This is a genomic window from Arcobacter sp. CECT 8983 (assembly GCF_004118855.1).
Lineage (GTDB): Bacteria > Campylobacterota > Campylobacteria > Campylobacterales > Arcobacteraceae > Halarcobacter.
The window spans coordinates 796,977-854,647 of the sequence record NZ_PDKF01000004.1; the positions used below are offsets into that span (position 1 = coordinate 796,977).

The 57,671-nt window shown below is 27.4% G+C and carries 60 protein-coding genes and 1 pseudogene (2 of these 61 cut by a window edge); 28 read left to right on the forward strand and 33 right to left on the reverse strand.

Features of this window, described 5'->3' with window-relative positions; genetic code table 11:
• Positions 1 to 659: the 5' portion of an AraC family transcriptional regulator gene (locus CRV01_RS06940; protein ID WP_129007448.1), read on the reverse strand. The gene continues 235 nt to the left of window position 1, outside the view; the window shows 659 of its 894 coding nt (coding positions 1-659); the start codon lies at positions 657 to 659; the stop codon falls past the left edge of the window.
• A gap of 125 nt (positions 660 to 784) precedes the next feature.
• Between CRV01_RS06940 and CRV01_RS06945 the strand changes: the two genes are divergently transcribed.
• Positions 785 to 1,417 carry a hypothetical protein gene (locus tag CRV01_RS06945; RefSeq protein ID WP_129007449.1) on the forward strand — a complete coding sequence of 211 codons (633 nt, stop codon included), beginning with the start codon at positions 785 to 787 and terminating at the stop codon, positions 1,415 to 1,417.
• A gap of 43 nt (positions 1,418 to 1,460) precedes the next feature.
• On the opposite strand, the gene CRV01_RS06950 is transcribed toward CRV01_RS06945, so the two are convergent.
• The 3 genes from CRV01_RS06950 to CRV01_RS06960 all read right to left on the reverse strand — a co-directional run bounded on the left by CRV01_RS06950 (position 1,461) and on the right by CRV01_RS06960 (position 3,560).
• Positions 1,461 to 2,189, reverse strand: coding sequence for a DsbC family protein (locus CRV01_RS06950; RefSeq protein WP_129007450.1), 729 nt, complete (start codon positions 2,187 to 2,189; stop codon positions 1,461 to 1,463).
• Between the two features lie 93 nt (positions 2,190 to 2,282).
• Positions 2,283 to 3,182 (reverse strand): AEC family transporter, encoded by a 900-nt coding sequence (locus tag CRV01_RS06955; RefSeq protein WP_129007451.1) that lies wholly within the window; start codon positions 3,180 to 3,182, stop codon positions 2,283 to 2,285.
• Positions 3,183 to 3,560 (reverse strand): helix-turn-helix domain-containing protein, encoded by a 378-nt coding sequence (locus CRV01_RS06960; RefSeq protein ID WP_129007452.1) that lies wholly within the window; start codon positions 3,558 to 3,560, stop codon positions 3,183 to 3,185.
• 128 nt (positions 3,561 to 3,688) lie between these two features.
• Here CRV01_RS06960 and CRV01_RS06965 point away from each other — a divergent pair, with 128 nt between their 5' ends.
• From CRV01_RS06965 to CRV01_RS07000, 8 genes are read left to right on the forward strand one after another with little or no spacing between them, the layout of a single operon-like run.
• Positions 3,689 to 4,267 carry an NAD(P)H-dependent oxidoreductase gene (locus CRV01_RS06965; protein WP_129007453.1) on the forward strand — a complete coding sequence of 193 codons (579 nt, stop codon included), beginning with the start codon at positions 3,689 to 3,691 and terminating at the stop codon, positions 4,265 to 4,267.
• A gap of 15 nt (positions 4,268 to 4,282) precedes the next feature.
• The gene (locus tag CRV01_RS06970) at positions 4,283 to 5,032 is read left to right on the forward strand and encodes a nitroreductase family protein (protein WP_129007454.1); all 750 of its coding nucleotides are present in this window, start codon (positions 4,283 to 4,285) and stop codon (positions 5,030 to 5,032) included.
• A 10-nt stretch (positions 5,033 to 5,042) separates the two neighbouring features.
• Positions 5,043 to 6,056, forward strand: coding sequence for a zinc-binding dehydrogenase (locus CRV01_RS06975; protein ID WP_129007455.1), 1,014 nt, complete (start codon positions 5,043 to 5,045; stop codon positions 6,054 to 6,056).
• Positions 6,057 to 6,084: 28 nt separating this feature from the next.
• Positions 6,085 to 6,381: a putative quinol monooxygenase gene (locus tag CRV01_RS06980; RefSeq protein ID WP_129007456.1), complete on the forward strand. Its 297-nt coding sequence runs from the start codon at positions 6,085 to 6,087 to the stop codon at positions 6,379 to 6,381.
• Between the two features lies 1 nt (position 6,382).
• A complete protein-coding gene (locus CRV01_RS06985; RefSeq protein WP_129007457.1) occupies positions 6,383 to 6,685 on the forward strand; it encodes a putative quinol monooxygenase in 303 nt (100 codons plus the stop codon).
• A gap of 14 nt (positions 6,686 to 6,699) precedes the next feature.
• On the forward strand, positions 6,700 to 7,623 hold the full coding sequence (locus tag CRV01_RS06990) for a DMT family transporter (RefSeq protein ID WP_129007458.1): 924 nt from the start codon (positions 6,700 to 6,702) through the stop codon (positions 7,621 to 7,623).
• Between the two features lie 37 nt (positions 7,624 to 7,660).
• Positions 7,661 to 8,290 (forward strand): NAD(P)H-dependent oxidoreductase, encoded by a 630-nt coding sequence (locus tag CRV01_RS06995; protein WP_129007459.1) that lies wholly within the window; start codon positions 7,661 to 7,663, stop codon positions 8,288 to 8,290.
• Positions 8,291 to 8,308: 18 nt separating this feature from the next.
• The gene (locus CRV01_RS07000; protein ID WP_129007460.1) at positions 8,309 to 9,340 is read left to right on the forward strand and encodes an NADH:flavin oxidoreductase/NADH oxidase; all 1,032 of its coding nucleotides are present in this window, start codon (positions 8,309 to 8,311) and stop codon (positions 9,338 to 9,340) included.
• A gap of 11 nt (positions 9,341 to 9,351) precedes the next feature.
• Here the strand turns inward: CRV01_RS07000 and CRV01_RS07005 are convergent, their stop codons facing one another.
• Positions 9,352 to 10,515, reverse strand: coding sequence for an MFS transporter (locus tag CRV01_RS07005; protein WP_375234261.1), 1,164 nt, complete (start codon positions 10,513 to 10,515; stop codon positions 9,352 to 9,354).
• A gap of 229 nt (positions 10,516 to 10,744) precedes the next feature.
• Here CRV01_RS07005 and dctP point away from each other — a divergent pair, with 229 nt between their 5' ends.
• From dctP to thiI, 5 genes are all read left to right on the forward strand, one after another.
• On the forward strand, positions 10,745 to 11,758 hold the full coding sequence (gene dctP / locus CRV01_RS07010) for a TRAP transporter substrate-binding protein DctP (protein WP_129007462.1): 1,014 nt from the start codon (positions 10,745 to 10,747) through the stop codon (positions 11,756 to 11,758).
• 47 nt (positions 11,759 to 11,805) lie between these two features.
• Positions 11,806 to 12,399, forward strand: a complete 594-nt coding sequence (locus CRV01_RS07015; RefSeq protein ID WP_129007463.1) for a TRAP transporter small permease — start codon at positions 11,806 to 11,808, stop codon at positions 12,397 to 12,399.
• Positions 12,400 to 12,408: 9 nt separating this feature from the next.
• Positions 12,409 to 14,118 (forward strand): TRAP transporter large permease, encoded by a 1,710-nt coding sequence (locus CRV01_RS07020; protein ID WP_258238343.1) that lies wholly within the window; start codon positions 12,409 to 12,411, stop codon positions 14,116 to 14,118.
• 29 nt (positions 14,119 to 14,147) lie between these two features.
• A complete protein-coding gene (locus CRV01_RS07025) occupies positions 14,148 to 14,588 on the forward strand; it encodes a universal stress protein (protein ID WP_129007464.1) in 441 nt (146 codons plus the stop codon).
• Between the two features lie 63 nt (positions 14,589 to 14,651).
• Positions 14,652 to 16,118, forward strand: a complete 1,467-nt coding sequence (gene thiI / locus CRV01_RS07030) for a tRNA uracil 4-sulfurtransferase ThiI (protein ID WP_129007465.1) — start codon at positions 14,652 to 14,654, stop codon at positions 16,116 to 16,118.
• Between the two features lie 16 nt (positions 16,119 to 16,134).
• Here thiI and CRV01_RS07035 read toward each other — a convergent pair whose 3' ends face one another.
• The 23 genes from CRV01_RS07035 to CRV01_RS07145 all read right to left on the reverse strand — a co-directional run bounded on the left by CRV01_RS07035 (position 16,135) and on the right by CRV01_RS07145 (position 35,931).
• Positions 16,135 to 16,647, reverse strand: a complete 513-nt coding sequence (locus tag CRV01_RS07035) for a lipocalin family protein (protein WP_129007466.1) — start codon at positions 16,645 to 16,647, stop codon at positions 16,135 to 16,137.
• Positions 16,648 to 16,716: 69 nt separating this feature from the next.
• A complete protein-coding gene (locus CRV01_RS07040; protein ID WP_129007467.1) occupies positions 16,717 to 17,445 on the reverse strand; it encodes a TIGR03915 family putative DNA repair protein in 729 nt (242 codons plus the stop codon).
• Positions 17,442 to 18,683 (reverse strand): putative DNA modification/repair radical SAM protein, encoded by a 1,242-nt coding sequence (locus tag CRV01_RS07045; RefSeq protein ID WP_129007468.1) that lies wholly within the window; start codon positions 18,681 to 18,683, stop codon positions 17,442 to 17,444. Before CRV01_RS07045 ends, CRV01_RS07040 begins: the two co-directional genes overlap by 4 nt.
• Positions 18,684 to 18,980: 297 nt before the next feature.
• Complete coding sequence (locus tag CRV01_RS07050) at positions 18,981 to 20,375, reverse strand: ATP-binding protein (protein WP_129007469.1); 1,395 nt, start codon at positions 20,373 to 20,375, stop codon at positions 18,981 to 18,983.
• The gene (locus CRV01_RS07055; protein ID WP_129007470.1) at positions 20,362 to 21,042 is read right to left on the reverse strand and encodes a response regulator transcription factor; all 681 of its coding nucleotides are present in this window, start codon (positions 21,040 to 21,042) and stop codon (positions 20,362 to 20,364) included. The genes CRV01_RS07050 and CRV01_RS07055 overlap by 14 nt, the downstream gene beginning before the upstream one ends.
• Positions 21,043 to 21,054: 12 nt before the next feature.
• Positions 21,055 to 22,410, reverse strand: a complete 1,356-nt coding sequence (gene nhaA, locus CRV01_RS07060) for a Na+/H+ antiporter NhaA (protein ID WP_129007471.1) — start codon at positions 22,408 to 22,410, stop codon at positions 21,055 to 21,057.
• A gap of 135 nt (positions 22,411 to 22,545) precedes the next feature.
• Positions 22,546 to 23,406, reverse strand: coding sequence for a UV DNA damage repair endonuclease UvsE (gene uvsE, locus CRV01_RS07065; protein ID WP_164970027.1), 861 nt, complete (start codon positions 23,404 to 23,406; stop codon positions 22,546 to 22,548).
• Positions 23,406 to 23,651 carry a TIGR03643 family protein gene (locus tag CRV01_RS07070; RefSeq protein ID WP_129007473.1) on the reverse strand — a complete coding sequence of 82 codons (246 nt, stop codon included), beginning with the start codon at positions 23,649 to 23,651 and terminating at the stop codon, positions 23,406 to 23,408. The genes uvsE and CRV01_RS07070 overlap by 1 nt, the downstream gene beginning before the upstream one ends.
• Positions 23,648 to 25,201, reverse strand: coding sequence for an AarF/ABC1/UbiB kinase family protein (locus tag CRV01_RS07075; protein WP_258238344.1), 1,554 nt, complete (start codon positions 25,199 to 25,201; stop codon positions 23,648 to 23,650). The genes CRV01_RS07070 and CRV01_RS07075 overlap by 4 nt, the downstream gene beginning before the upstream one ends.
• A 3-nt stretch (positions 25,202 to 25,204) precedes the next feature.
• Positions 25,205 to 26,269, reverse strand: a complete 1,065-nt coding sequence (locus tag CRV01_RS07080; RefSeq protein ID WP_129007474.1) for an EAL domain-containing protein — start codon at positions 26,267 to 26,269, stop codon at positions 25,205 to 25,207.
• A gap of 10 nt (positions 26,270 to 26,279) precedes the next feature.
• Positions 26,280 to 26,921, reverse strand: a complete 642-nt coding sequence (gene pdxH / locus CRV01_RS07085; RefSeq protein ID WP_129007475.1) for a pyridoxamine 5'-phosphate oxidase — start codon at positions 26,919 to 26,921, stop codon at positions 26,280 to 26,282.
• Between the two features lie 9 nt (positions 26,922 to 26,930).
• Positions 26,931 to 27,197 (reverse strand): hypothetical protein, encoded by a 267-nt coding sequence (locus CRV01_RS07090; protein ID WP_129007476.1) that lies wholly within the window; start codon positions 27,195 to 27,197, stop codon positions 26,931 to 26,933.
• Positions 27,198 to 27,287: 90 nt separating this feature from the next.
• A complete protein-coding gene (locus CRV01_RS07095) occupies positions 27,288 to 27,656 on the reverse strand; it encodes a sirohydrochlorin chelatase (RefSeq protein WP_129007477.1) in 369 nt (122 codons plus the stop codon).
• Complete coding sequence (gene thiE / locus CRV01_RS07100) at positions 27,656 to 28,282, reverse strand: thiamine phosphate synthase (RefSeq protein WP_129007478.1); 627 nt, start codon at positions 28,280 to 28,282, stop codon at positions 27,656 to 27,658. The genes CRV01_RS07095 and thiE overlap by 1 nt, the downstream gene beginning before the upstream one ends.
• Entirely contained in the window at positions 28,273 to 29,052 is a 780-nt protein-coding gene (gene thiD / locus CRV01_RS07105) for a bifunctional hydroxymethylpyrimidine kinase/phosphomethylpyrimidine kinase (protein ID WP_129007479.1), read from the reverse strand. The genes thiE and thiD overlap by 10 nt, the downstream gene beginning before the upstream one ends.
• A 72-nt stretch (positions 29,053 to 29,124) precedes the next feature.
• The gene (locus CRV01_RS07110) at positions 29,125 to 29,682 is read right to left on the reverse strand and encodes a DUF3833 domain-containing protein (RefSeq protein ID WP_129007480.1); all 558 of its coding nucleotides are present in this window, start codon (positions 29,680 to 29,682) and stop codon (positions 29,125 to 29,127) included.
• Positions 29,679 to 30,905, reverse strand: a complete 1,227-nt coding sequence (locus CRV01_RS07115; RefSeq protein WP_129007481.1) for a cyclopropane-fatty-acyl-phospholipid synthase family protein — start codon at positions 30,903 to 30,905, stop codon at positions 29,679 to 29,681. The genes CRV01_RS07110 and CRV01_RS07115 overlap by 4 nt, the downstream gene beginning before the upstream one ends.
• Positions 30,905 to 31,645, reverse strand: a complete 741-nt coding sequence (locus tag CRV01_RS07120) for a DUF1365 domain-containing protein (protein WP_129007482.1) — start codon at positions 31,643 to 31,645, stop codon at positions 30,905 to 30,907. The genes CRV01_RS07115 and CRV01_RS07120 overlap by 1 nt, the downstream gene beginning before the upstream one ends.
• Positions 31,642 to 32,892: an NAD(P)/FAD-dependent oxidoreductase gene (locus CRV01_RS07125; RefSeq protein WP_129007483.1), complete on the reverse strand. Its 1,251-nt coding sequence runs from the start codon at positions 32,890 to 32,892 to the stop codon at positions 31,642 to 31,644. Before CRV01_RS07125 ends, CRV01_RS07120 begins: the two co-directional genes overlap by 4 nt.
• On the reverse strand, positions 32,889 to 33,428 hold the full coding sequence (locus CRV01_RS07130) for a lipocalin family protein (RefSeq protein WP_129007484.1): 540 nt from the start codon (positions 33,426 to 33,428) through the stop codon (positions 32,889 to 32,891). Before CRV01_RS07130 ends, CRV01_RS07125 begins: the two co-directional genes overlap by 4 nt.
• Positions 33,429 to 33,504: 76 nt before the next feature.
• Complete coding sequence (locus CRV01_RS07135; RefSeq protein ID WP_129007485.1) at positions 33,505 to 34,758, reverse strand: MFS transporter; 1,254 nt, start codon at positions 34,756 to 34,758, stop codon at positions 33,505 to 33,507.
• Positions 34,751 to 35,170: a nuclear transport factor 2 family protein gene (locus CRV01_RS07140; RefSeq protein ID WP_129007486.1), complete on the reverse strand. Its 420-nt coding sequence runs from the start codon at positions 35,168 to 35,170 to the stop codon at positions 34,751 to 34,753. Before CRV01_RS07140 ends, CRV01_RS07135 begins: the two co-directional genes overlap by 8 nt.
• Positions 35,167 to 35,931: an SDR family oxidoreductase gene (locus CRV01_RS07145; RefSeq protein ID WP_129007487.1), complete on the reverse strand. Its 765-nt coding sequence runs from the start codon at positions 35,929 to 35,931 to the stop codon at positions 35,167 to 35,169. The genes CRV01_RS07140 and CRV01_RS07145 overlap by 4 nt, the downstream gene beginning before the upstream one ends.
• Before the next feature lie 157 nt (positions 35,932 to 36,088).
• On the opposite strand from CRV01_RS07145, the gene CRV01_RS07150 reads away from it, so the two are divergent.
• From CRV01_RS07150 to CRV01_RS07160, 3 genes are all read left to right on the forward strand, one after another.
• Entirely contained in the window at positions 36,089 to 38,155 is a 2,067-nt protein-coding gene (locus tag CRV01_RS07150) for an EAL domain-containing protein (RefSeq protein ID WP_129007488.1), read from the forward strand.
• 83 nt (positions 38,156 to 38,238) lie between these two features.
• A complete protein-coding gene (locus CRV01_RS07155; protein ID WP_129007489.1) occupies positions 38,239 to 40,488 on the forward strand; it encodes a methyl-accepting chemotaxis protein in 2,250 nt (749 codons plus the stop codon).
• Between the two features lie 110 nt (positions 40,489 to 40,598).
• Positions 40,599 to 42,191 carry an ABC-F family ATP-binding cassette domain-containing protein gene (locus tag CRV01_RS07160; RefSeq protein ID WP_129007490.1) on the forward strand — a complete coding sequence of 531 codons (1,593 nt, stop codon included), beginning with the start codon at positions 40,599 to 40,601 and terminating at the stop codon, positions 42,189 to 42,191.
• 21 nt (positions 42,192 to 42,212) lie between these two features.
• On the opposite strand, the gene CRV01_RS07165 is transcribed toward CRV01_RS07160, so the two are convergent.
• Complete coding sequence (locus CRV01_RS07165) at positions 42,213 to 42,686, reverse strand: acyl-CoA thioesterase (protein WP_129007491.1); 474 nt, start codon at positions 42,684 to 42,686, stop codon at positions 42,213 to 42,215.
• A 211-nt stretch (positions 42,687 to 42,897) separates the two neighbouring features.
• Here CRV01_RS07165 and CRV01_RS07170 point away from each other — a divergent pair, with 211 nt between their 5' ends.
• The 3 genes from CRV01_RS07170 to CRV01_RS07180 are packed head-to-tail and all read left to right on the forward strand — an operon-like array spanning position 42,898 to position 45,750.
• Positions 42,898 to 43,683, forward strand: coding sequence for a phosphate/phosphite/phosphonate ABC transporter substrate-binding protein (locus CRV01_RS07170; protein WP_129007492.1), 786 nt, complete (start codon positions 42,898 to 42,900; stop codon positions 43,681 to 43,683).
• Between the two features lie 16 nt (positions 43,684 to 43,699).
• Positions 43,700 to 45,181 (forward strand): HAMP domain-containing sensor histidine kinase, encoded by a 1,482-nt coding sequence (locus CRV01_RS07175; RefSeq protein ID WP_129007493.1) that lies wholly within the window; start codon positions 43,700 to 43,702, stop codon positions 45,179 to 45,181.
• Entirely contained in the window at positions 45,178 to 45,750 is a 573-nt protein-coding gene (locus tag CRV01_RS07180) for a PleD family two-component system response regulator (RefSeq protein ID WP_129007494.1), read from the forward strand. Before CRV01_RS07175 ends, CRV01_RS07180 begins: the two co-directional genes overlap by 4 nt.
• Positions 45,751 to 45,757: 7 nt before the next feature.
• Here CRV01_RS07180 and ligA read toward each other — a convergent pair whose 3' ends face one another.
• Both ligA and CRV01_RS07190 read right to left on the reverse strand, forming a co-directional pair.
• Positions 45,758 to 47,704, reverse strand: coding sequence for an NAD-dependent DNA ligase LigA (ligA, locus tag CRV01_RS07185; protein WP_129007546.1), 1,947 nt, complete (start codon positions 47,702 to 47,704; stop codon positions 45,758 to 45,760).
• A 17-nt stretch (positions 47,705 to 47,721) separates the two neighbouring features.
• A complete protein-coding gene (locus CRV01_RS07190) occupies positions 47,722 to 48,420 on the reverse strand; it encodes a class I SAM-dependent methyltransferase (RefSeq protein ID WP_309109207.1) in 699 nt (232 codons plus the stop codon).
• Between the two features lie 106 nt (positions 48,421 to 48,526).
• Between CRV01_RS07190 and CRV01_RS07195 the strand changes: the two genes are divergently transcribed.
• The 8 genes and pseudogenes from CRV01_RS07195 (at position 48,527) to CRV01_RS07230 (ending at position 56,964) form a co-directional block, all read left to right on the forward strand.
• On the forward strand, positions 48,527 to 48,874 hold the full coding sequence (locus CRV01_RS07195) for a hypothetical protein (RefSeq protein WP_129007496.1): 348 nt from the start codon (positions 48,527 to 48,529) through the stop codon (positions 48,872 to 48,874).
• Entirely contained in the window at positions 48,874 to 49,629 is a 756-nt protein-coding gene (locus CRV01_RS07200; RefSeq protein ID WP_129007497.1) for a fructosamine kinase family protein, read from the forward strand. Before CRV01_RS07195 ends, CRV01_RS07200 begins: the two co-directional genes overlap by 1 nt.
• The gene (locus tag CRV01_RS07205) at positions 49,629 to 50,435 is read left to right on the forward strand and encodes a DUF1853 family protein (RefSeq protein WP_129007498.1); all 807 of its coding nucleotides are present in this window, start codon (positions 49,629 to 49,631) and stop codon (positions 50,433 to 50,435) included. The genes CRV01_RS07200 and CRV01_RS07205 overlap by 1 nt, the downstream gene beginning before the upstream one ends.
• Before the next feature lie 76 nt (positions 50,436 to 50,511).
• A pseudogene (locus tag CRV01_RS07210) lies at positions 50,512 to 52,905 on the forward strand (methyl-accepting chemotaxis protein); the annotation flags it as partial.
• Between the two features lie 693 nt (positions 52,906 to 53,598).
• Complete coding sequence (locus tag CRV01_RS07215) at positions 53,599 to 53,808, forward strand: DUF4492 domain-containing protein (protein WP_129007500.1); 210 nt, start codon at positions 53,599 to 53,601, stop codon at positions 53,806 to 53,808.
• Between the two features lie 2 nt (positions 53,809 to 53,810).
• A complete protein-coding gene (locus CRV01_RS07220) occupies positions 53,811 to 55,337 on the forward strand; it encodes a cytochrome ubiquinol oxidase subunit I (protein ID WP_129007501.1) in 1,527 nt (508 codons plus the stop codon).
• A 1-nt stretch (position 55,338) separates the two neighbouring features.
• Entirely contained in the window at positions 55,339 to 56,472 is a 1,134-nt protein-coding gene (cydB, locus tag CRV01_RS07225; RefSeq protein WP_129007502.1) for a cytochrome d ubiquinol oxidase subunit II, read from the forward strand.
• A 126-nt stretch (positions 56,473 to 56,598) separates the two neighbouring features.
• The gene (locus tag CRV01_RS07230) at positions 56,599 to 56,964 is read left to right on the forward strand and encodes a NifB/NifX family molybdenum-iron cluster-binding protein (protein WP_129007503.1); all 366 of its coding nucleotides are present in this window, start codon (positions 56,599 to 56,601) and stop codon (positions 56,962 to 56,964) included.
• 41 nt (positions 56,965 to 57,005) lie between these two features.
• Here the strand turns inward: CRV01_RS07230 and CRV01_RS07235 are convergent, their stop codons facing one another.
• Positions 57,006 to 57,185, reverse strand: a complete 180-nt coding sequence (locus CRV01_RS07235; RefSeq protein ID WP_129007504.1) for a DUF1653 domain-containing protein — start codon at positions 57,183 to 57,185, stop codon at positions 57,006 to 57,008.
• A 16-nt stretch (positions 57,186 to 57,201) separates the two neighbouring features.
• A protein-coding gene (locus CRV01_RS07240) for a YSC84-related protein (RefSeq protein ID WP_129007505.1) crosses the window boundary here: on the reverse strand, positions 57,202 to 57,671 show its 3' portion. It continues 82 nt past the right edge of the window; 470 of the gene's 552 nt are visible here — the last part of the coding sequence; its start codon lies off the right edge, out of view; its stop codon occupies positions 57,202 to 57,204.

Here is a 57,671-nt window from a genome sequence, read left to right on the forward strand (position 1 = left end):
TGAGCAAAATCGTTGGCACTTCGTAGTTCAAATCTTTGATAAGGTGATTCTATAGGAAACTGTCTTTCAAGTAGTTCAGTAAAAAGAGTTGCAATTTTTGTAGCACGATCTTCGTTTTTAAGATTGCTTGTAAGAGCTGGTTGCATCTTCATAGCATAATGAATCAGTTCAAAACAAAGGTTTCTTAAAACATCGTATTTATAAGCATACTCTGAATTTATCTCTTCAAACATTTTTTCAAATATCTCTTCCACATCTTTTAAAGAATTTTCATTTAGAATAAAGAGCTTATTTTGATTTGCTTGGAAAACAGGGTACTGTCTTAGGGAACCATACTTATGAAAAAAAGTCTCTGTAAAGATACAAAAACAACCACTTTGGTTCTCATCCAAAGGTTCCCAACTGTATGGAACTAAAGGATCAGAGAACATCAAAGCATATTTTTCACTTATAAAACTTTTATCGGCATAATCAACTTTGATTTTCCCTTTTAAAAGGGTGATTTTAAAAAAATCTCGTCTGTTAAAAGAGATAGGCTTTGTTTTTGAATTGCCTCTTTTGAAAATATTAAAATGACCAATATCATTTTTTAACTCTTTTGGAATATATTCTAATTTGTTTCTTTGATAAAATTCTTCTATGTTTTCTGTATTTTTCATAGACTAATCATACAAAAATCAAATATTTTTTGTCAATAGTTTAAAATTTATTTTTAGATTTAGGATATTTTATTATAATCACTTTTACTTAGATATTTATGTAGATATTAATTATGGAAAATAAAATGAATATAGAAAAATTAAAAGATTTAGAAGCAGAGTTTTTTGATGAATATCCAAAGGCTTTTGAAGATGAAAGGCTTTTAAAAATAATGAAAAAGTTTAACCCTTCAAAATTAGAAGAACTTTCAAAAGATTATTTTCATAAAGATAATTTTTCTCAACCTGATGTAGTCTGCGGAAATTTTATTAAGATAGTTTCAAAATCAGTAGTTGTCTCTTTTTATGACAAAATGAAATTAAAAGATGCAATAAAAGATATGGGATTATATGAAAAAGATATGTTTAGTATTGCTTTATATGATTTATTGCATGGAAATAAAAAAGAAGGATATGCTTCACTTGTAGAAATCCTTAGTCAATATAGCCTTGCAAAGTGGACTTTAATCTCTTTAGTTCCATATTATATGAATAGAAAAGAAGAGTACTTTATAAAACCTACAACAGCTAAAAATATAATAAGTTATTTAGAGCTAAAAGATTTAAAGTATAAACCAAAACCTAGTTTTGAGTTTTATAAAGGCTTTAAAAAAGCATTGGATGAGATTAAAGAAAATGTACCTAAAAATTTATCAGAAGAGAATATTTGTTTAACTGCTTTTTTGAGGCTTGCAATTGATATTTGTGAAGTTGAGTAAAAAATATTAAACTACAGAAGAAAATCTTCTATAGTTTAATTTCTTATTCTACAGTAACTCCATAATTTTGTAGCATTTGTGCCCAGATTATTTTATTACCATTTTTATCAAATAAAGATGGTGTTCCGCTGATTCCAAGTTTTCTTGCAATACTCATTTGTTCATCTAATTTTTCTTCAAGTTTAGCTAACTCTTTAGAGTCGATTTTTCTATTTTTAAATGCTTCTGTATCTTTTGTAGTATTAATCATTGCATCTTTTTTATCTTTATAAGAGTCTTGACTCATAATATAAAGTGAAATATCCCTTGCATTTTTATGGAAAGATAAAGGGAAAAAGAATACTCTAATTTTAACTTTATCTTCTATTTGAGAGAAATATGATTCAAATTTTTTGCAATAAGGACATTCAGGGTCTGTAAAAAGTACATATTCATCATTTCCTGTTCCATAAGTAAAGGCTTCTTTTCCAAGTGTTGGTGAGATATCAACTGGTAATTGTAATTGTTGCCCATTTTGAGTGTTGATAGCATCTCCTGGAAGTAAATATTTTTTGTCTTTAGTTAAGAAGATTGTGTCCATTCTTCCTTTTACTTTTACATTTAAACCATAAAGGCTTCCAAAATCAGTACCATCTTTCACTTCAACTTGTGCCATATTAATTAATGGTAAAGCTTGAATCTCTTGTAACTCTTTTTGTGATAGTTTATCTGCTGCACTTAAGCCTGTAGTTAGAGAAAGTGCTAATAAGATATTTCTAGCTGTTTTTATCATTTAATTTCCTATATAAAAAATTTTAATGATAATACAATATTAATGTTTAGTTTACATGTAGTTTTGACTTTTATAAATAAATTTTACTTATAGTTACAAAATAATTAAAGATAAGAAATAAGTTGTTATAAATGAAAAAATAATTCCATATCCTACAATAGCAGTGCTAAGTCTTGGAGCTAAATTTGCCATACAAGCCACGGCTCCTGCTGTAATCATTGGTGCCATACCAGCTTCAAAAATAGAAGTTTTTCCTGCAAGATTATACCAATCAAAAACTATACATATTCCAAAAGCAATTAATGGTGCAATAACTAATTTAATGATAAGACCAATACTAAGTGGAAGTAAATCATCTTTTGGAAGTTTAAATTGTAGTTGTAACCCAACTGCTACAAGAGCAACTGGAACTAAAGTATTTGCAAACTTTGTTAAAACATCAGTAATAATTGGAGGAAAAGTTTGTCCTAAAAGAAGTAAGGCTATAACTAAAGCTATAAAAGAAGGAAAAGTTAATATTTTTTGTATGATAACTCTAGGTTTTATATTGCCTGTTGTACTGTAATAAGCAGTAATAAAAGTACCATAAGCAGCAAGGGCTAAAAAAGTACCTAGTTGGTCATAGATTAAAACATAAGGAAGGGCTTGTTCTCCTAAATATAATTCAATGATAGGAATACCCATAATAGAACTATTTGTTAAAATAGATACAAGAAGTAAACTTCCAGTTATCTCTTTTGACCATGAGAATATTTTAGAAAAAATTAAAACAATAATAGCAGAAATTGCCATTACAAGCCAAGCAATGATTGTTGGAATAAGAACGTCAAATGAGAATGTTAGCTTTGGAACTTGCAATAAAATAATAGCAGGCAATGAAATATAGATTATATATTTATTTAAAATTATTGAAGTTTCTTCAGGAAAGATTTTAAATTTTTGAAGACCATAACCTACTATAATTGCAATAGCAATTAGTGCAAAATTTTCCATCTATTTTTTTCTATTTGATTCTGTATGACACATATTATCTTTTGTGATTTTTCCGTATTCATTTACGTACTCTACACCCCAATCAAACATTTCATGTAATACTGGTTTTAATCTTTTACCTGCATCAGTTAAAGAGTAAACAACCTTAGGTGGAACTTCTGGAAACACTTCTCTATTTATAATGTTTTTTTCTTCTAGCTCTTTTAATTTAACAGTTAAAGTTTTTTGTGTTATTTCTGAAATTTCTTCATGCAAGTCTTTAAATCTTTTGTCATTTTCTAATAAATGCCAAATTATAGATAATTTCCATCTGTCATTAAAAATATCGAGTGTTACGTTAATTGAGCATCTAAACTCTTTATTATTAATATAATACATTTAAATCCTTTCAATATTGAGATTATTATAACATAAGGATTATTAAACTCCATTACTTACCTAAAGTAAAGTAAGGTAAGATTAAGTTAACAAGCTATATAATTTTCAAAAATAAACAAGGATTTTTTATGAAAAATGTTTTGATATTAAATGGGCACCAATATTATGATGTTGTTGCAAAGGGTGAATTAACGAATAATTATATAAATACAGCTACTTCATTTTTAGAAGATAAAGGTTTTAATGTAAAAACTACTCATATTGAAAAAGGATATGACATTAAAGAAGAATCAGAAAAATTAGTTTGGGCTGATTATGTGATTTTTCAATACCCAGTTTATTGGATGAGTATGCCTTGGATTGCAAAAAAATATTTTGATGAAGTTTTAACTCAAGGAGTTCATTACTCAGGAGATGGAAGAAGTAGAGAAGATTCATCTAAAACTTATGGAAGTGGTGGATTATTAAAAGGTAAGTATATGTTGTCTTTAACATATAATTGTCCAGAATCTGAGTTTGATAATGAAAAAGGTTTCTTTGATGGACTATCATTAGATGATTCACATGTTGCTGTACATAAAATTTTCCAATTTTGTGGAATGACACCAATGCAAAGTTATGCTGTACATGATATTTTTAAAGGTGATTTAGATTTAGAGAAAGAACTAGCAAGATTTGAAAAAGTTTTAATTAACAATTTTTTATAGAAGATTGGAGTAATTATGAATGAGATTATAAAACAACTTAGTTCAAGAAAATCTATAAGACAATTTACAGGTGAAAGTGTAAAAGATGAAGATTTAGAACTTATTATAAAAACAGCACAAAGATGTCCAACTTCTATAAATGGACAACAAATATCTTTAGTATATACAAGAGATAAAGAAAAAATAAAACAAATAGCAGAGTTTTGTTCTGGACAACAACAAGTTGCAATTGCTGATGTATTTATTTTTATATGTGTTGACTTTAATAGAACTATTTTTGCAGTAGAACAAACAGGAGCAGAACATCAAATTGATAAATCAGCTGAGGGTGTACTTGTAGGTGCTGTTGATGCTGGAATTATGCTAAATGCTATACAAATAAGTGCAGAATCTCTTGGTTATGGAACAACTGCAATTGGTGCTGTAAGAAACCAGCCAGCTGCAATAATTGAGTTATTAAGACTTCCACCAAAAACATTTCCAATCGTAGGAACTACTATTGGAGTACCTACAAAAGAAGCTAAAGATGCTCCTTTAAAACCTAGAATTCCAATTGAGAGCTTTGCTTTTGAAGAAAAGTACGATGATAAAAAAGTAAAAGATGGTGTTTTATTATATGAAAAACAGATGAAAAAATTTAGAGAAGATAATAATATGAACTATTTACAATCATATTGTGAACAAACTGCAAGTTATTATAAAAATATCTATTTTCGAAAAATTGAAGAAAACTATACAAAACAAGGCTTTGTATTTAAAGACTAAAAGGAATTTTATGGAATATTTTAATGCAGTTAAAATTAATAGTTTTGGTACTAGCGAAGTTTTGGAACAGACAACTCTTAAGTTAAATGAGCCTAACTCTGATGAAGTAATTATTAAAATTAGTCATTGTGGAATAGCTTTTTTAGATATTCTTATGAGAAAAGGCTCTTATCCAAATCTTCCTTCTTTACCTTTTATTCTTGGTAAAGATGTAGTTGGACACATTCATAAAGTCGGAAAAGACGTAAAAGATTTGAAAGTAGGACAAAGAGTATTGTCACATCTAAACTTAGGTGGTTATGCACAATTCGCTATTACAGATGCTAAAAACATAATAAAAGTTTCAGAAAATTTAGATGCAAATAAATTAGTTGCCTTACCTTTAAATTATGTGACAGCATATCAGTTACTTCATCGTATAGCTAAAGTAAAAAAGGGTTCTACTATTTTAGTTCATGGTGGAGCTGGTGGAGTAGGTACTGCTTTACTTGAACTTGCGAGATTAAGTGATATAAAAGCTTATGCTACAGTTTCTTCAAAAGAAAAAATTGAAAGTGTTAAAAAAAGAGGAGCTATTCCAATAAATTATAAAAGTACAGATTTTGTCTCTTTTTTAAAAGAAGAAGCTCCAAAAGGTATAGATGCTGTATTTGACCCTATAGCTGAAGAATATTGGAAAAAGTCTTCAAAGGTACTAAAAAAAGGTGGTATTTTAGTAGCTTACGGTTTTTCAAGTTTAGTTTCAAATGATAATGTTATCTCACCTGAAGAATTGTCAAATGTAATTGGAAAATTAGTTGAGCTAGAAAAGTCAGAAATTAAACCTACTTGGTATAGCATAACAAAATTAAAAATGGAAGAACCTGAAATATATTTTGAAGATTTACTTAAAGTTGTTAAATTATTTGAAGAAGGAATAATTGATCCTGAAGTAGATTCCATATTTTCTTTAAAAGATGTAAAAAAAGCCCATGATCTTATAGAAAAAGGCTCTGTTATTGGGAAAGTAGTATTAAAAATATAAAAAACTTAGAGTTAAAAAAGGAAATATAATGAAAGAAGTTGTAATTGTAGCAACAATTAAAGTAAAAGATGGATTTAAAGATGAAGTTTATAGTGAACTTTTAAAATTACACGAAGCAACTCATAAACATGATGAGGGTTGTCTTCAATATGATTTACATAAAAATTTAGATGATGAAAATAGTTTTACTTTTATTGAAACTTGGGAAAATACAAAACTTTTAGATAAACATATGGAGAAAGAACATTTTTTACAATTTGTTAAATTTGTAGATGGTAAATTAGAAAATATGGATATAAAAAGATTAGAAAAAGAAGAATATTAATATGATTATTGCAATTGTAAAAGCAAAAATAAAAAATAATAAACATGCAGAATTAAGAGAAATAGCAAATATTTTACAGTATGAATATGCCACAAAAGAAGAGGGTTGTGAACAGTATGAATCATTTATTGATGGTGATACTTTTATTACTATTGAAAGATGGAGTTCTCAGGAATTACTTGATTTACACCTTGAATCTGAACATGTAAAAAAGTATGTACCAAAATTAAGAGAATGTGTAGTTGATGAAACATTTGATGTTCAATTTATAAAAAGTGATGATATCTCTTTTTTAAAAATATAAAAGTATAAATATTCATGAAAAAAGAAGAAAATAAAACCAAATATTTTGTTGGTATGTTAATAGCCATGTTACTTTGGGGAGTTGCATGGACTTCTGGAAAAGCAGCAGTTGAACACTCAAATATACAAGTGGCTTCATTTTGGAGATATACTATTTCTTTTATAGGAATGATACCAGTTATAATTTATATGAAAAAAACTTTAAAAACTGACTTTTTAGGATATTTTTATATGATTTTAGCTGGATTATTAAGTGCAGCTTTTAGTTACTTGTTTTTTGCAGGACTTGCCCATGGAGAAGCTGGATATGGTGGAACTATGGTTACCTCATTAGTCCCTTTACTTACATATTTTTTATCTATTTTACTTTTTGGTACAAAAGTATCAGCAAAACAAGTACTTGCTTTAGGTATTGGTGTATTTGGAGCTATTATTTTACTTCGTATACCAATGGAGGGATTAGACTTTCTAAATCTTGATAGTATATATTTCTTAATTTGTGCTATTGTTTGGTCTTTTGTTACAGTTCTAACGCAAAAGGCTTCAAAAAGAGTTGACCCTATGTTTTATACTTTAGTGATTTTTGGTGTAACTTCTTTTACAAATATGATTATTGCCTTACCATATCATCCTTTTGAAATAGGATTATATGACTCAGTATTTTGGTTAAATATTTTATTTGTAGGGTTATTCTCTGGAACTTTTGCTATGGCAATATTTTTTGCAAGTGCAAGTAGAATTGGTGCACACAATACAGGTGTGTTTATGTTTATAGTTCCAGTTGGTGCAATAATCTCAAGTTATTTTGCATATAATGAGAAAATAGTATCTTCTACTGTAATAGGTTGTTTATTAGCACTAATAGCTGTTATACTATTTAACAAAAAAAGTAAACTAGAAAAACTAAAATTAAAAGAAGCAAAGCTTGGAATTGACTAAGCTTTTTGATATATAAAATTAAATTAAAAGGATAATTATGGAAAAAACATTTATGGAAGCTATGGATTTTAGACATGCTTGTAAAATTTTTGATGATACAAAAAAGATTACTGATGAGGATTTAACATATATTTTAGAAGCTGGTAGAAAATCTTGTTCTTCTTTTGGGATGGAACCTTGGAAATTTTTAGTTATTACAAATGATGATTTAAGAGAAAAGTTAAAAGAAGTATGTTGGAATCAGCCTCAAATAACTACTTGTTCTCATCTTGTAATTATTCTTGCAGCAATTGAAAATGTAAAACCAGAATCTGGTGTGCCTAAAAGAAAATTTGGAAGAAGAGAGATGCCTCAAGAAAAATTAGATTTTTATTTAAATCTTTATGCTACTCATTTAAAAGAAACACTTTCTACTGACGAAAATATCTATGCTTGGACTTCAAAACAAACATATATAGCAGCTTCAAATATGATGACAGCAGCAGCTGTAAGAGGAATTGATTCTTGTCCTATTGAAGGTTTTGAAAAAGAGAATGTTGAAAAGATTTTAGAATTAGATATAACAAAATATCAATTATCATTAGTTTTACCATTTGGATATAGAATTAATGAACAATCATCTCAACAAAGAGAAAAATTAGAAGATATCGTAGAATATATCAAATAGCCATCAGAAGGTACAATAATGAGTTTACTTTTAAGTCCTAGTAGTATTGGAAATTGTCAATTAAAAAATAAAGTAGTTATGCCTCCAATGTGCATGTATAAAAGTGATAATAGTGGAAAAATTATGCCTTTTCACTCTTTTCATTATGCTTCACGGGCAATGGGAAATGTTGGTTTAATTATTGTTGAAGCAACAGCAGTTGAAGCAAGGGGAAGAATTTCTAATAATGACTTAGGACTTTGGGAAGATTCTCAAATTGCTGGACATAAACAACTTGTAGATCAAGCCCATGAGTTTGGTTCAAAAATAGCTATTCAACTTGCCCATGCAGGAAGAAAGAGTTTAGTTAAAGAGACAACTCCTATAGCTCCTTCTTCAATAGCTTTTGATACAAGTGGTGGATTTAAAACTCCCCAGTCTTTAGATTTAGAACATATAGCTTTAGTTAAACAGTTATTTTTAGACTCTGCAAAAAGAGCAAAAGAAGCTGGTTATGATATTTTAGAACTTCATGCAGCCCATGGATATTTACTTTGTGAATTTTTATCTCCTTTAACAAACAAAAGAGAAGATATCTATGGTGGAAGTTTAGAAAATAGATGTAGGTTAACTTTAGAGATTGCAAAACTTTTAAAAGAGCAAATAGATTTACCTTTAATAGTTAGAATTTCAGCGAGTGAATGGAAAACAGATGGCTGGAATATTGAAGATTCTCTTTATTTATCAAAAGAGCTTAAAAAAATAGGAGTTGATTCTATTCATGTTTCAGCAGGAGGAAATCAAAAAGATCCAGATTTGATGCCAGAACTTTCTGCTTTATATCAATGTGATTATGCAAAAAAGATAAAAGAAAGTATATCTATTCCTGTGATTGCAGTTGGATTAATAACAACTTCAAAACAAGGAGAAGCTATTTTACAAGATAAAGTTTGTGATTTCGTAGCTTATGGAAGAGAACTTTTAAGAAATGCAAATCTAGTATTTCAATTTGCAAAAGAGCTTAATCAAAAAGAGTTAATAGATAACTCTTATCTTAGAGCATATTTATAAAAAGCTAGGTTTTAAACTAGCTTTTTATATAAAATCCCAAGTAATATTACTACAAATAAACCAAGCCCTACTGCTAAAAAGAAGTTATGAATTCCTAAATTTCTTACTACTGGATAAAACACTATTGGTGAAGCAAATTGTCCTAAAAAAACTGAACTTGTTAGATATCCAGAGGCTTTAACTCTTTTTTCAAATGTTGTTTTACTTAACATCCAAGCAGAGATATTTGTCATCATAAGACCTCCACCAAAACCAAGTAAAATACCAGTTAGAAAGAAGAAATATACATTATTGACAAATGAAATAGCAGTTAATCCTATTGCGCATATAGTTAGTGCAATTAAATAAATAGTAGAAAAACTATATTTCTTTTTAAATTTTGAAAAATACATTGCTCCAATTCCATTAGAAAGAAATGCAAGACCTATAATAGAACCAGTTAATTTTCCACTTGCATGGAATTCATTTATTATTAAAAATGGAAGTTGAGTAGGTAAAATAAAGAAAATTGTCATATATAAAAAACCTAAAAAATATATTCCAATAAGATTTGTTGGAACCACAGTTATTTCTTCTTGTTTTAAATCTTCTTGATGTTTTTCAACTAAAAAGTATATAACCATTGGAAGAAGTAAAAATCCAATCAAATATATTCCAAAAGGGAATCTCCAGTTTATATCAGATAAAAATCCTCCACCAACAACAAATACAACACCTCCTATAGACATAAAAGCACTTTGATAGCCCATAAATTTGTGTCTTGCTTCTCCTTGAAAATAGTCGCCAACTAAAGAAGTAGATACAATCATAAGTATTGCAATTGCTATTCCAAAAAGTGACCTTGAGAATAAGAACATTTCTACATTTTCTAAGTATAATCCAGCACTTCCAGTTAATGCAAAAATAATTAAAGCTGAAATAGCTGATTTCTTTTTTCCAATCTTAAAAATCAGATGACCTAAAAACGGTGAGAATAGGGCAATAATAACTGAAGGTAATGTAAGCATTAACCTTGAATAAAACTCAATGTTTTTTATATCACTAAAATAGTCTTGAAATCTAGGAAGTGCTGTTACAATAGCAACATTTGACATCATAGTTGTCATAGATAAAAATAATAATGTAAGAATAGCTGTTTTTTTAATTATATAACCTTTTATGAATTTTAAGAGAATGTAATTTTAGCATAAAATTTTTTATATGTAATATTTATTTAAAAGATTCCTTAAATAAGGGTTCTTTAAGTATCTTAAAATCATAAAATGTGAAATAAATGTATTAAAAGTTTCCTTAAATTTAAAAACTATAAATATGAAATATTACAAAAAATAACCAGTTTAATTGTGTAACATAAGTTAAAATTTGTCATACTAGGAGTGTAATTTTAACGCAAAAGGGGATAAAATGAAATTAACAAAATTTAAAGGACTGGTTTTAGCAGGTATGCTTGCCGCTACAAGTTTAAGTGCAGCTACGTGGAAATATGCTTTTGGTGAAGGTACAAGTGATCCTCAAGGAATATATGCAACTGCGTTTAAAGATTTTATTGAAGATAACTCAAGACATAAGATTGAACTTTATGAAGTTGGTTCTTTAGGTGAAGAATCAGATATGATGGAGCAAGCAAAAGCTGGTTTATTACAGTTTATTGGTCAATCAACAGGATATATGGGTGGAACAATTCCACAAATGGATGTTTTCACAGTACCATATGTTCTTCCAACAGATACAAAAGAGCTTGATTATTTTTTCAAAAACTCTAAAGTAGTTAATGAAATGCTACCAAAAATCTTTAATAAACATGGATTAGAACTTTTAGCGATTTTCCCAGAAGGTGAAATGGCAGTTACAACTATGGAAGAGTTCAGAAGCCCTGATGATTTAAAGGGTAAAAAAATGAGAGTAATGCCAGGTTCTCCTATTTTAGTAGAAACTTATGAAGCATTTGGTGCTTCTCCTCAACCAATGACATGGGGTGATTTAGTTGGTGCTCTTAAAACTGGAATGGTTGATGGACAAGAAAATCCAACAGTTTGGATTGAAGCATATGGATTAGATGAATTAACTAAAGTACTTACTTATACAGGACATGGACACTTTAATGCATCAGTTAGTGCAAATAAGAACTTCTTTGATGGATTAGGTAAAAGAGATAAAAGGTTAGTTGAAGAAGCAGCTAAGTATGCTCAAAAAGTAATTCTTGAAGAGGCTCAAAAACTTGATGCAATAGGTATTGGAAGAATAGTAAAAACAAATCCTGATTATAAAATCAATATGTTAACAAAAGAAGAGAGAGCTGCATTTAAAAAAGCAGCACAAAAAGTACAAGACTCGTTTGCTTCAAAGAGTGCTTCTAATAAAAAAATCATGGATCAAATCAAAAGAGATTTAGCTGAAGCTGAAAAAAATACAAAGTAATATACAAAACATCTAGCAAAAGCTAGATGTTTTACAAAGGGGAAAATATGTTCGAAAAGAAAAGAGAAGACTCAGCTGAAAACTCGAAAAATAAAAACATATTTCTTAGGGCTGTAGATTTTTTAGATTTAATGCTTAGCCGCTTTGAAGAATTTATGTTAGCTATTGGTGTTGTCGCAATGGCAGCGGTAACAATTCTGTCAGTTATTACTAGATTCATCTTTAATGATGCTTTGACTGTTACTGATGAGTTAAATATGATATTTATAGTTATAGTTACTTTTGCAGGACTTAGTTATGCAGCAAGAAATGCAAGACATATTAGAATGTCAGCTATTTATGATGCAATGTCTAAACCAGTTAGAAAAGTGCTTATAATATTTATTTCATCAGTTACAGCTTTTTTTATGTTTGTATTAACATACTATTCATATAGTTATATTGTAGAAGTATATGAAAGTGGAAGAATTCTTCCAGCATTAGGAATTCCTGTATTTTATATTTATTTGTGGGTTCCAATTGGTTTTGCCATAACAGGTTTACAATATAGTTTTACAGTAATCAAGAATCTTCGAAAAAGTGATGTTTTCCTTTCTACAAAGGTAAAAGATGGCTATAAAGAAACAAATATTGAAGTATAGGGCTTAATCATGAAAACAAATATATTAAAAAAACTATTATTACTATCTTTTCTTTTAGTTAGTATCATTTCAAATACATTTGCAGAAGATAATGTTTCTATGTCAATAGATGAGATTCAAACAGTAAAAAAAGAGGGCAACTTTTTTACTACTGTATATGGGTATTCTCAGGCAGAAGATTTTAATAGTCATAAGTGGCGAGTTGTTGAAGTAGTTTTTAGAGACCAAGATTCTAATAGTATATTGTTAGAAACTGAAACAGATAAAAGAGGTATGTGGGAAATTGTTGATGCAGATATCTCTTCTTTATCTGATGGTGAAATTGCTATTGAAGCAACAATGATTAATGATTATGGTGATATTTTAAGTTCAGTTACTTCAAGTGAAATAAAAGATACAAGTTTTAGTTTATATGAATTTCTTAAAAATAATATTGCAACTTCAATTTTTATATTAATGGTTGTTTTACTTCTTTTAGGTTTTCCTATGAAAATCCCATTAATTGCAGGAACAACTTTCGGTATATATTTACTTTTTGATTCTGATTTTTCAAAAATGCAATTTATGGTACAACAAATGATGGCAGGAATTAGGCCAGCTGCTTTAATTGCTGTACCTATGTTTATACTTTCTGCTGATATTATGACAAGAGGACATTCTGCTGAAAAGTTAATCGACCTTGTAATGGCTTTTGTAAGACATATAAAAGGTGGACTTGCCATAAGTACTGCAGGAGCTTGTACAATGTTTGGTGCTGTTTCAGGTTCAACTCAAGCAACAGTAGTTGCAATTGGTTCTCCTCTTAGACCAAGACTTAAAAAAGGTGGATATAAGGATTCATTTATATTAGCACTTATTGTAAATTCTAGTGATATCGCATTTTTAATTCCACCAAGTATTGGGATGATTATTTATGGAATTGTTGCAAAAACTTCTATTCCTGAACTATTTATTGCAGGAATTGGTCCAGGGCTTTTAATCTTAGCACTGTTTTCTATTTATAGTATTATTTATGCATATAGACACAATATTCCAACAGAGCCAAAAGCTTCATGGAAAGAACGATTTACAGCTTTATATAAAGCCCTTTGGCCTTTAGGTTTTCCTGCAATTATCGTAGGTGGTATTTTTGGTGGAATTTTTAGTCCAACAGAAGCTGCTGCTGTAAGTGTTGCTTATGCAATATTCTTAGAAGGTTTTATTTTTAAAACTATGAAACTAAAAGATTTTTATGCAACGGCAAAATCTACAGGGTTAGTAACAGCAGTTGTATTTATCTTAGTGGGGGCTGGAGCTGGTTTTGCTTGGGTTTTATCTTTTGCACAAGTTCCTCAAGAGATATTAGGTTCAATTGGAATTAATGAGATGGGACCATATGGAGTTCTTGCAGTTATCTCAATAGCCTTCTTTGTTGGTTGTATGTTTGTTGATCCAATCGTTGTTATTTTAGTTTTAGTACCAATCTTTGCACCTGTAGTAACTGCAGTTGGTCTGGACCCAGTACTTGTAGGAACTATTATTACTCTTCAAGTTGCAATTGGTTCAGCAACTCCACCATTTGGTTGTGATATATTTACGGCAATAGCAGTATTTAAAAGACCTTATATTGAAGTTATAAAAGGTACACCACCATTTATTTTTATTCTTTTAAGTGTATCTGTGGCATTGATTTTCTTCCCACAAATTGCACTATTTTTAAGGGATGTTGCTTTTAGATAATATGTAGAGTTAATAAGTAAGGAATATAAATGTTTACAAAAATACTAGTTCCATTGGATGGTTCTGATAAATCTTTTGAAGCTTTAGACATGGCATGTAATGTTGCTAAAAAATATGATGCGGAAGTATTTTTACTTTCTGTATTTAGAAAATATAGTTTTATGGAAGGTTCTTTTGTTTCATTTAATAGTAGTGTTGATAAAGATAATTTTGAAGATGCTTTAAGAGATGCTTCTAAAGAGATTGTATCTGAAGGAAAAGAGATATTAAAAAACAATGATGTAACAAAAGTAAGAGCTTTTGTTAGAATGGGTGCTGCTGCAAAAGAGATTCTAAAGTTTGCTAAAGAAAATAATATTGATTTGATTATTATTGGTTCAAAGGGGCAAGGAGAGCTTTCTGGATACTTATTAGGTGGAGTTTCTCATAAGGTTACAGGATTAGCTAAGTGTCCAGTGATGGTTGTATAATTTAGAAATATTGATATTTTATGGTATAATCGCGCCTTTATAAAATAATAAGGTATTTAAATAATGAGCGAATCAAAAGCAAAGACGCAAAAGTTTATTGTTAAGTTTTTTCCAGAAGTAATGGTAAAAGGAAGTAAAGCAAAAAGGCAAATGATTGACCAGCTTTATAGTAACATAAGAACAATACTAGAGCGAATTAGCAAGAATATTGAATATAAAAAGTTTTTTGATAAAATTGAAATTGTATGTCCTATTGATGTAGTTGTAGAAGTTAGAGAAAGCTTATTGAATACTTCAGGAATAGAGCTTGTTTTAGAAGCCTTACAGTTTGATAATGTTTCAACAATTGATGAAATGAAAGAGATAGTAAATAAGTGTACTGCAAAGGAAATACAAGGTAAAAGTTTTGTTGTAAGAGCAAAAAGAACAGGACAACAAGAGTTTAAATCAACTGATATGGAAAGAAATATTGGTGGCTATATGCTAGCACAAAATCCAAACTCAAAAGGTGTTGATTTAAGAAATGCAGAAGTTACTATTAATATAGAACTTATTCATAAACAGTTAAATATTATTACGCAAAAATACCAAGGTTTATCAGGTTTTCCTATTGGAACACAAGGTGATATTTTATCCCTTATGTCAGGTGGTTTTGATTCAACTATAGCTTCATATTTGACTATGAAAAGAGGAATTAAAACACATTTTGTTTTCTTTAATCTTGGTGGAATTGCTCATGAAATAGGTGTTAAACAAGTTGCTTATTATCTTTGGAATAAATATGGAAGTTCTCATAGAATAACTTTTACATCTGTTCCTTTTGAAGATGTTGTAACAGAAATTTTCAATTCAACAAGCCAATCATATATGGGTGTAACACTAAAAAGACTTATGCTGATGGCTTCTGAAAAAATTGCTGATAAAATGGGAATTGAAGCACTTCTTACAGGAGAAAGTGTTGCTCAAGTATCAAGTCAAACTTTAAGAAACCTTGCCTTAATTGACCAAGTTACTAATAAACTTGTATTAAGACCATTGGCAACAATGAATAAACCTGAAATTATGGAAATGGCAAATAAAATTGGAACTAGAAGATTCGCAGAAACTATGCCAGAATATTGTGGTGTAATTTCACAAAATCCAATTACGCATGGTTCTTTTTCTAGAATGGAAAAAGAAGCAGAAAAATTCAATTATGAAGTTTTAGATAAAGCTGTTGAAAATGCAATTACAATCAATGTAGATGACATTGATGAAGATGTTAATGATATAGGACAAGTTGATATTGTAAATGATATCTCAAGTGGTGAATATACAATTATTGATATTAGACAAAATGATGATTGTATTGAAACTTCTTGTGAAACTATAAAAATACCGTTTTTCAAATTAAAGTCTCAATTTGAGAAACTTCCTCAAGACAAACAATATCTTTTTTATTGTGACAAAGGTATTTTAAGTCAATTACATGCTCAGTATTTAATTGACTCTAAGGGATATAAAAATATTAAAGTGTATAGACCACAGTAGGTCTATACTTTATTTACTATTCTTGAATTGTCCAAATAAGTTTAGATAAATCATAGTCTAAAGACTCTAATTTTTTTAAAATCTTCTCTTTTGTATCTTCATCTAAGTTCTTTGTTCTAGATAAAATCCATAGATACTCTTTACTTGGTTCACTAATTACTGCATAAGAGTAGTCTTCATCAAGCATTATAATCCAATAATCTCCATAAAAAGGCCAGAAAAAAGAGACTTTTAATTTAGAGTTTGTATTATCTACAGCATAGGCTTCTCCTACTGCTTTAGACTTTTCACCAGTAGTTATTTTAGTACACCTATTGATAACTTCAATTTTATCATCTTCTTTAAGACTATATGTTGCAGTTACATTTTTACAATCTTTTTCAAACTTGTGTTCATATCTTGCTATTTCATACCATGAACCAAGATATCTGTCTAGATCTACACTTGGTACACTTTTGATGTTTGGATCTTTATATGAACAAGCAGTAAATAAAAATATTGTAAATATACTAAGAAATAAATATTTCATTTTAATTTCCCCCCTTTTGATATTAGTATATATAAAAATAGTGTTTCTTTGTAGATATTTTATAGTAATTTATAGAAACTCTGTCATATATGTTCTATACAAAAGGGGAACAAAGTTTTGTTGACATTTTCTATTTTCTCTTGTTTGTATTGCAACTGCTTCAAAAAAAGTAGTCCAAAGTTTTCTAAACTTTTCTTCATTTTGTGATAGTTTTGGTTCTTCAAAATAAGCAATATTTTGAACACCTAAATATTCATTATTTTTTATGAAAGCAAGTTTTCTATTTATATCATGGATAATATAGTTTTGATTGTTTAATCTTTTTAAAAAATGTTTGCCTAAAAAATAAACTACATTAAACTTTGTTTCTATTTTTGCATATAAAGTTCCATCCTCAAGCTCTTCAAATCTAGTAAAACCATACATTTTATGAACATGCCTAAATAGTTCTTTTTCTAAGTTTTGTAAATAGAAAACTTCCTTTTGGTTTATATTAAAAAGTTCATTACTATCTTTAAAGCCCAAAATAATATATTTTAGAAGCTCTAATTCAAACTCTTTTGTATCACACATAAAAATATTAAGTATTAGTTCAAAACATTTTTTTGGAAACTTCTTTTTAATAGCTTCTAAGACTTTAAAGCTTTTTTCTTTGTCTTCTTTTATTTCTACTATCTCATCTAAAAGTAGGGTGTCTGGAACTTTACTTACAATTTCTTTTGGTTGTAGTTTTTCATAATATACCTCATAAACTAAAGTTAAAAATCCTTCAAAGGTTTTGTCATATACTAAAATCATAATTCACCTGTAATATGACTGTAGTTTATATCAAATAGTGAGGGTTGTATTATCTTTTTTTTAGGTGGTGCAATTATTGCTTGTTTAATATCTTCTTTATAAAAAGCAGTTTTACTATTGTACTTTCCCTTACAAGTTATAAAATATTTAGCTCTTTTTAGGGATATCTTTAACTTCTTTAAATCCTCAAAATCTAAGGATTTAAATCTTCTAGCTTTTAAAATTTTAAATACACCCCTTACGCCAATTCCTGGAATTCTAAGAAGTTCATCTTTACTAGCTTTGTTTATTTCCATTGGGAAATATTGTAAGTTTAAAAGAGCCCATGAGGTTTTTGGGTCTACTTCTTCATCTAAATCTGGGAACTCATCACTTACTATTTCATCATAAGAAAAGTCATAAAATCTTAAAAGCCAATCAGCTTGATAAAGTCTATGTTCCCTTAAAAGTGGTGGTTTATTTATTATTGCAGGAAGGTTTTTATCATCATTTACTGGAATATAAGCACTATAGTAGACTCTTTTTAACAAGGCTTTATCATATAAAACAGAACTAAGTTTTAGAATGTCTTTGTCACTTTCAGGAGTTGCTCCAACTATTAGTTGAGTACTCATTCCTATAGGTTTTGTATCTTTTTCCAAGCTAATATCTCTAGCATACTTCAACGGTTGAAGAACACTCTCTTTTGTTTTATTTGGTGCTAAAAGTTTTAAAGACTTATCACTTGGAAGTTCTATATTTGAGCTTACTCTATTTGCTAGGGCAACTATTTGTTCTATTATTTTCTCATCAGTACCAGGTATTAATTTTACATGAATATAGCCATTGAAATGGTATTCTTTTCTTAATATTCTAAGTGCTCTTAATATCAAGTTTGAAGTATGGTCTTCACTATCAATTATTCCAGAACTTAAAAAAAGACCTTCGATATAGTTTCTTTTGTAAAAATTGATTGTGATATCAGCAAGTTCTCTTGGTGCAAAAGCAGCTCTTTTTATTTCATTACTTTTTTTATTTATACAATAAGCACAATCATATATGCAGAAATTTGTCAAAAGTACTTTTAATAAAGAAACACATCTTCCATCAGCAGTAAAGGTATGACATATACCACTATTATGTGTTGCTCCTAGTTCACCAGTTTTGTGATTATTATCACTTCCACTAGAACTACAACTTACATCATATTTTGCACTATCTGCAAGTATTTGCATCTTTTCATAAATATCTTTTCTCATAAAGATATTTTAACTTAAAATATTTGCATAATGTTTTTTTATTACAATTTGTAATATTTTACTAGAGTCTATAGAGTAAAAGCAAAACTACCAAAGTTTATGGTAGTTTTACTTATTAGGAATTATATTGTCTTAAAAGCTAGCGCTAATAAAACCAATAGCTGCAAAAGATACAGCTATTAAAACAATTAGATTTCTTAGAAAACTCATACTATCTCCTTCAATAAAACTAATTATATTTTATATGATAAGTGTCAATATCCCAATATACATTTACTTGACAAAAACTTGACAATTTTAATTTTTAAAAGTAATTGAGAAAATATTGTATGGTTTGTTATATTTATAATCAAGTTTAAACTCATGCATTTGAATTATCTTATTTACAATATTTAATCCTAATCCATGACCTAATTGTTGATTTGGTTCCCTTGTAAAAGGTTGGGTATAATAAATAAGATCACTTGTAAGTTTTTTTGCAATATTTTTAACCTCAATCTTATTTTCAGTAGCTTCAATTATAATTGGGTATTCCTGCGCATATTTCATTGCATTGTCAATTAAGTTTTTAAGTGCAATTGTTAAATAATATTTATCTGCAAGTATGTTAAAGTCCTCTTTTATAATAACTTCTACCTTTGATTCATCATCAATAGAGAGTTTAGATAATGATTCAAGAATCAAGCTACTAGTTTTAAACTTTGAAGAGTTGATTTTTGCAAAATTTAATTTCTCTCTTTGTAATAGTTTGCTTGTAAGTTCTTCTATGTCTATGAAAACTTTATTTAGGCTATCTATTTGTTTATCATCTTTGTTTTGTCTTAAATTTTCAAGTACAAATTTAGCTTTTGAAATTGGTGTTTTTAATTCATGACTTATATTTCTTAAAAGCTCTTCCCTTGAATGAATAATATCACTTTGCTTTTCAAGGTATGAATTTAGATTATGTGTTATTTCACTTAATTCATTGTTCTTACCAATGTCTATTTTAATAGTAGTTTCATCATCTTTAAAAAGCTGTAAAGTACCTTTGTTTAGTTTGTCAAGCTTGTCTTTTATCTGTTTTGTAATACGTGATGAGATGATAGATGATAAAAGAAATGCAATAATAAAAAGTATAACTACTTCAACTTTTATTGTATCTATAAATTGATTTCGTTTCTTTTCTGTTTTATCTAATTTAGTTTGAAGATAATCTATCTCTTCTTTTAAAAGTTTATCTATTTTAAGACTTATATTTTCAAATTTTTTATTAAAATTATCAAAAGCTATTTTTTCATTTTTGCTTACTAAAATAAGCTTATATAATTGGTATTTTATTAGATTTTCAATCTCTTCAAAATATTTAAATATTTGCTGTATGTTTTGTTTTTCAATTGTTGATTCAGAGTTATCTATTGTCTTTTTCTTCTTAATAATCAACTTTTTAAAAAGTTCATCTGATTTTTTTAGACGTTTTTTCACTACTTCTATCTTTTCATAATCAGTTACAATATCCAAAACAATCCAAGAAAAAGAGTTGTTATACTCTTTTAGTTTTTCAACTCTTCTTATTTGGTCATATCTGTGTATTTGATTTTTATGTATTTCACTTAGATTAAAAATTGTATAAAAAAATACTCCTATTATTGATAGCATAATAAGTAGTATCAAAGAAAATGATATAAAAAGTCTTTGTCTAATTGTTATCACAAAATTTATACCCTATACCCCAAATTGATTTGATATATATTGATTCCTTTGAATCATCATTTATTTTAAATCTAATATTACTAACATGCATATCGATAGTTCTATTTTTTGTATCTTCTTTTAATGAAGTTTGATTTATGATATCTTCCCTTGATACAACTTTGTTTATATTTTCAATAAACATAAAAAAGATTTCTGCTTCTATTTTTGTAAATTCAATTTGTTGATTTTCTAAGAAGACACTTCTTTTATTTAAATCAATTCTTAAATCATTTATTTGAAGTTCTTCACTATCTTTATATCTTTTAAGTGTTGCATCAATTCTTAGAACTAACTCTCTTGGTTCATAAGGTTTAGATAAGTAATCATCAGCTCCTAATTCAAAGCCATAGATTTTATTTCCTATATCATCCCTTGCAGTTGAGATGATAATAGGTATATTTTTAATTTTCTTTATTTTTTTGAAAAGGTCAAAGCCATCCATTCTAGGAAGGGATAAATCTAAAATAACAATAGAGTATTTTGCGTGATTTTCTTCAAACTCTTTCAATGCTTCAAAAGGTTCTGAATATACAATACAATTATAATTATAATCTTTTAGAAATGTGCTTATAAGTTCTTGTAGTTCGATATTGTCTTCAATCAATAGAACACTTTTACTTTTCACTTTTAACCTTTACTATTTTGTATTATCATCTTGAATTTTGTTTTTCGATGATACTGATTTTAACCAAAAATATCCAAATAAACCTGAAAATAAAGAAGCACTTAAGATTCCTATTTTTGCTTGGAAAATAAGTTCAGGGTTTCCAACAAAAGCTAAATCTGCAACAAATATAGACATTGTAAATCCTATTCCACCTAAAAATGCTACTCCAAATACTTGGCTCATATTACTCTCTTTTGGAAGCTCTGCAATTTTTAGTTTTACTGCTAGGAAAGAAACCCCAAATATACCAATAACTTTTCCTAAAATAAGTCCTAAAATAATACCTAACGAAACAGGTTCTAAGATTGTAGTACCAATTGAGCTAAAGTCAATTTTAACTCCTGCATTTGCTAAAGCAAAGATAGGAATAATTAATAATGCAACTGGTAAATGAAGATTATATTCTAATCTTGCAGCAGGTGTTCCTACTTCATTGATTTTATCTTTTATATTTGTAAGAATCTTTTTTTGTTTTTCATGCATCATGTGATTTTCTTGGACTGGATAGTTATCATATTCATCTAATAAACGTTTTGTATCTTGGGTAAAGGTTTCAGGAGCTCTTTTAGGCGTTGAAGGTATTGCTAGTGCAGCTAAAACACCTGCAATTGTAGCGTGAACACCAGATTCTAACATGAAAAACCACATTACTAAACCTACAACAAAGTAAGGTAGAATCATATGAATACCAAATCTATTAAAAGCAATCATTAAAGCAAACATAACTCCTGCTAAACTAAGTGCAAGCATATTTATAGTTTCTGTATAAAAAATTGCTATAACTAAAACAGCTCCTAAGTCATCAACAATAGCAAGGGCAACTAAAAATGTTACAAGGGTTGTGGGAACTCTTTTTCCTAATAAAACTAAAGCACTAATTGCAAAAGCAATATCTGTTGCCATTGGGATTCCCCAACCTGCTGCTCCTTGTGTTCCATAATTTAAACTTGTATATATAAGTGCAGGAAAAATCATACCACCAATTGCTGCTAAAATGGGAAGCATTGCTACTTTTATATTTGATAGTTCACCTGCTGTAATTTCTCTTTTTATTTCAAGACCAATTAAAAAGAAGAAAATGGCCATAAGTCCATCATTAATCCAATGATGAAGAGAATGAGAAAGTTTCCATGAACCTACATTAAAATCAATATATGTATGAAAAAAATGTGCATAGATATCATATAAAGGACTATTTGCTAATACTAATGCTAATACAGTTGTTATTATTAAAATCAAGCCTGTTGTTGTTTGGGCATGTAAAAAATCTTCAAAGGGTGTTGATACTTTTTTAAAAGCTTTTTCCCAAGGTGCGTATAGTTTCATTCAAACTCCTAGTAAATTTTTAACTATTTTTATTTGCAAAGTGTCAAATTATACAAATAAAATGTCAAGAAATTTATACATTTTTTCTTGACATTTTCTTGGTAATAATTTTAAAACTACTATTTGAGTCTTTTTCTATTTTTTTATATCAGTTTTTAATTTTTGTATTGCAATCTCTTTTTTCTTTGCTTCAACCATAATATCTATATTTTTAGTATCTTTTTTAAACATTTTTTCAAGTTCAAAGAAGTCTTTTGCTTCAATATAGTCAGCATGATTTCCAAATTTTCCATCACCTTTAGAAGAAAGATGCACTTTAGGTCTTTTATTTCCCCAAGTTTTAAGTATATCTTTTGGGTTAAATTCACTTAGATTTAGGCTATGATGATATATATCAAAAACCATTGGTATTTTTGTTGCTTGGCATACATCAAGAATTTCATCTGCTGTATAAACTCTTTCATCATTTTCTAAAGCTAATCTTTGTTTTAACCACTCTTCTTTTTCAATAGTTTCAATAAGTCTTTCCATGGCTGAGACTTTGTCTCCGTAGGCTCCACCACCGTGAATTAGTACAGTTCCATTGTCATCAATTCCAAGTCTATCAAAAAGCCAAAAAAACATCTCTAATTCCCTTAAAGAGTTTTCTATAACATTCTCTTTGGGAGAGTTTAAAACTGTATATTGTCCTGGATGTATAGTTATTCTTATATTAAAATCTTTTAGTCTCTCTTTTGTTTCATCAAAAATTGGTGCTAGTTTGTCAAGCCAAGCCATATCAAAAAGTTTATGTGAAATAAAAGGAACAAAAGAGTTTCCTAATCTAAAAATAGGGTAGTTTTTAGATTTTGAATACTCTAATAAATCAATTAGCTCTTTAGCATTTTGTTTTACTTTTTTTTCAACGTTTTCATAGTTTAAGTTATTTAAATTCATAGTTCTATTTGTTGATAAACTATTATCACTTTTTGAACAAAAAAATCCAAATCTATACATTACCATGGTCCTTTAAATCTAATTGGTTTAAATTCTACTTTTTTTTCATGTTTAGTAACTCTTCCTTGAACTCTTTTTCTCCATCTTTTATATGCTTGTGGACAAATAAGTTCTCTCATGAGGTTTTTTACTTGGTTTTCTGTTAGGTTAAACTCTTTTTTTATACCATCAAAAGTAGTTCTATCTTGCCAAGCCATTTGTATTAATCGGTTTTTATCTTCTACATTTAATTTAACATTTTTCATTTATATAAAATCCTTATAAAGCCTAATGCAAAAAGAGCTAAGGAAACTTCTTTTGGCTCAAAACCATAGAGTAAATAAAAAATTGCAGCAAAAAATAAAGCAAAAGAGATACTATAAGCTTTAATTTGTTTTTTAGTAGATTCTTGAAGATATTCTAGTTGATTACGTGAAAGTTCAACTTCAAGGTTACCTTCACTTGCTCTTTTTACCATGGTTTTAAAATCTTTTACAATAAAAGGTAAATCTTTTACCTCTTCAATGATAGTTTCGCTTATTGATTCCTTTGCCCCTAAAGCTTTTGGAAGATTCTTTTGTAAAATAGGCAAGATATCTTTTACTCCATTGAAGTTTTCAATATATGTTGTTCCAAGTCCTTCAATAATTGCACTAACTCTAAGTATATAAATTGCATCACTTGGAAGTTTAAAAGGTAAGTCTCTAGTACTTTCTAACACTTCAAAAGCAAGTTTTTGCATAGATTCACTATCAAGATTATCATTTGAAAAAATATCAAACATTTTTGAAGTAAATTCTGTAAGTTCTCCCATAGGTGCTTCATAAGCAATTGTTCCAAGTTTTTTACTTGCATTAATATATGTTTCATAATCCTGTTCATTTGCAGCTTTTATAAGCTCAATTATTGCAATTCTTTTATCATTTGGCACTGTTTTAACCATACCAAAATCAAGTAAAATAAGTTCACCTTTTTTATTTACAAGTAGATTTCCGGGATGTGGGTCAGCATGAAAATATCCATTTATAAGCATTTGAGTTGTATAAAAGTCAACTAAATTTGAGATGATTTTTTTAAAATCAATTTTATGTTTAAAGATATTTTCTTTATCATCAAATCTAAAACCTTCTTCAAAACTCATAACTAAAGCGTCATCACAAGAATACTTCTTATATGCTTTTGGAAATTTTACTTTTTGTTTTTTATATACTTTTTTGAAGTTTTTTAGGTTTTGTAACTCTTGATTTAAACTAACTTCTTCAACAATCATTTTTGAAAACTCTTGAATTACTGCTTCAATAGAGTTTTTTGTATAACTTGAAAATAGAGGTTTAAATAATGAATTGAACATATTTATAATTTTAATATCAGCTAAGACTTGTTGTTTAATACCTTTTCGTCTTAATTTTATTGCTACTTTCTTATCGTTTTGTAGGATTGCTTTATGAACTTGTCCAATAGAAGCTGAAGCAATTGGTTCTTTATCAAACTCTTTGAAAACTTGTTTATCTTTAAATGCAATATTATAAATTTCTTCAAAATCTTTTTGCTTCATAGGAGGAATTTGGTCATGAAGATTTCTTAATTCTTCTAAATATTCTTCACTAAAAAAATCAGACCTAGTAGCAAGAACTTGCGCAAGCTTTATAAAGGAAGCTCCTAGTTTAATAATTGTATATTTTAGTTTTTTAGGTTTAAGTGGTTTTATAAATAAAAAGCTATCTTTTCTTTTTATTACTAGATAAACTGTTAATAAAAATATAAAAACTCTGTAAACTCTAAATGGTGAATAAAATTTTATAATAAATCCTTTCAAACTTTAAAAATATATCATTCTTATTGGTTCTGCCATTGGTTTATTGAAATAATATCCTTGTGCATAATCAACACCAATCTCTTTTATTGTATTTAACTCATAAGGGGTTTCAATGCCTTCTGCTAATATCTCAATGCCATTTTCTCTAGCAAGATTAAACAGTGCTTTGTAAACAGAACGTTTTAATTCATCATTGTTAATATTTGAGATAATATTTCTATCAACCTTTATAATATCTGGTTTTAATTCTATAATCATATTTAAACTTGAATATCCTTCTCCCACATCATCAAGTGCTATTTTAAAGCCTTGTTCTCTGTAGAATTCAAGTATCTTTTTTAAGTGTTTTTGATCTTTTATACTTTCAGTTTCAACAACTTCAAAAACAATATTTGATGTATCAAACTCTAGTTGCTTTGCCCATTTTACAGTTGAGTTTAAACAAAATTCTGGGTCATAAATAGAAGTTGGAAGAAAGTTTATAAAAACTTTTTGTTTCACTTTTTTAGTAGCAGCTGTTTTTAGAGCACTTTCTCTACAAAGTCTATCTAAGTTAAAGTTCATATCATTTCTTGTAGATTTTTCAAATAGTTCATTTGGATATATTAAAGTTCCATCAGGTCTAACACCTCTAACTAAAGTTTCATAACCATAAATTTGATCTGTTCTCATATCTATTATTGCTTGAAAGTGTGAAGTTAAAGATTGGTTTTTTATTACATCAAAGAACTCTCCATCTTCAATCATATTTATATATCGCTGAAGGGGTTTTGAATTTAAAACTGCTTTATATGATAGACCTTCATTGTTATAGTCAATAAAAATTTTTATATCTTCTGTTTCTAAAGAGTTAAAAGTAGTTTCAATAGCATCTATATTTTCATAAAAGAATTTTTTTGTATCTTCAACTTCTATGTATACTATATTTTCAATCTTTTGAAAATCAATATTTAATTTTTTTAAAAATATTTTTACTTTTGAAATAAGTTCATCAAATTCACTTATAAAATATATTTTTGAAGAGTTATTACTAAACTCATATTTTATATCACATCTATTACAAGGCATAATTTTCCTTTTATGGTTCTAATCTATATATATTCCACTCTTGGTTTTCATTTAGTTCATATACGAATCTATCATGAAGCCTATTTAGTCCACCTTGCCAAAATTCAAAGTATGTTGGAACAATTTGATATCCACCCCAAAAAGAGGGAAATGGTATCTCTCCTTTTGAAAACTTTTTTCTCATTTCATCAAAATTTGATTCTAAAATACTTCTTGAGTTTACAACTTTACTTTGGTGTGAAACCCAAGCTCCAAGTTGGCTTCCTTTTGGTCTTGATAGGAAATATTTCATTGAAGCATTTTTTGAAATTTTTGAAATTTTACCTTCTATTCTTACTTGTCTTTCTAAACCTAGCCAAGCAAAGTGCGCAGAGACATTAGGGTTTTTATCTATATGCTGTGATTTTTTACTTTTATAGTTTGAAAAAAATACAAAACCATTTTCATCATACATTTTAAGTAATACAGTTCTTTGTGTTGGTTTTAAATCAATTCCAACTGTACTTAGTGTAAATGCATTTGGTTCTATAAGTTCAGCTTCTAAAGCTTGATTAAACCATTTTTCGAATTGTTTAAAAGGAGTTTCTTCTAAGTCTTCTTTATGCAATCCTTTTGAAACATATTCTTGTCTCATTCTTGATATATCAGGCATAAAAGTCCTTTAATTTTTAAGCTCTTCTTTTAACTTTTTTAAGTCTTTTTTTGTAGCTAAATCTAAGTCTTCTATCACTTCTTTTATTAAAGATTTGATTTGTTTTTTGATTTTTTTATCTTCTACTTTACCTTTTTTCTCAAGTGATTTTATAAACTCTTTAGCATCAGATTTTTTGATTTTTCCATTTTTTTCTAAAGTTTTTATCTCATCTTCCACTTTTTGTCTAACTATAACAGCAGCCCCAAGTCCTGAGTAAATCAATTCTTTAAACATTTTTATTCCTTTGTATTTTCATATCTAGTTTATATATTATAATGAATTTTATTAGATAAAGTAGAATCTTTGTAGTAAAAAAATGTTAGTTTATACAAAAGGTCGATTTATATCATGAAGTATAATATCTTCAATTTTTTCAGACTTACCAAAGTGTGGTAATAGTTTAAACATAATATTTTTATGTTCTTGTCTTAAATTTTCTATAATATTTGGGATATCACTTGTTACGTGTTTACCTGAATTTAAAAAATATGGATAAAAAACAATCTCTCTTGCTCCATTTATTATAAATTCAGTTACTACACTTTTTATATCTGGACTTGCAAGTTCTAAAAAAGCTGCTTTTTTTAATCCATATTTATTATCTTTATGTGAAATCTTTTCAATTAATTGTATAAACTCTTCATTTGATTCTTCTTTTTTACTACCATGGGCTACAAAAATTATTGCTCTCATTATTTACCTTTTAAAATATTTGTGTATTCTTCACACTTCTTTTTTATATTTTTACTTTTCCAAATATCACTTATAACTGCAAGCATGTTTGCACCTTCATTTATAAGTATATTAGCATTTTTGCTTGTAATACCACCTATAACACAAACTGGAATATTAAGTTCCTTTTTTGCATTTTTTATAACTTCTTTATTTACAACTGCTGCATTTGGTTTTGTTAAAGAAGGGAAGAATGAACCAAAGGCAACATAATCAGCACCCTTGTCTTGCATCTCTTTTGCTAATTGTAAATTTCCATAACAAGAGATACCTAAAATACCTTTATACTCTTTTCTTATTTCTTCAACTCTATGATGATCACTTCTTCCAACATGTAAACCATCACATTGAAGTTTTATTGCAAGTTCAACTCTATCATTTAATACAAACAAAGCTTTGTATTTTCTACAAAGTTCTTGTAAATCTAAAACTAATTTTTCTATCTCTTCATCAGAAGAAGTTTTATCTCTCAGTTGAACAATTGTTGCCCCACCTTCTAAAGCTTCTTTTACTTGAATTAAAATAGTTTCTTTTGGAGTTAGAATATCATCACTAATTACATATAAACCATTTAAATTTATAGACATTCTTTACCTTTTTTATGTGAAATTGGTCCTTTACCATGACCTATATTTGGTGCATTTAAAATTGCTTGATATATAAACTCTTTTGAAATTTTAATTGCTTCTTCTAATGATTTACCTAAGGCTATATTTGCAGCAATGGCACTTGAAAAACTACAGCCTGTACCATGATTATTTGAAGTTTCAATAAGTTTTGTATAGTACACTTTTTTATCATTATTATCAAAGAAAGTATCCATACTAAAATCTTCGTTCTCTTTTTTTACAATATCATTTTTGATAACTACTTTACAAGGAAGTTTAGAAATCTCTTCTATAGCTTTCTCATTTAATACATCATAATTAAAAAGTGCTTTTGCTTCATATAAGTTTGGAGTAATAATATCTACATAAGGAAATAGTGTTTTTAAGTTTTCAATTGCATCATCATTTAAAAGTTTTGAACCAGCTTTAGAGATAAATACTGGATCAAATACAATTGGAATATCTAAATCTTTAATAGTTTCTCTTACTATATCAATAATTTCGTTTGAAAAAAGCATACCAATTTTTATGGCATTTACTTCAAAGTCTTCTAGTACTCTTAATATTTGTTCTTGTACAAAAGAAGGAGAAATCTCTTGAATATTTGTTACTCCTTGAGTGTTTTGAGCTGTTAAAACAGTAAGCGCACTACAGCCAAAAGTGTCAAAAGCTTCAAAGGTTTTCAAATCTGCTTGAATACCAGCTCCACCACTACTGTCACTTCCAGCAACCGTAAGTACTACTTTCATAAAAGTCCTTCATTTTTTTTGCTTATTGTCTTTAAGTTTGACTTTAAAGCTATTTAAAAAATTTATTAGAAATTACTTTTTAGGAAAATCTTTTATTATAGTAATAACAAGTTCTCCAACTGTAAATCCAAATTTTTTCATTTTTGAGTGGTTTATGATTACTCCATCTTCTTGTAAATGAAGCCAGTCTTTTACACTAATATCAATAGTACTATTATTATATGGAACTCTCATTACATAATCCATCATAACAGTATTCCCTAAAGCTTGCATTTTTGCAGTTCCTACTATATCACCTGCTGTTGCATCGAAAGTTTTCTCTCCTGTAGGTACTAATTTCCAAACTCTTGTTAGTTCTTCCCCATCATCATAAAGAAACTCTTCATTTAAAGTTCCTACACCATTTTCATCCCAAGAACCAATAAGTGTTCCTTTAAAAGTTCTAATAATCTTTCCAGACCTATTTTTAACTAAACCATAGGCAGTTAATTTTCCATTAAAATACTCTTGAGGAATAAACTCAGGAGTTTTGTTTTTAAAATCTTCTATTTGCATTTTGCTACATCCTGTAAAAAATAAAATTGCTAAAACAATAAAAAAACTGCTAAAAAATCTATTTAAATTTTTCATGCCACAAGTCCTTTATTTAAATTTATGTTTTCATATCTTGTAAATACAAGCTGAACAAGATTGATATTTCTAGTTAAAAAGCCAGCTTCACAATAACATAGATACATTTTCCACATTCTAATGAAGTATTCATCAAAACCTAACTTTTGAACTTCATCAAGATTGTCTAAAAAGTTTTTATGCCAAACATTTAAAGTCTTTGCATAGTGCTCTGTAAACTCTTCCATATGAAGTAAATTTAATTTTGTATGTTTTGTTGTGGTTTCAAGTATTTTTCCTACACTTGGAAGATGACCACCTGGGAAAATATACTTTTGAATAAAATCTGTTCCTTTTGCGTATGAATCATATCTTTGATCAGGCATTGTAATTATTTGCATAACCAAAACACCGCTAGGTTTTAATAAGCTTTGACATTTTTTAAAAAAAACATCAAAATATTCCCGTCCAACTGCTTCAAACATTTCAACTGCAATGATTGCATCAAATTGTCCTTGCATATCTCTGTAGTCTTTAAGCATAATATTTATTGATTCTTCTATCTTGTGCTCTTTGAATCTATCTTCACAAAGCTTTTTTTGTTCTTTTGAAAGAGTTAAAGTGGTTACTTCACATTCATATTTCTTTACTAGATGCATAGCCATAGCTCCCCACCCAGAACCTATTTCAAGTACTTTTAAACCTTTTTTTAGATTTAATTTTTTTGCTAAAATATCAAGTTTTCTATTTTGTGCTTCAAATAAATCTTCATTTTCATGTTGAAAAACAGCAGCAGAGTACATCATCGTATCGTCAAGCATAAGTTTAAAAAAATCATTTGATAAGTCATAATGTTTTTGAATATTTTTTTGTGCTCTTGTTTTAGAGTTTTTTCTAAGAAAATGTTTCATTTTATTAAAAAATGGAAACAGATTATAAAGACTAAAACTTTTTTCATCTTCACTTTTTGTTTGAAGTTCACTTGAGTTTAAAAGAGCAATTTTTATTAATGAAGTTAAATCGTCACAATCAAAATCTTTGTCCATATAGCTTTCTGCAAAACCAATATCACCATAAAAAGTTAATCTTTTAAAAAGATTTCCATTGTGCAAAACTAATGTTGCTTTTGGATAAGTCTTATCACCATAAGTTTTAACTTGACCATTACAAAAGTGAACTTCTAAATCACCTCTTTTTATTTTAGATAAAAATTTATCTCCTATTTTGTTCCAGAAAGTTTCCATTAGTATCTCCTCACTGTATCTTTTTCAATTGGTTTATTCCATTTTAAACCTAATAGTTTAAGTTTTATACTTTGATATATTGTTCTTGTAACAACCCAAAATGTTAAAAATGTATGTTTAAAGAATAAACTTTTCAAGTTTTGGGCTGAAAACTCTTTAGCTTTTGCTGTAAAGTTAGATGTTAATTTTTTCTTTTCATCTTCAAAAAGAGTTATACCTAGATTTATATTTTTTTCATTATAAACTAATGTAAACTCATAATCCCCATCTCTTTTAAAAAATGGAGAAACATACATATCTTTTTTAGTTCTTCCTTTAAAAGTTTTATTATTTGAAGTTGTAAGTTCAACAGGATAGATTACTCTTCCTCCATTGTAATTGTGTACTTCTGCAATAAGAAAGCTTGGTTTATTGTCTTCAAGAAGAATTAATACACTAATTGGATTAAAAACAAAACCTGCAATTCTTGGAAGGGTTATGAATCTCATTTCTTGTGTTGCTTTGATTCCAAAACTTTTTAATAAAAAATCTACATTTTCTAAGAAGTTTTCTTTTTTCCCAAAGTGGTCTTTTGAATAAAAAGAGAATAAGTTAAATTTATTGTATGAAAAAACTTTATTTTTAATATTTTCAATAGAAGATAAATCAATATCTAGCATAAAAAAATTATATTTAAAACTATGCTCTTTAGGAAGAAATCTTTTATGATAAATCTTTCCATCAAAAATTAAGTGTTTCATAACTGGCATCCAAACTCTTTTGCTATTGTATTTGCACTATATAATCCATCTTCATGGAAACCATATCTCCAATATGCCCCTGCATAATAAGTATTGTTTTTCCCATTTATAAGTTCTCTTTTCTCTTGAGCTTTTATAGCTTTTAAATCAAATTGTGGATGGGAATAACTAATCTTTTCAATTATATTATCTAAATTTTGTGTTTCATTTAAAGAAACAAAATACTCTTTTTCTTTTTTTAGATTTTGTAAAGTATTTAACCAATAAGATAAAGTTACGTTATCTTCTTTTCCATCTGTTTTATAATTCCAAGCTGCATAGGCTTTTTTATTTGGGAATAAAGCTTTTGTATCAGTATGTAAAACAGCATCATTATCTTTATATTTAAAACTTAATAAAACATCTGTTTCATCATCACTTGGGCTTTCTAACATACTATATGCATCAGGAGCATGCATTGCTAAAATAACTTTATCATAAACTGATTCACCTAAGTCTTCATGTACTAAAATAACTTTATCTTTTTCTCTTCTTATAGATTTTACAGTAGAGTTTGTATATATTTTTCCAGAAATTTCTAAGGCAATTTTATTTACATAATTTATTGAACCACCACTTACAGTAAGCCATTGATGGTGAGTATCAACTCCTAATAGTCCATGATTTTTAAAAAAGTTTAAAAAAGCTCTAGCTGGAAACTCGTTCATTTTTTTAGTTGGTGTTGACCAAATTGAAGCTCCCATAGGAATAATATATCTGTCTTTAAAGTATTTTGAATAAGGTTTTAAATATTCACCTAAACTTAAATCTAAGTCTTCGTTGTTATTATCTAAATCTTCATTTGCTTTTTTATTAAATTTTAAAATATCTTTAATCATAATATAATGACTTAGATTAAATAGATTTTTCTTTTGAAAGAACATACCTTTTAAAGATTGCCCATTATAAGCAGTATTAGATTTAGTATTCCAAAATGCAAAACTCATATCAGAGTTTTCAATTTTCACATCTAATTCTTTAAATAGTTTTGTTAATAAAGGATAAGTTTCATGGTTAAATACTAAAAAGCCAGTATCAACACCAAACTCTTTATTATCTTCTTTCACAAAAGTAGTTCTTGCATGACCACCAAGTCTTGAATCTTTTTCATAAAGGTCAACATGATGCTTTTTACTTAATAAATATGCAGAACCTAATCCACTAATTCCAGCTCCTAGTACTGCTATTTTTAATCTTTTTTCTTTCATTTGTATCTTCCATTTTTATCTTGTTTTGTAAATATTAACTTTGATGTATCCATATACTTATCTATATATTTAATAAGTTTATCTAATTTCTTTTCTTCCATAAATGGATTTCTATGCATAATCCATAGATTTTCCATAGATTTATCACTCATAATTGCTGTTTGATAAGATTTATCCAAATAAATAATTCTATACTCTTTTGAAAAAATCCAATAATATGTTTTATCTAGTTGTGCTAAATTGTTTTCTAAGAGTGGTTTGACGATGCCAGTATAAGATATAAGTTCTCCACCAATTTCATGTTCAAAACATCTGTTGAAAACTTTTAATTTATTATTTTCTAATTGTTTATATTCAACTGTTGCAGCTACACAATTTTCTTCAAATTTATTATAAGTTCTTGCTATTTCGTACCAAAGCCCAGCAAAACTTTTAGGACTGACATATTCAACGGGCTTTGGAGTATCAGATTTTAAAAGAGCTTGAGATGAGAATAGTAGGGAAACTAAACTTAGTAATAAAAATATTGATTTCATATCAAACTCCTTTCAATATCTATTTTATATGTTATTAAAGGATTTTTGTATATAAAAAATGTCAATTAATAAACTATTATTTATCTTCTTTATATTTATTGATAAAAATAATTGCAATAATTTTTAAAATAACAGGAGCTAATCCATAAAGTAGGGCAAGGGTTAAAATAGAACTATTACTAGGATTATTTTCATTAAAATCAACTAAACCTAAAATACCGAAAGATATTGCGACACTTAAAGCAAGAGATAGTTTTGTAATCATTGCCCAAAGTCCAAAAAGTAATCCTGAACAATTGCTTTTTATCTTCTCTGCTTTTTGACTTAAGTCTGAATGAATAGAAGTAGGAAAAGCTAAATCAGCACCTAAAGAAAAACCTGAGATTATACAAATTATTAGAAAAGGTATAAAATCATTTTCTCCTAAAAAAGGAACAAAAATAAAAGAACTTGATGCTAAAGCAATTGAATAAATCCAAACTCTTTTTTTACTTGTTTTTTTTGAAATAGCAGTCCACACAGGAAGAGCTAAAACCCCTGAAAGAAAATATACAATAAGAAGCAAACCACTTGATTTTGGTTCTTTTATTACAAACTCAACAAAAAGTAAAAATAGTGTTGCAGGAATTGCATTTGCTAAGTTATTAAAAAAATATCCTATTTGCAAAGATTTAATTTTTGGCAATTCTTTATATATATTTTTTAAATATGAAAATTTGAAGTTTTCCATATTTTCACTTGTAACAGTCTTTATTTTTTTTAAGGAAACGATTGTAAACCAAATAAAAAGAGAAATAAAAACAATAAATAATAAGTCTAAAACTTCTTTTGTATTACTTGAAATAGAAAATAAAAAAGGAAGTAAAAGTGCAATAAGCACACCAACTATTGTTCCTATTTCCCTTACACTATTTAGTTTTGTTTTAAAATAATAATCATTTGTAATCTCAGCTGACCATGTAAGGTATGGAATATTTACCATACTCCAAGCAATATAAACTAAAAAAGAAAAAGAAAATAACCAAAGGTTTGCATACTCTTTATTAGGATTAATCAACAAATAAAAACCTATTATTAATAAAACAGCTCCAACAGCTACTAAAGGTTTTCTTGAGTTAAATCTTTGCTTACTTTTATCACTTAAATACCCCAAATATGGATCTAAAAAAACATCAAATAATCTTGCAAAGAAAAGAATCCCACCTACTAAAGCCATATCAATACCAATATTTTTTGCATAAAATGTTGGTAAATAAATATATAAAGGAAGTCCAAGTATTGCCAAAGGAACAGCAAGAAGACTATAGTAGGTTAAGGTTGCTTTAGTCATTTATTTTTCTTTTTACAAATTTTATAAGTAATGATATCACAGGTAGTTTTTCATATAGATTTGAAGCAGCATCCCAAAAGTCTTCATGTAAGATTACTTTATCATCTGAGTTAAAAATAACTCTACTAACTCCTTCAAAATTTTGTATATCTTTTTCTTTTTTGAATTTAAAAGAGAAAGTCCATTTTATATAAGCAATATTTCTATTTTCAACTATTTCATCTACTTTGAATTTAGGTTCATCAAGTTTTTTGTACATATTTAAAAAAACCCTAAAAATATTTTGTAAGCCTTTTACTTCATGAAAAGGGTCTTTAAATTTAGCGTTTAAATCAAAAAACTTAGCATACTCCTTTAAAGGTGTATTTTTGTCTATTGACTCAAAGAATAAGGCATAGTTTTTTGCTTTCATTTTATTAACCTTTTCGTAATTGCTAGAGAAAATTTATATGGAATAAGACTTAAAAACTGTAAAAATAATCTTAGTTTTGTTGGAAATCTTATCTCAAAACGATTATCTCTTGTGATTCCTTTGAAAATTTGTTCTGCTGCAAACTTTGGTTCCATAAGTTGAGGCATTTCAAAACTATTTTTACTTGTAAGTCTAGTTTTAACAAAACCATGATTTATAATTTGTAAGTTAATATTCTCTTGTTGTAATTCAGGATGAATTGATTGAGCAAGATTTAGTAAAGCAGTTTTAGGTGCAGAATATCCTCCTCCATTAGGTAATCCAAAATATGTTGAAAGACTTAAATTCCAAATCCATTTTCCCTTTTTTTGTTCTATGAAATATTTTGAAATATGTGTCATGATATTAATAACACCTAAGTAGTTTGTACTATTCATTAAAGCAAATTTTTTATAATCCCATGATTTCATATCCATGACTTCATAAGCCCCTGCATTATAAAACCAAATATCTAAGCCATCAAAAACTTCCCAAGCCTCTTTTATTTTAGCTTCAATATTTTCTGTATCTTCAACATCTAAATCTAGTAAATAGATTTTTTCTTTATACAGTTCTTTTAATTTTAAAAGTTCTTCACTACTTGTTGCATTTCTTGAACTAGCTACTATTTTAAATTCATTATTTAAAAGAATTTTCATTAACTCTAATCCTATACCACTACTTCCACCAACTAGCCAGATTCTTTTGTTTGAATTTTTCATAATAGCCTCTTTTTATTTTATTATATATTTTATTGTGTATTTTTGGTAGGTCTATTTTGTTAAAATATATGAAAAATATATATAAATATTACCATTAAAAAGGCTTTAATTTTATTCTTGTATAATATTTATTTATATTTTATTATTAAGGATAATCTTGGCTTTTATTACAGATGTTTACTATAAAGAGCTATTTGAAAATGCACCTATGCCTATGTTTATTATTGATGATGGATTAATAGTAGAAGCAAATGATGCCATGGCTAATGTTTTTAAAGTTAATACAAAAGAAGATATATATAAATTACACCCTTCTCAGTTATCACCTAAATATCAGCCAGATGGTAAAACTTCTGAAGAAAAAGCAAATGAAATATTTGAGTCTTGTCTTAAATACGGATTTGTACAATTTGAATGGTTACATAAAGACTTAGAAGATAAAGAGTTTTTAGTTGAAATTACTTTAAAAACAATAATCATAAATCAAAAACAAATGTTTTTTACAACTTTTAGAGATATTACTAAAGAAAAAGATTATGAAGAAAACTTAAAAAAGAAAAATGAAAAATTAGAAAATAAAAATAAATACTTTTTAGAAATAAATAAGATATTAAAAACAGACCATCAATGGGAACAACTTATTGATAAAATTTTCTTATTAGAAGAGTTTAGAAAAGCTTTAGACGAGAGTTCTATTGTTTCTAAAACTGATAAAAAAGGTATTATCACTTATGTAAATGATAATTTCTGTAAAATTTCTGGATATCAAAGAGAAGAACTTCTAGGTCAAAGTCATAATATAATTAGACACCCTAATACAAAAAAAGAGTTTTTTAAAAATCTTTGGGAAAAAATTACAAATAAAGAAGTATTTAAAGGAATAATAGAAAATAAAAAAAAGAATGGAGATTCTTATTTTGTTGATACTACAATTGTTCCTATTTTAGATAAAAATGATGAAATAGTAGAGTTTATTGGTATAAGAAATGACTTAACACAAGTTTTTGAAAAAGATAAAGTAATATATGAGCAATTTACTGATGATCTAACCTCTTTACCAAATAGACAAAGACTATTAGATGATATAAAAAAGTTTGTAAAGCCTAAATTAGCTTTAATTAATATCGATAGATTTAAAGATATAAATGATGCTTATGGTTTTGAAGTAGGGGATGAAATACTTAAAATCCTTTCAAAAAGACTTATAAAATATAAATCAACAAATCTAAAAGTATATAGACTTTCAGGAGATGTTTTTGGTTTATTAGCTTATGGAAATATTTCAGAAAAAGAGTTGTTAAAAACAACAGATAGTATTATTCATAATCCTTTAGTTCAAAAATATAATATAAATAATTATGAATTTGATATTTCATATACTGTTGGATTAGCTGGACATGATGATAAACTATTAACTCAAGCAGAAGTTGCTTTACAATGGGCAAAGCGAACACATAAAGATATTGTTCTTTTTGATGAAAATATGCCTGCTTATAAGGAATTAAGAGAAAATATTGCTTTAACAAAGCAGATAAAAACAGCAATAGAAAATAATAATATTTTAATTTATGGTCAAAAGATTGTTTGTAATACTTCTAATGATTATAAGTATGAGACTTTAATGAGATTAAAATTAGAAGATGGAACTATAGTGTCTCCTTTTAAATTTTTAAATCATGCAAAAAAAGCTAGATTGTATCCTTTGATGACAAGAATTGTTATTGATAAAGCCTGTAATTATTTTAAAGATAGAGATGAAGAGTTTTCTATTAATTTAATGATTGAAGATATTAAAGATAGAAAAACTATTGATTATCTTATTTCTAAATTAAAAGAGACAAATACTGCTCATAAAATTACTTTAGAAATAGTTGAGTCTGAAGAAATTGAAAAATTTGAAGAAGTTGGAGAGTTTATTAAAGAAGTCCATAAACTTGGTTGTAAAGTTGCAATTGATGATTTTGGTACAGGATATTCTAACTTTGAGTATATTATTCAACTAAAAGTAGATATTTTAAAAATAGATGGTTCTTTAATTAAAAATATTCATATAAATGATAATTTAAGACTTACTGTTTCTACTATTGTAAACTTTGCAAAAGTTTTAAATATTCAAACAGTAGCAGAATTCATTCATAATAAAGAGGTTGATGAGATAGTTAAGTCTTTAAAAATTGATTATTCCCAAGGATTTTATCACCATGAACCTGAGTTGTTAAACTAAGTATATTTTTTAATCTCAATCTATTACTTTTTTGATACTATTTAGTTATATAATTTGATATAACTAATTTCTTAGGGGAATAGATGAAAAATTTAAAAATTAAGATGAAGCTTGTAATCTTAGCTTTAGCATCTACTTTTGGTTTTCTTTTAACTGCATTTTTTGTTAATAAAATAATTCAAGATTTTCATGTCTTAGCAGAAAGTCAACTTTTAGTTGAAAGACTTAGTTCAAACACTTATGAATTAAGAAAGCATGAAAAAGATTTTTTAGCTAGAAAAGATTTGAAATACAAAGATAAATTTCTAAAAACTGTTGATGATTTAGAAAACAATAAAAAAAGACTTTTAAAAGATTTAAAACAAGAAAATATTGCAACAGAAGATATTGAAACATTTTTATCTTATGTAAAAGAGTATGAACGTGTTTTTTTAGAATTAGTTACAATACAACAAAAAATAGGACTTAATCCTAAAGATGGTCTATATGGTAGTTTAAGAGCTTCTGTTCATAAGGTTCAAGATTCAGCTAAAAAGTCAAATAGCAATGAGCTTCTTGCTATTGTTTATGATTTGAGAAAACAAGAAAAAGATTTTATGTTAAGAAGAGATTTGAAGTATGTAAAAAAGTTTGAATCTAAAATTGATAAATTATTAGTTTCTTCTACTTTAATGACACCTGAAAGAGTAAAAAATCTTGAAACTTACAAAAAAGATTTTTTATCTTTAATTGATGCAGAAGTAAAAAAAGGTCTTACTTCAAATGATGGTATTATGAAAGAAATGAGAACTACAATTCATAAAACTGAGAAAATGCATGCAAAAATGACTGAAGATATTTTAAATGCAATTGAAGACAAGTTTACTCAAATCAAAATTATGATTTTTACATTAATTGTTATTTCTATTATTTTAGTATTAGTATTTAGCTTTTATATTAGTAATGGACTTAATAAAAGTATCTATGCTTTCCAAAAAGGTTTAGAAGAGTTCTTTAGATATTTAAATAAAGAGGTTGATAGTGTAAAACTTTTAGATGATAGTTCAAAAGATGAAGTAGGAACAATGTCTAAAGTAATCAATCAAAACATTAAAAATATTGAGCTTGAATTAGAAAGAGAAAAGAATGTTATAAATCAAGTAGTTCAGGTTATGCATGAATTTGAACAGGGGGATTTATCTCAAAGAATCAATGTTTCAACTAGAAATCAAGGTCTAAATGAATTATTAACAGTTGTTAATAAAATGGGTGATAACCTTGAAACAAATATTAATAAAGTATTGCTTGTATTAGAAAGCTTTTCTAATCTTGATTTTAGAGTAAAAGTTGATAGTCAAGGAATTAAAGAACATCTTGAAAAGCTTGCACTTGGAGTAAATAACTTAGGTGAAGCAACAACTAAAATGCTACAAGATAACAAAAGAAATGGGCTTATACTTCAAGACTCTTCTTCTATATTATTAGAGAATGTAAATAATCTAAACAATGCTTCAAATACAGCAGCAGCATCTCTAGAAGAAACAGCAGCAGCTTTAGAAGAGATTACTTCAACAGTAAATAATAACTCTGAGAAAATGTATCAAATGTCTAATTTAGCAAGTGATGTTACATCTTCAGTTTCAACTGGTGAAAACTTAGCTTCTAGAACAACTGCTTCAATGGATGAAATAAATGAAAAAGTTGGAGCTATTAATGAAGCAATTACAGTTATTGACCAAATTGCATTCCAAACAAATATATTATCACTAAATGCAGCAGTGGAAGCAGCAACGGCAGGGGAAGCTGGAAAAGGTTTTGCAGTAGTTGCAGCTGAAGTTAGAAATCTTGCTTCAAGATCAGCCGAAGCAGCAAAAAAGATTAAAGGTTTAGTTGAGGATGCAAATATAAAAGCAAATGAAGGGAAAACAATCTCTACAGAGATGATTCAAGGTTATTCTCAATTAAATACAAACATCACTAAAACAATTGAACTTATAAATGAAGTTTCATCAGCTTCTAAAGAGCAACAAGTAGGTATCTCTCAAATCAATGATGCTGTAAATTCTTTAGATAAACAAACACAAGAAAATGCATCTGTTGCAACACAAACATATGATATTGCAACACAAACTGCAAAAATCTCTGAGGATATTGTTGAAGAAGCAGATAAAAAAGAGTTTGATGGAAAAGATAATATAAATATTGATTCAATTAAAACAAAAAGTACAAAGGAAAAAACAGTTCAAGCTACTACTGTAAAAGCAAGTGCAACAAAGATTACTAACTCAATACAGCCTCAAACAAAAACAATAACTGCAAACAATACAAAAGATGATGAGTGGGAAAGTTTTTAAGCTTTTCTCACTCAAAAGTTATATAAAAATAGATTATAAAAATCTCTAAATGTATTTATAGTTTATTTTAGATATAATCGCCTAAAATCAAGAACAAAAAGGTTAATTTTATGGTTCAAGTAGTAAATCTTAAAAAAGCATTCGGTCCTAGAGTGTTATTTCAAGATATCAATTTAAAACTAGATCAAGGGAAAAGATATGGTCTTATTGGTGCTAATGGTGCTGGTAAATCTACTTTTCTTAAGATTCTTTCTGGTGAAGATGATGCAACAGAAGGTGAAGTGCAAATTCAAAATGGTAAAAAAGTTGGAACGTTAAGCCAAAACCAGTTTGCATACGAAGAGTATTCTTTATTTGATACAGTTTTATTAGGAAACAAAAGATTATACAATGCAATAAAAGAAAAAGAAGAATTATATATGAGTCCAGAGTTTACTGATGAAGTAAATAATAGACTTGCAGAATTAGAAATTATTTGCGTTGAAGAAGACCCAACATACGAATATGATGTAAAAATTACAAAAATTTTAGAGGATTTAGGTTTTCCTGCATCTCAACAGACTGATTTAATGTCATCATTAACAGGTGGAGATAAGTTCAAGATTCTTTTAGCACAGGTTTTATATCCAAAACCTGATGTATTATTTTTAGATGAGCCTACTAATAACTTGGATATTGAAACTATTGGATGGTTAGAAAACCAACTTCAACACCACGATGGGACAATGGTTGTTATCTCTCACGATAGACACTTCTTAAATGCAGTATGTACTCATATTTTAGATGTTGACTATAAACAAATTAGAGAGTTTACAGGTACTTATGATGATTGGTATATCGCTTCAACAGTATTAGCTAAACAAGCACAAGCTGATATGAATAAAAAGCAAAAAGAGAAAGAAGAACTTGAAAAGTTCATTGCTAGATTCTCTGCAAATGCGTCAAAAGCAAAACAAGCTACATCTAGACAAAAACAATTAGATAAATTAGATATTGGAAAAATTGAAATTTCAAGTAGAAGAGATCCATCAATTATTTTCAGACAAAAAAGAGAAGTTGGTAAAGAGTTATTAACTGTTAAAAATATCTCTAAATCTTATGATGAACCAGTACTAAATGATATTTCATTTACAGTTGAAAAAGGTGATAAAATTGCACTAATAGGTCCAAATGGTATTGGAAAAACAACGCTTTGTGAAATATTAGTAGGAAATGTTAAACCAGATTCTGGTGAAGTTCATTGGGGTGCTACTATTCAAAATGGTTATTTCCCTCAAAATGCAACTGATATTATTAAAGGTGATATGACTTTATATGATTGGTTAAGAAGTTTTGATAGAGATGCAGATATCAATGAAATTAGAAACTGTTTAGGAAGAATGTTATTCAATGGTCAAGAGCAAGAGAAAAAAGTAGAAGCTTGTTCTGGTGGGGAAAAACATAGAATGTGGTTATCTAAAATCATGTTAGAGCAACCAAACTTTATGGTACTAGATGAGCCTACAAACCACTTAGACTTAGAGGCAATTATTGCACTTGGAGAAGGATTACTTGAATATCCAGGGTCTGTAATTTGTGTTTCTCACGATAGGGAGTTATTAGATGCTTACGCAAATAGAATTATTGCAATTCAAGAAGATGGTTCTATTGTAGATTTCAAGGGAACTTACGAAGAATACATTGAGTCAAAAGAAGCTAAATAAGCTTCTTTTGATTTATTAATATTAATGACTTTTTGAGTGCTTTGAAGACATTCTAAATTCTCTTCTTTTTAGAGCATCGTTATATCTTCTTTTTTCATCTTCTGTTTCAGGTGCTAATTTTGGTACAGGAACTGGGGTACCTTCTTCATCAACTGCAACCATTGTAAAGTAACAAACATTTGTGTTTTTTAAAGTATGGTCTTTAATATCTTCTGAAATTACTTTAATTCCAATTTCCATTGAAGTTCTACCTGAGTAGTTTACTGAAGCATGAAATGTTACTAATGAACCTATTTTAATAGGATCTTTAAATAAAACCATATCAACAGAAAGTGTTACAACATATGTTCCGCAGTATCTAGCAGCACACGCATAAGCTACGTGATCAAGCATTTTCAGAATTTCCCCACCATGAACTGTATTTCCTGTGAAATTTGCTTTATCTGGTGTCATTAGCATTGTCATTGTTAATGATTTGTCTTTTCTTGTACTCATCTTATAGCCTTATATAATTTACTAGTCTTATTATATGTAATAAAATAAAAATAAAAGACTGATTTATAAAAAAAACTTATTAGATATAAAAAACTATATAAAAAAGTAACATTTTAATTTCTGATAAAAATTTGAAAAAAACATATTCTTTTAATACTATTTGAATACTATTAAGTGTTATAATAATTTTAATATATTAAAAGGATATCATATGAAACAAGTTTTTTATCTATTTTTAATTTTTGGTATAAGTGCATTTGCGGTAGAACTTACTTTAGGTGTTGTTCCTCAACAAAGTCCTTTAAAACTATCAAAAAAATGGAAAAAAATAACTCAATATTTGCACAATGAAACAGGAATTAAAGTTATATTTAAAACCCAAAGATCAATTCCTAGTTTTGAGAAAGTTTTATACTCTGGTGGGTATGATATTGCTTATATGAATCCTTATCATTTTATAGTTGCTAATAAACAGCAAAATTATGAAGCATTTACAAGGGCAAATAAACAAATAGAAGGTATTTTACTTAGCAAAGATAAAAATTTCAAAGTAGATAAAAATTATTTAAAAGATAAAACATTTTTATTTCCTGCTCCAAATGCTTTTGCCGCAACTTTACTTACAAAATATGAGTTAAGAAAACTTTATAATTTTAATGTGGATAAAGATGCAAAAGTTTTATATGTAAATTCCCATGATTCTGTTTATAAAGGAGTTGCAAGAGAAGTTGGAGATATAGGTGGTGGAATTGTAAGAACATACAATAATTTTATAGATAAAAATGATAAAGAAAAAATATCTATTGTTTATAAAACAAATGCTTATCCAAGTCATCCAATTGCTGCTCATCCAAGAGTAAATAATGAGATAGTAAAAAAGTTACAAGATGCATTTTTAAATATGCCTAATGATTTAAAAAAAATCTTAAGTATAAAAAAGTTTATTAAAACTGATTCAAAAGAGTATGAAGTAATTAAAGAAGTTAAGTCAAATTAGTTGACAAAGGAAAGTCATGTCATTTAAATATAGATTCATTTTATCTTTTGTATTGCTAGAAATATTCTTTATTATGTTAATTGTATCAGTTAACTTTATTGCAATAAATAATTCTTCTAATAAACTAATAAAAGAGCAAATTGAGTCTAATATAACTTTTCTAGAAGAGATGTTAAAAGTACCATTAAGTATTTATGATTTGGCAACTATAGATAATCTTTTATATAAAACTGAAGAGTTAAGTCATATTAATTCTATTGTAGTTTTAGATTCAAATAAAAGAGTCTTATCTGAAGTATATAATTTTCAACATTTTTCTTTAGAAGAGTTAATTAAATTTCAAAAAGATTTTAAACATGAATTAGATGATGAGAATTATGAGATAAGATATAAAGAGATTAAAGAAGGTGAGACTCAATTAGGAAGTCTTTATATAGTTTTTGATACTTCTGAAAATAAACAATTTATTTCAAAAAATATTAGAAATACACTTAGTATCATTTTTGTAGAAATACTTTTTTCTACTCTTCTTTCATATCTTATAGGGTCTAGATTAACAAGAATGCTAACAAACCTTTCTGATGTAGCAAAAGAGATTGGAGAAACAAAAACCCCAGAAATACCATATAGAAATAATAAGGATGAAATAGGAGTTTTAGCAAATTCATTAAATAAAATGCAATTTGATTTAAAAATTAGACGAGAAAAACTAAAACATTTAACAAAAAGTCTAGAAGAACAAAAAGAGGAGTTATTATTTGCAAATAAAGCAAAAGATGATTTTTTAGCAAATATGAGTCATGAATTAAAAACACCATTAAACTCTATAAATATAATAAGTTCAGTAATGTCTAAAAATAAACCTAGTAATCTAAGTGAAAAAGATATTTATAATTTAAATATTATAAATAGATGTGGTCATGATTTATTGTATTTAATTAATGATGTATTAGATATCTCAAAACTTGAAGCCAAAGAGATTCGTTTATATAAAGAAGATATAAATATAAAACTTTTAATAGAAAGTATATGTGAAACATTTAAGCCACAAGTTCTTAATAAGAACCTAGAACTAATTTTTACTTGTAAGGATTCTATAGGCATTATTCATAGTGATAAACAAAGAATAAAACAGATTGTTGGAAATCTTTTAAGTAATGCTTTAAAGTTTACAGAAAAAGGAAAAATAGAGATAATTTTAAAAGATAAAGATAACTTTATAGAAATAATAGTAAAAGATGATGGAATAGGAATAAAAGAAGATAAAATAAAAGATATCTTTGATAGATTTAAACAAGCAGAAGAGAGTATTTCACGAAGATATGGTGGTACAGGATTAGGACTTGCAATTTGTAAAGAATTAAGTATTTTATTAGGTGGAGATATAAAAGTTGAAAGTATTTTTGGAAAAGGAAGTACTTTTAGTGTTCTTATTGATAAAAATGAAAATGAAATAAACTCTTCAAATAATGTGATGGAAATAAAGGATAAAGTATGAATGATAAATTCAAAATTTTAATCTTAGATGATATTGAAGATAATATATATTCATTAAAATTCTTAATAGAGAGTAATTTTGATGATATTGAAATATTAGAAGCTACAAATGTACAACAAGCAATATTACATATTATGAAAAATGATATAGGTTTGATTTTAAGTGATATTCAAATGCCTGGAGTTGATGGTTTTGAGTTTGTTAAGTATTTATCAGAGATTGAAGCTACTAAGGATATTCCTGTAATGCTTATAACTGGTATTTACAATGACATAGAACATCAGAAAAAAGCCTATGCAAGTTCCTCAAAGGTTATAGACTTTATCTCAAAACCTATAGATGATGAAATATTTTGTTCAAAATTAAATATCTACCTTCAATTATTTGTGGAGAATAAAAAACATAAAAAAGATCTAGAAGAGAAAGATAAACTCTATGAAGAGCAAGTCAAAATAAATGGTATGATTGATGAATTAGATTTAAAATATAAAGATCTTATGGATTTAGATGATTATTTGATTGATCTACAAAAATTAGTTGATAAAGATATTCAAAATAACAAGAAGTAGAGATGACTTAAATCATCTCTAACATCTGTTCTTCCGTAAGAGTAGTTACACCTAACTCAACTGCTTTGTCATATTTACTTCCAGCATCTTCTCCATAGATTAAATAGTCAGTTTTCTTTGACACAGATGAACTTACTTTTGCACCTAAAGCTTCAAGGTCTTTTTTTATAATACCTCTACTTTTACTCATAGTTCCTGTTAAAACAACAGTTGTGCCTTTAAAAGCATTTTCACTTACTTCTTTTTTCTCTTCAACTTTTGGATTGATTATTTCAATAAGTTTTGTTACTAAATCATGATTTACTCTCATGAAATCAACAAAAGATTTAGCCATTTGTTCCCCAATTCCATCAAGGGCAATAAGTGAATCTAAATCTATATTAATTACTTCTAATCCAAACTCTAAGCAGATTTGTTTTGAAGCTACTTCTCCAATATGTTCTATTCCTAGAGCATTTATCACCCTATGAAGTTCTATTCCTTTTGTTTTTTCAATAGCATTTAGAAGATTAGATATTTTTTTCTCTTTAAAACCTTCTAAATCTTGTAAATCTTCATATTTTAAAGAGTATAAATCTAAGATATCATAAATCTTTTTTTCATTTACAAGTAGTTCTACAATTTTGTTTCCTAAACCATCTATATTCATACAATTTTTACTAGCAAAATAAATAATAGAGTTTGTAACAATACTTGGACAATCAAGGTTTTGACACTTGATTAAAGTACCTTCATCATGGAGTTGACTATCACATTTTGGACAGTTTGTTGGTCTAGATATTTTTTCTTGGCTTCCATCTCTTCTATCATGAAATACTTTAGTAATCTTTGGAATAATATCTCCACTTTTGATAATAATAACTTCATCATTGATTCTTAAATCAAGTCTTTCTATCTCATCATAGTTGTGTAAAGAAGCTCTTTCAACCATACTTCCATCAATATGAGTTGGTTCAACAACTGCAACAGGAGTAATAACACCTGTTCTTCCAACTTGTTGGATGATATCTTTTATTTTTGTAGTTTTTTCTACTGCTGGGAACTTATAAGCACAAGACCATCTAGGAAATTTAACTGTATAACCTAACTCTTCTTGTGTTTCAATATCATCGATTTTTACAACCATTCCATCAAGCATCATAGGAATATCATTTCTTGAAGCTATGATTTCATGGTAAACTTTTTCAATGCCTTCCACATCTTTTACAACTACTTGTAAAGGAGGTTTTACAAAACCAAGGGAATAGATATAATCCATTTTTTCTGAGATTTTTTTAAACTCTAAAGAGTTGTCTCCTACACCCCAAACATTAAAAAATAGTTTTCTAGCTGCTGTGATACTAGGGTCTAGTTGTCTTAAGCTTCCAGAAGCTGCATTTCTAGGATTTGCAAAGGGTTGTTCATCATTTGAAAGTCTAAGCTCATTGATTTTTTCAAAATCAGATTTTTTGATAACAACTTCACCTCTTATTTCTAAAAGACCTTTTTCTTTTATTTGAAGTGGAATAGAGTGGATAGTTTTCACATTGTTTGTAACATCTTCTCCCACAGATCCATCACCTCTTGTAATAGCTTGCTTTAAAACACCATTTTCATAGATAAGATTCAATGAAGCTCCATCAAATTTAGGTTCACACATAAACTCTAAGTTTGTATTTACTTTTTTTGCTCTATTTATCCAGTCCGATAACTCTTGTGTATTAAAAACATCTTCTTGTGACCACATTCTAGAAAGGTGAGAGGCTTTTACAAAACCTTCTAAGACCATTCCTCCAACTCTTTTATTTGGAGAGTTTGGGTGAGAATTTTGAGGATATGTTTGCTCATAGGCTAAGCAAGTACGTGCAAGTTTATCATACTCTTCATCTGTAGCAATTGGATTGTCTTCTACATAATAAGCATGTGCCCATGAAATAAGTGTTTGAATATTGTTGTTGTATTCTTCTTGTGTGATTATTTCTTCCATATTTTTTATACCTTTTGTAATATATCTACTCTAAATGGTTTTAAAAATGTTAATTTTTCACCACCAAAGCTTTCGTATTTTTCTTTAACTTTTTGTCTTAAATTTTCATCTATAGTATTATTGTTATAAGTTACATTCATCATTTTTTCTTCAAAATCTTCAAAGCTTTCATATGTAACTTCACTTTGAAAAAAGATTTCTTGAAATAGTTTAAACTCTTCTTTTTCTACTGCCTCTTTTATAGCTTCAAAGGCATCAATTCTTTCTTGTTTTTCATTGTGAAACAATCTTATAAGTTCATTTTGATTGCCTTGAAAAAGTGGTTCAGAAATATAAGCAATACCATTTGGTTTTAAAACTCTTTTTATTTCACTTAATGCTTTTGTCATCATATTTTTTGGAACATGATGAAATGATTTGAACATAAAAACAAAATCAATTGAGTTATCTTCTAGTGGAATATCTTGAGCTCCTGCAAGAATAAACTCTATATTATCTATGTTTTCTTTTAGATTTTTTTCATGTTGAATCTTATCTACTTCACAAGCAATAATTTGTCTATCAAAACCATTTTGTGCAATCATTTTTGTCATGCTTGCATTTCCACAACCAAGCTCTAATATCTTTTTATTATTTAAATTTAGTGTTTCTATTAAATATGATTCATTTATTGTTTGAGTAATATTATTTTTTAATAGCTTCAAGTAAATCCTTTTGAAAAGTGTATTATACAAAAAGAACTTATGTAAAAGAATAAACACATAGCTATTTTGTTAAAATATTAAGATTAAAAATTAGGAGTGAATCAAATTGAGTTATGAAGAGATATTTATTTTAGGTTGGAATTTAAACCTTTTAATGTTTTTTATAAATTTAGCAATTGCAATTAGAACTATGAATCAAAAATCAAGGGAACAGTTATTAGAAGAGAATAAAATCTTAACTGAACTTAAAATGGAGTTTGATTTATACTATCCATATAGAAGATATGAGACTTTAATAACTTATTTTATCCCTTTTACTGCATTTTTTAGAATGTCATATAGAATTATTGAGATGTTATCATTTTTCTCTAAAAATAGAGGAAGTACATTAATTGATTATATGATTTATAAATATAAAAGTGATATAGAACTAGCAAAAAACAGGTTAAAGTAGTGTCAATTTTTGTAAAAGAAAATTTTTCTAGTAATAACTCTTTATTAAAAGAGGTACAAGGATTAAGATTAATACAAAAATTAATAAATGATGAAAAAATAGAAGAAATAAATACTCCACATATATATAAAGTATCAAAAACTAGATTAGAAATTCAAAAGATTAATTCACAGGTTTTTACTGGAAAATCTATGAAAAAACTAGGTATTGGTCTTGCAAAGTTGCATAAAGTTTCTTTTGAAAAATATGGTTTAGAAAATGATAATTATATTGGATTATCAAAGCAGAGCAATATTTTATCAGATAATTGGGGAGAGTTCTTTTTTGAGTACAGGCTTCTTTTTCAGATTTCACTTATTAAAAATAGTTTATTAGCTTTAGAGTTTGAAACTATTTTAAATAAAAATAGAGTAAAGATAATCTCCTTTTTAAACAAATATGTAGATAAACCTTCTTTAGTACATGGAGATTTATGGTCAGGAAATGTACTTGTGGATAAAAATGAAAAAGTTTATTTAATTGATCCTTCTGTATATTTTGCCCATAGAGAAGTTGATATTGCAATGACTCACATTTTTGGTGGTTTTACAAAAGAGTTTTATGAGGCTTATAATGAAGAGTATCCTTTAGAACAAGAGTTTGAAACAAGAAAAGAGATTTACAATCTTTATCATTATTTAAATCATTACAATCTTTTTGGAAGTTCATATTTAGGTGAGTGTAAAAAAAGAATAAAATTAATTGATGAAATGTAATGGATAATTTAAAAGAACAGTTTTTAGGGTTTTACAATACTCCTGTTCTCTTTGATGAACTATATAGTTTAAAACAGTTCTGTTTTGATGAAATAAACACTTCAAATTTACAAATTGAAGATATAAAGATTGATACTAAACTTCCTTTAGGTAAAAGAGTAGAATACTTTTTTGAACACTATTTAAATCTAACTACTAGATACAAGCTAATTAAAAAAAACATACAAATAATTAAAGATAAAAATACTTTGGGTGAATTGGATTTTATAGTATTTGATAAAAAAGAAAACTGCTTTAAACATATTGAGTTAATCTATAAATATTATTTATATGATGTAAGATTAGAAAAAGAGCTTGATAGATATATTGGTCCAAATAAAAACGATACTTTAGTTAGAAAACTAACAAAACTAAGAGATAAACAATTACCCTTACTTTTTAAAGATGTTACAAGAGAATATTTATCTGAAATTGATTTTAGTAATATAAAGCAAGAAGTCTGTTATAAAGCAAATATTTTTTTACCTTTTTATCATAAGGCTTTACAAATAAAATTTCAAGATAGTATAAAAGGTTACTATTTAGGGTTTAATGACTTTGAAAATGATGATATTTTTAAGAAATGTAGTTTTTATATTCCCCATAGATATGATTGGGTTAATTTTGAAAAATATAATCAAGAATATATATCATATGAAAAAGCACTTGAACAAATAAAATTTTTCCATAAATACAATAAATCACCATTAGTTTGGGTAAATAATAATAAAACCATTTACCTATTGTTTATTACATTTTGGCATTAAAATAATATATGTAATCGCCATGTAACCAATAAGAGATAATATGTCACCTTAAAAATAATATTTAAGGCAAATTTTGATGCATAATATCTCTTTAAAAAATAAGATTCTACTTATTCTTACCCTTCCTATTATGACTATAATACTTCTTAGTGTTAATATTCTTCTTAACAAGCTTGATCAGAAAAACTCTATGGTAAATACAAAAAGTTATTTGGAGTTTACTATTCTTTCAAATAAAGTTCTAAGTTCATTACAAGAAGAAAGAGAAGTTAGTTTAATTTTTACTACAAGTTATGGCAAAAATAAAAAGAGTGAACTTTTAACTTTAAGAGAAGATACAAATAAAGAGATTGCTATACTAAATAACTATATTGAAGAGTTTGATTCTTCTAAATATGGTGTTGAAGTAACGCAGAAAATCAAGATATTAAAAAAGCAGTTAAATATAATATCTCAAATAAGAAATAAAGTTGATAATATTTCAATAAGTGATGAAGATTTACTTACTTTTTATAGCTCAATTATTAATACTATTCTTTCTTTTATGGATGAAATATTAAGTTATAGTAATGATGGAGAGTTATCGAAAAAACTACAAGCATATATCTCTATTGCTAATATTATAGAAAAAGCGACTTTAGAAAGAAGAGTTGTAAGAGAGATTTTTGAAAAGGGTCAATTATCAAATGAAGATTATCTAACTTTTACTTCATCTGTTGTAGCTCAAGAGACTTTTTTAGAACTATTCAAGAAAGTTGCTACAGAAGAACAGTTAAAATTAATAGAAAAAATGTCAACTTGCAAAGAGTGTAAACAAGTAGAAAGTTTTAGAAATATAATTTATAATAAAAGCCAAAAAGATAAACTAATCTCAGAGATACAAGCCTATTTAGGATATGGTGGTTTAATTCACAATTTTAAGGATTATGTTTTAAGTGGTGATGAAAAAAAACTAAACAAAATTCAAAAATTTCATACTTCTGTTTCAAGAAAAATAAATAGATATAGAAGACTTGATGGTATTACAAAAGAAGAGAAAAAACTTCTTAAAGATATTAAAAGAGTTTTTGATAATTATTTAGGTTCATCTTTGGACATTATGGAGGCATACTCTTTAAATAAATCAATATCTGAAATAAATGCAAATATTACAATAGATGATGACAAAGCAATTAAAGCACTTACTTTATTAAATTCAAATATGTATGGCGTTGATTCTAAAATGTGGTTCTTAGCTTCTTCAAATAGAATTGATTATTTTAACTCTTTATCAAATAGTTTAGCTGTAAATATTAAAAGATATATTGATAATAAAAATACAAGTTTAAACAGAGATTTTATTATGATGGTTACATTTAATATTATTATGCTGGTTATTGTATTTATTATAAGTATTTATATGACAAGAGTTATTGTTAAATCTTTAAGAAATTTTAAATCTGGACTTGAAGACTTCTTTATGTATGTTATTAGAGAAAAAGAGCATATTCATCCTATGGAAGTAAAAGGAAGTGATGAGTTTGCTTTAATGACAAAAGACATGAATGAAAAAATTAAAAGAATTGAAGCTTCTATTGAACAAGATAAAAAAGTTGTTAGTGAAATCTCTGATGTTATGGGTAAAGTTTCAAATGGTTTCTTTGAGTATAAAGTTCATGAAGTAGCTTCTACAAATGAAGTTGAGTCTTTAAAACAAATTATTAATAAAATGATTACTTATACCAAACAAAAAGTAAATAATATAAATAAAGTCTTAGATCACTATGCAATGGGGAAATATAACTTTAGATTAAGTGATGAAGAAAAAATTGGTATGTATGGTGACTTTGGTACTCTTTCTACTGGTTCAGTTCTTTTAGGTCAATCAACTTCTCAACTAATTGCAATGATTACAAATGCAGGACAAGAGTTACAAGAAAATACTAGAACTCTAACTCAATCATCACAAATGCTTTCAAGTAGTGCAAATGAACAAGCCTCTAGTTTAGAACAAACAGCAGCAGCAGTAGAAGAGATAACGAGTAATATGAAGTCAAGTTCAAGTGACGTAAGTAAGATGTTAAATATTGCAGGAGAACTTAATAATAGTGCAAAAGAAGGAAATGAACTAGCAAATAAAACTTCACTTTCTATGGATGAAATAAATGATAAGGTAAGTGCTATTAATGAAGCAATCTCAGTAATTGACCAAATTGCATTCCAGACAAATATTTTATCATTAAATGCAGCAGTTGAAGCTGCAACTGCTGGTGAAGCAGGAAAAGGTTTTGCAGTTGTTGCAGGTGAAGTAAGAAACTTAGCAAATAGATCTGCTGAAGCTGCAAGAAAGATAAAAACTTTAGTTGAAGAAGCTAGTACAAAATCTGATGAAGGTAAAACAATTGCAAATGAAATGATTGTTGGTTATGATAATCTATCAAACAAAATCTCACAAACAAGAGGTATCATTGATAGCGTAAGTTCAGCAATAAAAGAGCAAGAAACAGGAATGGTTCAGATTAACGATGCAGTAAACTTACTTGATCAAATGACTCAGAAAAATGCAACAACTTCTTCAAATATTGATAATCTTTCAAAAGAAGTTGAAAATCTTTCTACAAGATTATTAGGTATTACTTCTCAAGCACAAATAGATGATAAATATTATGATATGGTTGATGATATTAATCTTATTCAAGAAGTATCAAAATATAAAAATGACCATATCAATTTCAAAAGAAAGTTCTTTGATAATTTAGATAAGTTTGAAACTTGTACTGTAACTGATTGTAAATCTTGTAACTTAGGAAAATGGATTTTAACTTGCGAAACAGAACAAAGAGATTTTGTACACTCAAATGAGTGGAAAATTTTAAAGACAAAACATGAGCTTGTTCATAATAAAGTACAAGATTATATAAACCTAAATGCATCAAAGGTTGATAATAAATCACTTAAAACTTCAGCTGCCCAGATTGAAGATGCTACAACTGAAGTATTTAACTCTTTAAATGATATACTAAAATTAAATACACAACTACTTAGAAAATAAATTTTTAAAATAAGAACTATTTAATAAATAGTTCTTATCTCATATAAGCTTAACTTATAATAATCTTAACAAAAAATTAACTTTACAATTGTATAATTACACTATAAGTCTATATTATAATAGGATTATAAGATGAACAAATGTAAAAACTTTTTATTTATGTATATTGATGGCTTTAAAAATATGACTTTAGGTAAAACTTTATGGAAAATTGTTTTCATAAAACTTGCAGTTATTTTAATCTTCTTAAAATACTTCATACATGATAAAAATATAAAAACTGAATATATAACAGAACAAGAAAAAATAGATTTTGTTTATAAGAATATAACAAAGGAATAAAAATGGAAGAACAATTAGTAGATTGGTCAAGGGCTCAATTTGCATTAACTGCAATTTATCATTGGCTTTTTGTTCCCTTAACTTTAGGACTTGGGTTTATCATTGCATTTATGGAAACTATTTATGTAAAAACAGGTGATGAGTTTTGGAAAAAGACTACAAAATTTTGGATGACTCTTTTTGCAATTAACTTTGCAATAGGTGTTGCAACTGGTATTATAATGGAGTTTGAGTTTGGTACAAACTGGGCAAACTACTCTTGGTTTGTAGGGGATATTTTTGGAGCTCCCCTTGCTGTAGAAGGAATATTGGCTTTTTTTATGGAGTCAACATTTTTTGCAGTGATGTTTTTTGGTTGGGATAAGGTTTCAAAGGGCTTTCACCTTTTATCAACTTGGTTAGTTGCAATTGGTTCAAACTTAAGTGCACTTTGGATTTTAGTTGCAAATGGTTGGATGCAGTATCCAGTAGGTATGACTTTCAATCCTGATACTGTAAGAAATGAAATGAATAACTTTTGGGATGTTTTATTTTCTCCTATTGCTATTTCTAAATTTTTACATACAATTACAAGTGGATATATTGTTGCTTCACTTTTTGTAGTAGGAATTTCTGCTTGGTATTTACTTAGAAAAAGAGAAATTCTTTTTGCTAAAAAGTCTATGATAGTAGGAGCTACTTTTGGTTTGATTTCTTCTATATTTATTATTCTTACAGGAGATGAGTCAGCTCATCAAGTTGCACTTAAGCAACCAGTAAAACTAGCAGCAATGGAAGGTCTTTATGAGGGAAAAGAACAAGCTGCAATTGTGGGAGTAGGGGTATTAAACCCTAAAAAGACTCTAATAAATGATGAAGAGCCTTTTCTTTTTCAATTAGAAGCTCCTTATGCACTATCTTTTTTAAGTTATCATGATATAAATGCTTTTGTTCCTGGACTTAATGATTTAGTTTATGGAAATGAAAAATATAATATTGAAGCAGCACAATCAAAAATAGATAAAGGAAAAATTGCAGTAGAGGCTTTAAAAAATTATAAAGAAGCTAAAAAGAGTAATGACATAATAAAAGCATCACAATATCAAAAGGTCCTAGAAGAAAATATGCAATACTTTGGTTATGGACATTTAGAAAAACCAGAAGATATTGTTCCTCCTATTGCAATGACTTTTTATACCTTTCATTTAATGGTTGCCCTTGGAACTTGGTTTTTGATTCTTTTTGCTCTTTTATTATTTTTAACGCTAAAAAAAGAGATTATGAACTATTCCTTAGTTCTTAAAAGTGCAGTACTTTCAATTCCTTTAGGATATGTAGCAAGTGAAGCAGGGTGGATTGTAGCTGAAGTTGGAAGACAACCTTGGGCAATACAAGATTTGATGCCAGTTGGTGTTGCTGTAACAAATATTTCAACAACAAATGTACAAATTACCTTTTTCTTATTTGCCTTTTTATTTACTGCACTTTTAATAGCAGAAATAAAAATTATGCTTAAGCAAATAAAACTTGGTCCAAATGGAGGTTATTAAGATGTTTGAAGAATTAACACATTTACAATTACAACAATATTGGTGGATAATAATATCTTTACTTGGAGGTTTATTTGCTTTTATTATGTTTGTTCAAGGAGGACAAACTTTAATAGGAAGACTTTCAAAAGGTGATGAAGTTTTAAAAACTATGCTTATCAATTCACTTGGTAGAAAGTGGGAGTTAGGATTTACTACTTTAGTTTTATTTGGTGGGGCTTTATTTGCTGCTTTTCCTCTTTTTTATTCTACTAGTTTTGGAGGAGCATATTGGGTTTGGATGTCAATACTTTTTTGTTTTATTATTCAAGCAGTTAGTTATGAATATAGAAAAAAGCCTGATAACTTTTTAGGACAAAAAGTATATGAAAGCTTTTTGTTTATAAACGGGAGTTTAGGAGTTATTTTACTTGGAGTTGCAATAGCAACATTTTTTTCTGGTTCTTCATTTTTAGTAGATGATAATAATTTCTCCCATTGGCAAACACCTTACAGAGGACTAGAAGCCTTAACAGATGTATTTAATTTATCATTAGGTTTTGCTTTATTCTTTTTAGTAAGAATCTCAGGAGCACTTTACTTTATAAATAACATAAATCATGAAACAATAAAACAAAGAGCAATAAAAAGTATAAAAATTGATATGCTTATATTCTTATGTTTCTTTTTACTGTTTTTATATCTATTATTTACAAAAAGTGGTTTTGCTTATGATGAAAATGCAATTATTTTTATGCAAGAGTATAAGTATCTTCAAAACTTTTTAGATATGCCATTTGTTTTAGGTATGTTTGTTATTGGTGTTTTGATGGTAATTATTTCAGTTTTTGCAACAATTCATTTTAATATGACTTGTTGTATTAAAACAGGTGGAGTAGGGATTGTTTTAACTGTAATGGCACTATTTTTAAATGTTGGTTTTAATAATACAGCTTACTATCCTTCAACTTTTGATTTACAAAGTTCACTTACTATACAAAATAGTTCAGGAAGTCACTATACCTTAACTGCAATGTCATATGTATCGTTGATGGTTCCTTTTGTATTAGCATATATAACTTATGTTTGGTATCAAATGGATAAGGTAAAAATCACAAAAGAGGAGATAGAAGATCCTCATGCACACAATTATTAAGGAATGATGATGGAATATTTAAGTTCGATAGTATGGCTTTGTTTATGGCCGGTAGTTATTTACTTTTCATATAGAATGGTTTTAATAAATTTAAAAAAATTTAATACAAAAAAATAAGGATAAAAAATGATAGTATTTCCAGTAAAAACAAATAAAGAGAATGCTTCTGTATCACCACTATTTGGAAAAGCAAAATATTTTGCTTTTTATGACGGTGAAACAGTTAAAATTGAAGCAAACCCTTATAATAAAGGTTCAATGATAATTGATTGGTTTTTAAGTAAAGGTGTCGATAAAATAGTTATTAAAGAAATGGGAATAAAACCCTTTAATAAACTTAAAAATACAAATATAAAAGTTCTTTATGCTGGAGATGATAAAGTTACTACAAATGAAGTAATAGAAAACTTTGAAAATAATACATTAAAGCTTATTTCTGAGGAAGAATTATTAATTATAGTAAAAAATCATAAAGGTGCTAAAGCTCACTAGAAATTAAAGATACAAAGAGTTTCTTTGTATCTTTGGTTTAATTATTTATTATTTACTTTTTTAAACTTTGAGTAAAACTCTTCTTTGCTTCTTACAAATTTGTATTCACAATCATCAGTTGTGTATAAAACACCTTCTACCCAAACATCGTCAATTTGGATTTTAACTTTATCTTCTAAAACATAGTAATTATTACCTTTGTAGGTATATTTATTATTCATACTTTGTAATGTCCTTTTAGTTTAAATCACTATCTTTCCAGTATTTTGTACCTTGAATAGTTGCTTGTAGTGCTAAACCATTTTTAGTAAGTTTATAAAGATGAACACCCGGTTGTATGGTAGCTGAACCTTCAACTGATCCACCTTTTTCTCCTGATTTTGCTGCTACATCAGCTTGTGCATTTGCTTCCCATCCATATTTTAAAAATGAATCAAAAGTTTTTTTAGTATCAAAGATAAATATTGCTCTAAAATCTTTTACCCCTGCACCAAAACCGACACCAGCAGATGCCATTTTCATGTAAGTTCTTTTTTTAGTAGAGTTGTTAACTGCAACTCCATATCCACCTTCTGCTGAAAATAATATAAGATTTATACCTATATTGCTAAAGGTTGCATAACCATATGCATTTGAAATTTCATTTTTTGCTTTTGGATATGTTTTATATAACATATTTAAAGTAGTGTTACTCTCTTTATTTATCT

What these genes read in the sequence shown, in the direction of transcription:
- CRV01_RS06945 (WP_129007449.1), top strand. Translation starts at nt 785, where the DNA reads ATGAATATAGAAAAATTAAAAGATTTAGAAGCAGAGTTTTTTGATGAA.
- CRV01_RS06950 (WP_129007450.1), bottom strand. Translation starts at nt 2,189, where the DNA reads ATGATAAAAACAGCTAGAAATATCTTATTAGCACTTTCTCTAACTACA.
- CRV01_RS06955 (WP_129007451.1), bottom strand. Translation starts at nt 3,182, where the DNA reads ATGGAAAATTTTGCACTAATTGCTATTGCAATTATAGTAGGTTATGGT.
- CRV01_RS06960 (WP_129007452.1), bottom strand. Translation starts at nt 3,560, where the DNA reads ATGTATTATATTAATAATAAAGAGTTTAGATGCTCAATTAACGTAACA.
- CRV01_RS06965 (WP_129007453.1), top strand. Translation starts at nt 3,689, where the DNA reads ATGAAAAATGTTTTGATATTAAATGGGCACCAATATTATGATGTTGTT.
- CRV01_RS06970 (WP_129007454.1), top strand. Translation starts at nt 4,283, where the DNA reads ATGAATGAGATTATAAAACAACTTAGTTCAAGAAAATCTATAAGACAA.
- CRV01_RS06975 (WP_129007455.1), top strand. Translation starts at nt 5,043, where the DNA reads ATGGAATATTTTAATGCAGTTAAAATTAATAGTTTTGGTACTAGCGAA.
- CRV01_RS06980 (WP_129007456.1), top strand. Translation starts at nt 6,085, where the DNA reads ATGAAAGAAGTTGTAATTGTAGCAACAATTAAAGTAAAAGATGGATTT.
- CRV01_RS06985 (WP_129007457.1), top strand. Translation starts at nt 6,383, where the DNA reads ATGATTATTGCAATTGTAAAAGCAAAAATAAAAAATAATAAACATGCA.
- CRV01_RS06990 (WP_129007458.1), top strand. Translation starts at nt 6,700, where the DNA reads ATGAAAAAAGAAGAAAATAAAACCAAATATTTTGTTGGTATGTTAATA.
- CRV01_RS06995 (WP_129007459.1), top strand. Translation starts at nt 7,661, where the DNA reads ATGGAAAAAACATTTATGGAAGCTATGGATTTTAGACATGCTTGTAAA.
- CRV01_RS07000 (WP_129007460.1), top strand. Translation starts at nt 8,309, where the DNA reads ATGAGTTTACTTTTAAGTCCTAGTAGTATTGGAAATTGTCAATTAAAA.
- dctP (WP_129007462.1), top strand. Translation starts at nt 10,745, where the DNA reads ATGAAATTAACAAAATTTAAAGGACTGGTTTTAGCAGGTATGCTTGCC.
- CRV01_RS07015 (WP_129007463.1), top strand. Translation starts at nt 11,806, where the DNA reads ATGTTCGAAAAGAAAAGAGAAGACTCAGCTGAAAACTCGAAAAATAAA.
- CRV01_RS07020 (WP_258238343.1), top strand. Translation starts at nt 12,409, where the DNA reads ATGAAAACAAATATATTAAAAAAACTATTATTACTATCTTTTCTTTTA.
- CRV01_RS07025 (WP_129007464.1), top strand. Translation starts at nt 14,148, where the DNA reads ATGTTTACAAAAATACTAGTTCCATTGGATGGTTCTGATAAATCTTTT.
- thiI (WP_129007465.1), top strand. Translation starts at nt 14,652, where the DNA reads ATGAGCGAATCAAAAGCAAAGACGCAAAAGTTTATTGTTAAGTTTTTT.
- CRV01_RS07035 (WP_129007466.1), bottom strand. Translation starts at nt 16,647, where the DNA reads ATGAAATATTTATTTCTTAGTATATTTACAATATTTTTATTTACTGCT.
- CRV01_RS07040 (WP_129007467.1), bottom strand. Translation starts at nt 17,445, where the DNA reads ATGATTTTAGTATATGACAAAACCTTTGAAGGATTTTTAACTTTAGTT.
- CRV01_RS07045 (WP_129007468.1), bottom strand. Translation starts at nt 18,683, where the DNA reads ATGAGAAAAGATATTTATGAAAAGATGCAAATACTTGCAGATAGTGCA.
- nhaA (WP_129007471.1), bottom strand. Translation starts at nt 22,410, where the DNA reads ATGAAACTATACGCACCTTGGGAAAAAGCTTTTAAAAAAGTATCAACA.
- uvsE (WP_164970027.1), bottom strand. Translation starts at nt 23,406, where the DNA reads ATGTATAGATTTGGATTTTTTTGTTCAAAAAGTGATAATAGTTTATCA.
- CRV01_RS07070 (WP_129007473.1), bottom strand. Translation starts at nt 23,651, where the DNA reads ATGAAAAATGTTAAATTAAATGTAGAAGATAAAAACCGATTAATACAA.
- CRV01_RS07080 (WP_129007474.1), bottom strand. Translation starts at nt 26,269, where the DNA reads ATGCCTTGTAATAGATGTGATATAAAATATGAGTTTAGTAATAACTCT.
- pdxH (WP_129007475.1), bottom strand. Translation starts at nt 26,921, where the DNA reads ATGCCTGATATATCAAGAATGAGACAAGAATATGTTTCAAAAGGATTG.
- CRV01_RS07090 (WP_129007476.1), bottom strand. Translation starts at nt 27,197, where the DNA reads ATGTTTAAAGAATTGATTTACTCAGGACTTGGGGCTGCTGTTATAGTT.
- CRV01_RS07095 (WP_129007477.1), bottom strand. Translation starts at nt 27,656, where the DNA reads ATGAGAGCAATAATTTTTGTAGCCCATGGTAGTAAAAAAGAAGAATCA.
- thiE (WP_129007478.1), bottom strand. Translation starts at nt 28,282, where the DNA reads ATGTCTATAAATTTAAATGGTTTATATGTAATTAGTGATGATATTCTA.
- thiD (WP_129007479.1), bottom strand. Translation starts at nt 29,052, where the DNA reads ATGAAAGTAGTACTTACGGTTGCTGGAAGTGACAGTAGTGGTGGAGCT.
- CRV01_RS07110 (WP_129007480.1), bottom strand. Translation starts at nt 29,682, where the DNA reads ATGAAAAATTTAAATAGATTTTTTAGCAGTTTTTTTATTGTTTTAGCA.
- CRV01_RS07115 (WP_129007481.1), bottom strand. Translation starts at nt 30,905, where the DNA reads ATGGAAACTTTCTGGAACAAAATAGGAGATAAATTTTTATCTAAAATA.
- CRV01_RS07120 (WP_129007482.1), bottom strand. Translation starts at nt 31,645, where the DNA reads ATGAAACACTTAATTTTTGATGGAAAGATTTATCATAAAAGATTTCTT.
- CRV01_RS07125 (WP_129007483.1), bottom strand. Translation starts at nt 32,892, where the DNA reads ATGAAAGAAAAAAGATTAAAAATAGCAGTACTAGGAGCTGGAATTAGT.
- CRV01_RS07130 (WP_129007484.1), bottom strand. Translation starts at nt 33,428, where the DNA reads ATGAAATCAATATTTTTATTACTAAGTTTAGTTTCCCTACTATTCTCA.
- CRV01_RS07135 (WP_129007485.1), bottom strand. Translation starts at nt 34,758, where the DNA reads ATGACTAAAGCAACCTTAACCTACTATAGTCTTCTTGCTGTTCCTTTG.
- CRV01_RS07140 (WP_129007486.1), bottom strand. Translation starts at nt 35,170, where the DNA reads ATGAAAGCAAAAAACTATGCCTTATTCTTTGAGTCAATAGACAAAAAT.
- CRV01_RS07145 (WP_129007487.1), bottom strand. Translation starts at nt 35,931, where the DNA reads ATGAAAAATTCAAACAAAAGAATCTGGCTAGTTGGTGGAAGTAGTGGT.
- CRV01_RS07155 (WP_129007489.1), top strand. Translation starts at nt 38,239, where the DNA reads ATGAAAAATTTAAAAATTAAGATGAAGCTTGTAATCTTAGCTTTAGCA.
- CRV01_RS07160 (WP_129007490.1), top strand. Translation starts at nt 40,599, where the DNA reads ATGGTTCAAGTAGTAAATCTTAAAAAAGCATTCGGTCCTAGAGTGTTA.
- CRV01_RS07165 (WP_129007491.1), bottom strand. Translation starts at nt 42,686, where the DNA reads ATGAGTACAAGAAAAGACAAATCATTAACAATGACAATGCTAATGACA.
- CRV01_RS07170 (WP_129007492.1), top strand. Translation starts at nt 42,898, where the DNA reads ATGAAACAAGTTTTTTATCTATTTTTAATTTTTGGTATAAGTGCATTT.
- CRV01_RS07175 (WP_129007493.1), top strand. Translation starts at nt 43,700, where the DNA reads ATGTCATTTAAATATAGATTCATTTTATCTTTTGTATTGCTAGAAATA.
- CRV01_RS07180 (WP_129007494.1), top strand. Translation starts at nt 45,178, where the DNA reads ATGAATGATAAATTCAAAATTTTAATCTTAGATGATATTGAAGATAAT.
- CRV01_RS07205 (WP_129007498.1), top strand. Translation starts at nt 49,629, where the DNA reads ATGGATAATTTAAAAGAACAGTTTTTAGGGTTTTACAATACTCCTGTT.
- CRV01_RS07215 (WP_129007500.1), top strand. Translation starts at nt 53,599, where the DNA reads ATGAACAAATGTAAAAACTTTTTATTTATGTATATTGATGGCTTTAAA.
- CRV01_RS07220 (WP_129007501.1), top strand. Translation starts at nt 53,811, where the DNA reads ATGGAAGAACAATTAGTAGATTGGTCAAGGGCTCAATTTGCATTAACT.
- cydB (WP_129007502.1), top strand. Translation starts at nt 55,339, where the DNA reads ATGTTTGAAGAATTAACACATTTACAATTACAACAATATTGGTGGATA.
- CRV01_RS07230 (WP_129007503.1), top strand. Translation starts at nt 56,599, where the DNA reads ATGATAGTATTTCCAGTAAAAACAAATAAAGAGAATGCTTCTGTATCA.
- CRV01_RS07235 (WP_129007504.1), bottom strand. Translation starts at nt 57,185, where the DNA reads ATGAATAATAAATATACCTACAAAGGTAATAATTACTATGTTTTAGAA.